Below are 43,419 nucleotides of genomic sequence, written 5' to 3' on the forward strand. Positions count from 1 at the left end.
GGCCTTTGGTTTCCACCGAGCCCGCGGGCGTCAAGGCATTCTGGCTATTGAGCGCAGCAAACACATCTTGCGGACTGAGGCCCAGCGTGGCCAGCCGCTCATGCGAGAACTCGACATAGATGCGTTCGGCCTGCTCGCCAATGATGTTGACTTTCTTCACACCGGCCACGTGCAGCAGCCGCTGGCGCATCGTCTCGGCCTCGCGTACCAACATGCGTTGCGGCTCGCCCTTGGCCTTGAGCGCAAACAGCGCAAACGTGACGTCGGCATATTCATCGTTGACCATGGGGCCGATCACGCCTGGGGGTAGGCTGGCGGCCTCGTCCCCTACCTTCTTGCGGGCCTGATAGAACTGCTCCGGCACTTCCGATGGCGGCGTGCTGTCAAGCAGGGTTAGCGTCGTGAACGCCAGCCCAGGTCGGGTATAGGTTTCGGTGCGCTCATACCAGCGCAATTCCTGCATGCGCTTTTCGATCTTCTCGGCGACTTGATCCTGCATTTCTTGCGCGGTGGCGCCCGGCCAGGCCGTGACGATGGTCATCACCTTGACCGTAAACGCAGGGTCTTCGGCACGGCCCAGCTTGAAGAAAGAAATGAGCCCCGCCAGCGATATCAGGCAAATCAGAAACAGGGTGACAGAGCGTTCACGTACGGCGAGCGCGGATAAGTTGAAACGGCCTTCGCTCACGGACGCGCTCCCGCGGCGGCGGAAGTGGCCTGGCCCCCGACCCGCACCAATTCGCCTTCGCGCAACAGATGGGCGCCAAGCGCGACGATCTTGTCTCCCGGCTTGAGCTCCCCGGTCACCCGGGCGCTATCGTCCTCCAGCCGTTGAACCGTGACCGGCTGCCAGGTGACTTTGGCTGGCTCGCCTTTGATGACCCACACCCCCGGGCTGGCGCCCGCATCGAACAAGGAACCCATGGGCACCTGCACGGCGCTAAGCGCCGAGGAAGCGCCATTCGAGATCTGGATCGTGACGGTCGTTCCCAGCGGGGCGTTGGCGAGTGCCCCTTCAAGCACATATCGGGCTTCGAACGTGCGGGTCAGGCGGTCTGCGGCGTCAGAAAGTTGCCGAAGCGTCGTCGGCGCCGTCACCCCCTCCTTGCCAAAAAGCGTCGCTTGGCCGGTGGAGCCCACTTCGGGGCGCAGGGTTTCCGGCAACTGGACAATGGCTTCGCGGCTGCCTGCATGCGCCAAACGAACCACCACCTGCCCGGTACTGACCACCTGGCCAGGTTCAGCCAGCGTGTCGATGATGACGCCGTCCGCATCGGCCAACAGCTCCGTGTACCGCATCGCGTTGCGGGCGACTTCTGCCTGCGCCTGCGCCACCTTGAGCTGAGCGCTGGCGGAATCGGACGCGGCTTTGATCTGGTCGTAGGCAGAGGCCGATATGGCGCCCGTTCCCCGCAGATCGCGATAACGAAGTTCGTCCTGTGCGGTTTGCTGCGCGCGCGCCCGCGCCGCCGTCACGGCTTCTTGCTGCGCTTGTGCGGCCAGTTTCAAGTCGACAGGGTCAATGCGCATCAGCGGCTGACCCCGTTTGACGGTTTGACCCGTGTCGACCAGCCGTTCGAGCACCTTGCCCGAAACACGAAACCCCAAATCACTTTGCACCCGGGCCGCCACGGCCCCCGTGAACGAGCGCTCCACAGCCCCCGCCCCTTGAACGACGGCTACCCGTACTAACGGCGCTTCCGTGCGCGGATCGGTTTGAGAGGTGTCACCGCACGCGGCCAGCACAAGCGGCAACGAGCAGATGGCGGTGGAAATAGAAAGGCGCCGGAGCATGGGAGTCCCATCGACGAAATGAACAGGGCTCCCATTTTGGTTCTAGTGACCATATTAGTCAACGGTCACAATACAATTTTCTTACGGGGACAGGCTACGAAGGATCAGGCTGGACAGTTGAGCAGGCGCTTCATCGGTGTAGTCGAAGCTGTGCTGCAAGATCAGCGGATTGAGGTACGGCCGCATGACCAGGAAGATCGCCGTCGACGTTTCGTCCAGCGGCGTTTTGCGCTCGAAATCCCCAGACTGGCGCCCTTCCTGCAAGATGTCTTGAAGCAGCTTCCGGATGCGGTCTTCATAGGCGACGGCCGACTGCCAGTTCTCGGTGGCTGCGGACGCTGCAATCTCGTAGAGCTTGCGATCCCGGAAAAACAGCCGCAGGCTCGCCTCCACAATGGCTTTAAACATGCGGCGAAGCTTCTCGGGGGGCCGGTCGGCCTCTTCCACTGCCGCCCTGACCTCTGCCTCAATTTCGCGCAAGCAGTTGGCGCAAATCATCTCGCCAATGGCTTGCTTGGAAACGAAGAACTTATAGATGTAGGCCTTGGAAATGCCAATGGCCTTGGCAAGGTCGGATACGGTCGTTTTTTCATACCCGTACAGACTGAAATGCTCAGTGGCCGCCGTCACGATCTGATCGCGCACATCATGGTCCGCCGGGCCGCGGGGGGAAACGGGATAAGAGGTGGTCTTGTTCATGGGATGAAGCTTACCCCCCTGCTAAAAAGTCGACAACGAGTGACCGTTTAGTATTATAGTCACTCCTCTTTCGTTCCTTCTGCCTCAGAAGAAGTCCATGCTTCCTACTCGTTCGCTCGCCATTCTGACCACCGCCATCACCTTGGCGGGTTGTGCTGTCGGCCCCGACTACGTCCGGCCAGACACGTCCCTGCCTGCCGCGTACCTCGGTCAGCCTGCGGTGGACCAGCGGCACGCCGACGCCAGGGCCGACGTTGCCACTTGGTGGACGGCGTTCGGCGATCCCCAGCTGGCGCACTATGTCGAGCTGGCGTTGGATCAGAACCTGGACTTGGCGCAAGCGGCGGCCCGCGTCAGACAGGCGCGCGCGGGGCTCGGCGCGGCCAACGCCGCCCTTCTGCCCTCGGGCGGCGTCAGTGGCCAGGCTGCCAGAACCTACCAGTCAGTTGAAACGCCCCTCGGGCAAGTATTGAACTCCACGCCGGATTTTGACCGCTACGGCAATGCCTATGAGGCAAATCTCAATGCAAGCTGGGAGATCGATGTGTTCGGCGGGCTGCGCCGTGGACAAGAAGCGGCGCTGGCCGAATACCAGGCCTCGGAAGCCGCCGCCACCGCAACACGATTGGCCGTCGCCGCCCAGACGGCTGACATCTACATCAGCATCCGCGGGCTGCAAACCCGCATTGACGTGGCCCGTCGCCAGGTGCAAACGCAGGAAAAATTGCTTTCAACGATCAAGCTGCTTTACGGCAAGGGCTTGGCGGCGGAGCTTCAAGTTCAGCAAGCCGAGGGCGCTTTAGCTCAAGTTCAGGCATCCCTGCCGGTGCTTGACGACGGGTTGAACGCGGCCATGAACGCGCTCGACGTAATACTTGGAGCGGTACCCGGCACCCATCGCACGGAGTTGGCATCCGCACCAGGCATTCCCACGCCCCCGCAAATCGGCGCCATGGGTTCGCCCGGAGATTTGCTAAGACGCCGGCCTGACCTGATCGTGGCTGAACGCAGGCTGGCCGCGTCGAATGCTCGTATCGGTATCGCCATTGCCGAGTACTACCCCAAGTTTTCTCTCAGTGGATTGATCGGCAGCGCGACGTCCCTTTCGGGCGGCAACGTGTTCACCAGTGGCGCCAGCCAATCTGCCGGCGTCATGGGCTTGCGCTGGCGTCTTTTCGACTTCGGACGCATCAACGCACAGATCGAATTGGCCAAGGGGCAAGAAGCGGAAATGCTGGCTGCCTATCGGGTTGCCGTACTGCATGCGACCGAGGACGTGGAAAACGCCTTGTCGGCGCTGGTCAAACGCGAGGACCAAGCCAGCGTGCTTGCCCGTGGGGTGGATTCTCTGACGCGAGCGCGCACGGCTTCGTTTGCGGCGTACGAGAAAGGCGTGGTAAGCCTTATTGAAGTCCTTCAAGCCGACGACAGCTTGCTTCGCGCCTCCGATAATCGCGTTCAGGCGCAGACAGGCGCGGCGCGCGCGGCAGTCGCCGCATTCAAAGCGCTGGGCGGTGGTTGGGAGCCCTCTTCCGACGCGCGGCCACTTTAACGAGTCGTCGCTGAACGGCGTCATCGAACCGTCTGGTGCTCATGTCATAAAACATCCCCGCTGTGTACCATCCACCCCTGATCCATAGAACAGAGGTTGCAGTGGGAAACGATCTGGACAAACGCGTCGTCGTCATCGGTGCTGGCATCGTGGGCGCGTCACTGGCGTATCACTTGGCTCGTAAAGGCGCGACGGTCACCGTGGTTGAGGCGGACGGTGTCGCCTCAGGCGTAACCGGAACCTCGTTCGCATGGATCAACGCCACACACGGCGAAGCCGACCCCATCGCGCCATTGCGCGGTGCTGCCATTGCCGAATACCGTCGGCTCGAAACGCAGCTGCCTGACCTGAAAGTCCGATGGACAGGGGCTTTGTCCTACCGCGCGAGCTCCACAGAAGCGTTCCCGGGATCGGCTAACCCGGCTTCGAAAAATGGGGTGTCCCGGTCGCAGATTATCGACCTGGAGCCGAACCTCAAGCATCCTCCGGAATCTGCTTCGTACGCTGCCGGCGAAGGGGCGCTGGACGCGGTGCAAGCCACGCATGCGTTGATCGCAGGCGCCCAGGCGCATGGGGCCAAGGTTCTGACTCACACACGCGTACTCGGCTTTGCACACCACGATGCGGTGACGGGAGTAAACACCTCCAACGGCATCATCGAGGCCGATATCGTCGTACTGGCAGCCGGAACAGGCATCACGAAGCTGACCGAGATGCTTGAAGTGCCGCTTCCGATAGAAGCGTCTCCTGCGATTTTCATTCGCTATCAGTCACCCGGCAACCTTGTCCAAACCTTGATCTCCAACTCGGAAATGGAAGTCAGGCAAAGTTCAGACGGCGCGTTGCTGGCGGCGGAAGATTACGTGGACGACACCGTGGAAAACCAGCCCGCAGCGATCGCGCGACGAACGGCCAAGGCGATTCAGAACGAACTCCATGGCGTTGCTGACCTTGCTCCGGAAGTGGCCTGCGTGGGGTACAGACCCATACCTGCCGATGGCGTCCCTATCATTGGTTTTTTACCCAAAATCGCCGGCGTATACGTTTGCGCCATGCACCCCGGCGTTACGCTGGCGGCAATCGTGGGCCGTCTTGCCAGCGAGGAAATCCTGGAAGGCAAGCAATCACGCGCCCTTGAACCCTGCCGTCCCCATCGATTCTTCCAAGCGTAGGGACGCAGGCGTTCGTCCAAACGCGTCGGGTCCCCTGCCAGCACTTCGTGACGTCGGGCATCGCGTCACATGGCACGGCGTGGGTTCGAGGTGTAGTGCGATCACGCCGGTGCGGACGGATCAAATGGCTTGCACGCTCCGCATTCCAGCGGCATATCCCGATTGACAGCGCTTTAGAGAAGGTGAAAATAAGTCCGACTCAAGGGCGCGATAGTGCCTGCCTTTGAACTCCAGTACGTATGCCAAAGTAAACCCGTATGCCATGTGCGCCGCGCGGTTTGAAGCTTCGTGCGGTCGATTAAATTATCTTTCAGCGGAGAGTTGAAGATGACGACCAAACGAGCATTTTCTTCGGGTGCTGCTGCGCTTTTTATAGCCACAGCGGTTTTCTCTACACCCTCGATAGCGCAGGAACCGCGCAAACCAAACATCATTCTGATCGTATCGGACGACACGGGCTACGGTGACCTCGGCCCCTACGGTGGCGGTGTAGGACGCGGAATGCCAACTCCTAATATCGACCGGCTTGCCAAAGAGGGGATGACCTTCTTCTCGTTCTATGCGCAGCCCAGTTGCACGCCCGGGCGCGCTGCCATGCAAACCGGCCGCATCCCAAATCGCAGCGGCATGACGACGGTCGCGTTCCAAGGACAAGGCGGAGGCTTGCCTAAGGAGGAATGGACGTTGGCGTCAGTGCTGAAGACGGGCGGCTACAAGACCTTCTTCAGCGGAAAATGGCACCTGGGCGAAGCGGACTACTCGTTGCCAAACGCCCAAGGCTACGACGAGATGAAATACGCCGGCTTATACCATCTCAATGCCTATACCTATGCGGATCCAACTTGGTTCCCGGATATGGACCCTGAACTCCGCGCGATGTTCCAGAAGGTGACACGCGGCGCCCTGTCGGGCAACGCCGGTGAAACGGCGCGCGAGGAATTCAAGATCAATGGCCAGTACGTCGATACGCCCGTCGTGAACGGCAAGGAAGGCGTGGTTGGTATCCCCTTCTTCGACCGCTACGTTGAAAAGGCCTCGCTTGAGTATCTGGACCGCAACGCTAATTCCGAGCAGCCGTTCTTCATGAACATCAATTTCATGAAGGTCCACCAGCCAAATATGCCGGACCCCGACTACAAGGGTAAGTCGATGTCCAAGAGCAAGTATGCAGATTCGGTCGTAGAGCTGGATGCGCGGATCGGGCGGATCATGGACAAAGTTCGAGAGTTGGGCCTGGACAAGAACACATTGGTCTTCTACACCACCGACAACGGCGCGTGGCAGGACGTCTACCCCGATGCGGGCTACACCCCCTTCCGTGGTACCAAGGGCACTGTTCGCGAAGGTGGCAATCGCGTTCCCGCCATCGCCTGGATGCCGGGCAAGATCGCGCCCGCGTCGACGGACCACAGCATCTTGGGCGGCCTTGACTTGATGGCAACCTTCGCGTCGATGGCGGGCATCAAACTGCCCGTTAACGATCGGGCTGAAAAGCCTATTGTGTTCGATAGCTACGACATGTCGCCGGTGCTGTTCGGCACGGGCAAATCTGAACGGAAGTCGTGGTTCTATTTCACGGAAAACGAGTTGTCTCCGGGCGCCATTCGCGTTGGCAACTACAAGGCGGTATTCAATCTTCGAGGCGACGACGGCGTGAAAACGGGAGGCCTGGCCGTTGACACCAACCTGGGCTGGAAAGGCGCTGAGTCATATGTCGCGGCCGTTCCGCAGGTATTTGACTTGTGGGCGGACCCCCAAGAGCGCTACGACATCTTCATGAGCAATGTCACGGAACGCACATGGACAATCGTCTCGATGAACGCGGCCGCCGCCGACCTGATGAAGACGTATGTGAAGTACCCCCCGCGCAAGGCCCAAAGCGAGGTCTATGACGGGCCGATCACCCTCTCACAGTACGAGCGCTTCCAGCACATACGGGACGGTCTGGCCAAAGAAGGCTTCAGTCTGCCAATGCCGTCGGGGAACTAACGCGGCGTTTGCATTGCGTGGACCGGATCGGGCGGCCGCAGGCCATCTGATCCGCCGCGCAACCGGCGAACCCGGCCAAACCCAGCCGAGCGCTTCGACCCCGGCGACGGCATGGTTCCCCACGACGCACCTAAGCGCGTAACGCGCGGGGGGTTATGCCGGTGCAGTGACTTCTATTGCATCCGTTATCGCACCAGCGTTCAGGCGCTCAGGCGCTCAGGAAGCGAATGACTTCGTCCCAATCGTTGGTCGACAGGTCAACGTCCTCGTAGTCGCCAGCTTCCTCGTCGTAGCGCGAAACGCAGAAGCGCTGGCTACGGCCGGATTCGCGGTCAGCGTAGTTGGCGTAGTCAACAAACACTTTCAAACCGCGCTCCGCGTTCTCGAATGAAGGAGCCGCATCGATGTAGCTCGACGCGTCGACATACCCTTCGGGTATGGTCGGCAGGGTTGTGATGTCGTAGTCGGGAAATTCGCGACGCAGTCGGTCAAGGTTCATTAGGAAAGCATGTAAAGGCTGAAGACCCGACATTTTACGTTGCTCAGGGTCAGCCGCCACGGATGTTGACCCATGCGCAGGCGCAGGCTCCCGACGACTTGGGAAATTTCACCACTTTCAAGCGTTCCAGGATTTCGAGAAGGCTCAGGCAGCCAGGCAATCTTTCGTCCTATTGTGCAATCGCAAACTTTCATTACAAATTCGTTGCTTAATGTGTCATGAATTTTATACTCGGGTTTTCCCTTAGACGTAATACAAATTCATGCTCTCGCGCTTCACTATTGGCAATCTATCCATCGGAACCCGGCTGACGCTGGGATTTGGCGTCGTACTCGCGCTATTACTGGCGCTGACTGGCCTGTCTCAGTACGAGCTGACTCACATCGGCGGCATCAACCGGGCGATCACGCAAGAGACGTGGGCCAAAGCGAATGCCATCAACACCATTGATGTCACGACGCGCGCCAATGCGCGCACGAATCTCGAACTCATCGTCAACACGGACCCCCGCGCCACCGAACCGTTGCTGGCCCGCATCGACACGAATCGGAAAGTCATTGATCAGGCGCTTGCCACGATGCGGCCGTTGTTCGATACCGACGATGAACGCCAGAAGTTGCGGTTGTTGGAAGAGGTGCGCGGCCGCTATGTGAAGTCATTCCTGGGAGTGGGTGCACTGCTCAAGGGTGGTGAGCGCGATGCCGCTCGCCAGCGCTTGCTGGAAGAAACCCTGCCGATTCTGGACAGCCTGCAAGACCGCATTATCGAGATTTCCCGGATTCAATCTATCGAGATGGCGGACGCTGCCGCCGCCAGCCAGCAGGTCATCGAAGGCGCGGGTCGCATGAATCTGATGCTGTCGGGCCTGGCCGTCGTGCTGGGCGGATTTTTTGCGTGGAAGGTAAGCAAGTCGATTACCGTGCCGCTGGCTCAAGCCGTCACCGTGGCGGAAACCGTAGCGCGTGGCGACCTGGGCAAGCCCATCCACGCCAACACCCTGGATGAAACCGGCCGGCTGATGCGCGCGCTGCATGACATGCAGGAGAAGCTGGCCGGCGCTGTTCGGATTATTCGCGCGGGGTCAGAAACCATTTCCAGCGCTTCGGGGCAAATCGCAGCCGGAAACACAGACTTGTCCAGCCGGACGGAGGAGCAGGCCGCGTCGCTGGAAGAAACCGCAGCATCGATGGAAGAACTGGCGTCGACGGTCAAACAAAATGCTGACAACGCGCGTCAGGCCAATCAATTGGCGGCAAGTGCTTCCGAAATCGCCCAGCGGGGCGGCGCCGTCGTGTCGGCAGTGGTGAGCACGATGGGGGATATTTCTGCCAGTTCGCGCAAGATTTCCGAGATTGTTTCGGTCATTGATGGGATTGCATTCCAAACCAACATCCTGGCGCTGAACGCCGCCGTTGAAGCGGCCAGGGCGGGCGAACAGGGCAAGGGCTTTGCGGTCGTCGCGGGCGAGGTGCGGTCGTTGGCGCAACGCAGTGCGCAGGCCGCTCGCGAGGTCAAGGTGTTGATCGAAGCGTCCGTGGGCAAAGTGGCCGAGGGTGCGGAACACGCGGAAAACGCAGGCAGCACGATGCAGGAAGTGGTTGCTTCAGTGAAGCGTGTGACGGACATCATGGGCGAGATCGCTGCGGCATCCCAAGAACAAGCGAGCGGTATCGAGCAAGTTAACCGCGCCGTCTCGCAGATGGACGAGGTAACCCAGCAAAACGCCGCGCTGGTTGAAGAGGCCGCCGCGGCGGCGGGTTCCATGCAGGATCAAGCCCATGCATTGGTGAAAGCGGTTGGGGTTTTCCGGTTGAGCGAGGACGCCACACGTCGCGATGATGCGACCATGCCGCGCGAGCGAGGCGCGCTGATGTTGACCTGATCATCCGGCTCAATGGCGCTGAGGCGTGCATTCCAGGCGTGCATTCAGACTGCAATTACAAGCGGGCATGCGGCGTGCACTCAGACTGCATTTACACAATGGCGCAGAGGCGTGCATTCAGACTGCAATTCAACGGTGATATTGCAGTCTGAATGCCATAATTATTATCTCTCCCCTTCGCCGGCGACGCCCTCACCTTCACATGCGACCACGTTTTCTGAACGCCTTACTGATTGCCCTGATCGCCAACGTCAGTCTCCCCGTCGCTCCAACGCAAGCCCAAACCCGGCCGCCGCCCAAAGTGCAGCCGGGCGAAGGCCGGCCCTACGAGATCGCCGATAGTGAAGTATGGGACGTGCCCGACCCGGTGTCGGGCCGCGGCTACCAGGTGTTTGTGGCGTTGCCGCCGTCGTATGCGAAATCGCCGCAACGGCGCTACCCGGTGCTGTATGTGACCGATGCCGACTATGCGTTCCCGATCATCCGGCAGTTGGCGCGCCGCCTGAACGTTGAAGGGCCACGCATTGAGGAATTCATTCTTGTCGGCCTGTCTTATGCAAAGGGTGAGGACGGCGGGGTCAGCCGACAACGTGACTACACCCCAACCCCGAACGGCCCAAGCACCGCGCCTGCCAATGCCGTCCATGGCCAAGCGCGCGCCTATCAAGACTATCTGCGCGATCAGGTAAAGCCCTTCGTCACTGAGCGATATCGCACCGATCCGGCCAACGCCATTTTCTACGGCCATTCCTACGGCGCCCTGCTTGCCACACAGATCCTTTTCACCGAGCCCGGCCTGTTCAACAGCTATATTCTTGGCAGTCCGTCTCTTTGGTATGACAAGCGGCACGCTTTGAAGCTTGAGGCGCGCTACGCCAAGCAGCATCAGGACCTGGCGGCGAATATCTATCTGTATGTCGGCGAGTATGAGGCGCTGCGCAAAGGGGACAAGCGCTACAACCAAACCGTAGATATGGTCGCCGACAACCTGGCGCTTGAGAAGGCGTTGCAGACCCGGCGGTATCCCAGCTTGAAGCTGAAGTCAGAGGTCCTGAACAATGAAGACCATCTCACTGTCGCGCCGCGTGGCTTCATGCAAGGTCTGACGTATCTGCTGCCGGTGCGCTAACCCGTCATTCGTTTTTCCGCTCTTTTGCGCTTGCTTCAAAATCATGGGCCAAGCGCATGAGCTCTTGCTTGTAGTCTTCCAGGCTGCCGCGGTAGGCATCCAGATAAAGATCCCGCCGCGCCTTGTCCATCGCTTCAGACGTTGCGGCCTGCCGGACGAAATTCGCCAGCTGCTGCCTCACCGGCTCGGGAATGCCGGTGCGCACGGCCACGCTGTAGCTGCTGTGAAACACCATGTCGGGCACGCCGAGTTCGGCGAACGTTTTGACGCCGGGCAGATGGCTGGTGCTTCCCGGCCGGCCCGTGTAGGCCAGCACTTTCACATGCGGATTGTCCTTGACGCTCTGCGTGGTTCCAATCGTGGTGAAGTAGCCATCAATCTGGCCGCCAAGAATTGCCGTAAGCCCTTCCGCGCCGCCCTTGAACGGAATGGCGCGATACGTCGCGCCCAGCCCGGAAGCCAGTCTTGCCGCCAGCGTGGAATAGGTGCCCACGCCGAGATCGGCGGTGCCGATATCCAATTCCCGCTTCAAGCCCTTCAGGTCGTCAAGCCGGTTCCAGCCCCAGTCGGCGGGCACGATGAAGGCGTAGCTGCTCTGGGCTAGCGGCGCAAGAATTTCAAAGTCCGAGAACTCGTAGCCCGCGCCGGGCGTTGTGAACTTGGCGCTGTAGAAACCTTCGGCATGGACCAGCAAGGTGTACCCGTCGGCGGGCCGGCTTTTGACAGCCTGAATGCCAATGGCCGAACCGGCGCCGGGCCGGTTCTCGACCACCACGGTCTGCCCCATGATCGACCCCAACTGTTGGGCGAATGCGCGCGAAATTGCATCGGTGGCGGCGCCTGGGGGATACGGAACGACGAGCCGGATGGGTTTCGACGGATAGTTCGTTTCGGCGGCAGCGGCAACCGGGAACAGTGCGCTCAATGCGCTGGCGAATGCGGCAATACCGAATGCTGCAACACCGAATCCTGCGCGACTGAATCCTGCGACTCCGAATGCAGCAACACCGAATCCTGCGCGACCGAATCCTGCAACACCGAATCCTGCACGACCAGAGCACGCGCGGCGGCGAATGGCGAATGGCATGTTTTGCTCTTTTTCAGTTGTCTCGCCGAAAGTGTATCGATCGCCCGCTCACCAATTCCCCCCACATCCTGAAGAAGTCTCCTGCAAAAAATGCAGCACACGGCAAGTGCCATTAGCCACGGCCGTATCCATGACTCTGTCGCTTCGTGCAGTTCTGATCTGCGGTTTCAGCTATAGGCAATCCGGTCACGCTACCTAGAATTTAGAGCTTCCTAATAATTCAAAAATTCTGGAGACAATGAAATGAACCCCTCATTTCTGACGCGGCGCGCCGTGCTGCTTGGCGGCGTGCTGATGGGCTTGGGTGTCAACGCCTTTGCCGCCCCCAGCAACTGGCCCGAGCGCCCTATTCGGCTTGTCGTCGCCGGATCGCCCGGCGCGGGCGGAGACATTTTTGCCCGCCTGATCTCCCCGTTCCTGTCCAAGGCCCTGAAGCAGCCGGTGGTTGTGGAATCGAAGCCGGGCGCGAACGGCATGATCGCGTGCGACACGGTGGCCAAGGCTGCGGCCGATGGCTACACGCTGCTGTTCGCGCCCTCGTCCGCCATCCTGCTGAACCCCGTTGTGCTGCCGTCGATACCCTACGACACGGAAAAGGATTTGCTCCCCATCGCTCAAGTCGGGGCGGCGGGGATTTTGCTGGTCGCCAACCCCAGCACCGGCTTCAAGAACCTGGCGGACATGGTCGCCTATGCCAAGGCCAACCCCGGCAAGCTCGCCTACGGGTCGTGGGGTACCGGCTCATCCGGCAACCTGGCCATGGAAGGCATCAAGGCCCATTACGGTCTGGACATGCCCCATATTCCCTACAAGCAATTGGTCACTGAAAGCACCGACCTGATCGCCAACACCATCAGCGTCGGCTTCATGGATATTGCTTCGCCGATTCCGTTCATGCGCAGCGGCAAGCTGGTTGCGCTGGGGCAGACGGGTTCCCGGCGCTGGCCCGCCACGATGGACGTGCCGACCCTGGCCGAGCAAGGCTACACCTTTGAAGCGGACGGCTGGTACGGCGTGTTTGCCCCGGCGGGAACGCCGCCCGAGATCATCGACCGGCTCAACGCCGAGATCTACCGCGCGCAGCACGCCCCAGACGTCCGCGAAAAAATTGAAGGCCAGAACATGATCGTGCCTGCAAACCTGTCGGCGCAAGAGTTCGCGTCTTCCATCAAGCGCGACGCCGTCATCTGGCAAGGGCTGGCAAACGTGGCTGACCTGAAGAACAAGTAGGCCTGCGCACACTCCGTTGCCCCCTCTTGTCATCAGGTAAAACGTATGGACATGCCCTACTCTGCTCCCCCTTTTTCTCACCACGCTTTGCAGGGCCGCGTGGCCGTGGTCACGGGCGCCACCGGCGGCATCGGGCTGGCCATATGCCAGCAGTTGCGCACGATGGGCGCAGCCGTGGCGCAGGTGGATATCAATGCGCCCGACACCACCCCCGACACGGATGGCGTGCTGAACGTGCGCTGCGATATCTCCAACCCCGACTCGGTTGCCGACATGGCCAGGCAGGTTCTCGTGCGCTTCGGCCGGTGCGACGTGCTTGTCAACAATGCGGCCATCAGCGCGGCGCCGGTCGGCCTGGAGGAATTTTCGATCGAGCTGTGGGACCGCATCTTCCGCGTCAATCTGCGCGGCGCCCTGCTGTGCGCGCAAGCCGTGTTTCCCTTGATGCGGGACCAACAGGCGGGCAGCATCATCAACGTGGCGTCGATATCGGCCCAGTCGCCAACCCGGCTCGGCGCCTACGGCACGACCAAGGCGGCGTTACAGGCCCTGACTCGCCAAATGGCCGTCGAATGGGGCCCGCGCGGCATCCGCGCCAACGCCATCAGCCCCGGGATGATCCGCACGCCGCTATCCGAACGGCACTACCGCGATGAATCCGTGCTGCAAAAGCGCGTTTCACGCATCCCCGCACGGCGTATCGGCCTTCCCGCAGACATCGCGCAAGCGGTAGCCTTTCTTGCCAGCGACGCGTCTCTATACGTTAACGGGCAAGACATCGTGGTGGACGGCGGCTTTCTCAAAGCGTCGCTCAGCAATCTATACGACGCGTAAAACGGGTAAGGGCTGATTCCAATCCAAACCCTGCTCTGGATGAATGCAGATCAGGCCGGTAAACTGCGCGATTATCTCGGCGCGGACGGGCTGGCTGAACGCGCACATCATCCTGAGAGCTACCCACCATGATTCGTCGTCTGGTCTTTGCTGCATCGCTGGCCGTGGCAGGCAGCGCTGCGGCTGCCCCCTCCTTCAACTGCGCCAAGGCGACGACTCCGGTCGAAAAATCCCTATGCGGCAATTTGGTCCTGGGCGACCAAGACGCGGCCATGGCGCAGCAATACAAGGCCGTGCGGGGCAAGCTTGACGCCGAGGCGGCCAAATCGCTAACGGCTGACCAGCGTTATTACCTGGGCGTGCGTGACGACATCTATGCCGAACCCTACACCGGAAGCACGCCGTTCAAAGAGATCAGCACCAGCATGCGGCATCGGCTGGATTTTCTGAAGTCGATCAATCCGCAGCCGCCAGCCGGCTTTGTCGGTTCGTGGAAAAACATCGAAGGTGAAATCAAGATCACGCAAGCCGCCGATGGCAAGCTGTTCGTGGAGGCCAACTCGTCGCGGCCCTACACCGGCCGCTGGGTCTGCGACCTGAGCGGCAACGCGGTGGCGTCCGGCGACACCCTGAAAGTCACCTATCAAGACGGCCCGCCCTGGGTCCTGTCGCTGAAGCGTCGTGGCGCCGTGCTGGTGACCACCGTAACGCCGCCCGCTGGTGTCGAAGAAGACGGTTTCGGCCCGCCCTTCTGCGGCATGAACGGCAGCCTGGCGCGCGACTGGTTCGCGGTGCACTGATCCCATCACCATCGGTCTGTGGGGGTTTCACATGTTTCAACTACGGCAACTGAAGATCTTCATCGCGGCAGTGGAAACGTTGAACTTCACCCAGGCCGCCAAACGGGTACACCTGTCGCAACCCAGCGTGACGGAGCAGATTCGGGCGCTGGAAGAAAGCGTCGGCCAGACGCTGTTCAACCGCCAGAACAACCGCCTGCAACTCACCCCGGCCGGACAGCAATTGGCCATTCGCGCGCGCGAGCTGCTTGCCCTGGCCGATGATGCCTTGCGCGAGGTGCGCGACGCCGTAGGCGACACCCCCGGCGCGATAAGAGTCGCCGCACCGCAGACCTTGTGCACCAGCGTGCTGGTGCCGCAACTGCTGCACTTTGCGGGCAGGTATCCCGACACGCAGGTCGCCGTGCAGGAACGAAACTCCATGGCGACGGCCCAGGCCGTGCTCGATGGAACGGCCGATCTGGGGCTGGTACACGGCTGGCCGGCGAACGACGCCAAGCTGCGCGTGGAAGTCATCGCGCGAGACCTGCCGGTGGTCGTGCTGCCCCCGGGCCATCCCCTCAGCCAGGCAGATGAAATCAGCCCAGAATCGCTTGCGGCCTTTCCGCTGATTGTCACGATGGAAGGCTGCCGGTATCGCGAATACCTGGAGGCCCTGTTGCAGGAAGCGCCCGTCAGGCCCAACATTCGCGGCGTTGCAGACAGCGTGCCCGCCTTGATGCAGATGGTGGCCGCGGGCCTTGGGGTGTCGATCTTGCCGCAGATGGCCATGGAGCCCGCCGCGACGGCGGCGCGCGTCGCGTGGCGGCCGTTGCTGACAAGCGGAGACGGCCTTCCCATCTGCCTGCTTACCGTGCAGCAAACGCCCGCGCGTCATGTAGCCGCGTTTATTGACATGATCCGGCTGGCGGCAACACGCTCAGACCAGCCGATGCCCGCCATCCACGTGCAGCACGGTGCCGGTCGTATAGCCGTTGCCAAGTAAGAAGACGATGGCGTCGGCGATATCGTCGCCCGTGCCGACTCTGCCCACCGGAAGCCGTTCGGCCATCGATGCCAAGAGCGTTTCACTGTCAGCGCCGGCCACGTCATTCCAGATCGGCGTACGGACCCACCCCGGCGATACGGCGTTGACCCGCAACGGCGCAAGCTCGATGGCCATTGCCCGCACCACCCCTTCCAGCGCGGCATTGATCGCCGCCACGGCAACGCCCTTCGGCCGGGGCCGGTAGGCGGCGATGCCCGACGTCAACGTCATGGAGCCGTGCGCGGGCATACGCGCGGCCCCATGTTTGGCCAGCAAGATCGGCGCGACGACCTTCGAGCGGATGGCGCGGTCCAGCGCGTCCAAGGACAATTCCGGCAGCAACTCGTACGCCCCGCGTATGTCGGCTGCGGTGCACACCACATGGTCCACGGGGCCGGATGCTTCAAAAAAACGCTGCACTTGCTCCTCGCTCGTCACATCCACTTGATGCAGGTGCGGGTCGCCAAACGCGCCTAACTGCTCGCGCGCCGCGTCAAGCTTGTCGCGCGACCGGCCCACGATCAGCACGTCGCAATGCCGGCGCAGCAACTGCGCGCTGACCGCCAGCCCCATGCCCGAGCTACCGCCCACGACCACAACGCGTTGTCCTGCAAGACTGTTGCCCATGCTCATTCCTTGAATAGGTGTTTGGAATGAGCGATGGTGGCGCGACGCCCTGCTGGGTGCCAGCAGGAATGTTCGATGGGGGTATCGGTGTTTCCGATGCGGCGCGCCTTGGCCCAAACGCCACCGACGAGGCCAAAGCGAAAAATGTCTCATTATTCATGCCGATCTGTCTCAGCCGGCCAATTCTTGCGCATCCTTCCCGGGGCCGCGGTGTAAATTCGGCAACGATTTCAATCACAAACGACATCGGGCAGCGCAGGTTTCTGGGGGTGAATCGGCCCGCGAGTTGACTGCCGGTATCACTGAATGCCATGCAGAATCCCGCCCCCTTGATCAAGCTTCGAAGCTTTTTGCACATGGCTCCCTACCTGGCGAGCCGGGGCGTTTCCCCGCTTGAGTTCTTCCAGCGCGTGGGTGTGTCGCCGAACATTTTCCAGACGCCCGATACCTGGTTTCCCCGCGCGATGTGCTTTCGCATTGCCAACGAGATGGCGGCTATTTCGCAGGACCCGTTCGCGGGAGCCCACGTGGGCCGCTTGATGGCGCTGCCTTCATTGGGCGCATGGGGGCATCTGGTGCTGCGCTCGGAAAATGTGGCGCAGGCATGCGCCCGGGCCGCGGCCAACTCAGAAATGCTGCATCAAGGCGGACACGTCCACATCGTCACCGAAGGCCGCAAGACCCGGCTGATTCACCAATTCACCGGGCAGCTGGAGGCAGATCCCCGCCAATTCATCTATGGAAGCCTGGCCGTGCTGCGCAAGGTGCCGCTCATGGCGGGTGAACCGTCCGCGATACGCGTGCATTTAAAGACGGCACGAACCCGGGGCGATGACGCGCTTGAAGCCGCCCTGGGCCCGAACATCGAAACCGGCGCCGAATACGACATGATCGAGTTCGACCGCGACCTGCTGGAGCGCCCGCTGAAGCATTTGACGGACGACGCACGAACGATCACGCAAGCGTTGCAATCGACGATCGCTACCGCAAGCCTGCTTGTCGACCGCATGTCGGACCAGGTTGAAATCAAGCTCGGATCGGTGGCCAAAGAGATCGGCACGTCTGCCCGGACGCTACAGCGGCGCCTGAAATCCACCGGCGTCGACTTCGAGGCATTGCGCGACGAGACGCGTCGCAGCGAGGCGCTGCGGTTGATTGCCCTGCGCAGATATTCGGCCACCGAAATCGCCTACATGGTCGGCTACAGCGACCCCGCCCACTTCACGCGCGCGTTCAAACGCTGGACGGGGAATACCCCAACACAATTTCGCGCCGCGGCCGCGTAACCTGTTCGGCGCAAGGTAGGGCGCGGGACTGCGCCCATGCCTATGCCCATGCCCAACGTATTCAGCGCCTTGATCCGCCATTGATTTTGGCATCGAAAGGCAAGCCAGCCACGCCGCCGTCCAGTAGAGTCCGGCGCATCCGACGCCGTGCCCTGCCGGCGCAACGTGCCGCGCTACGCACCCGAGACGCCAGCCGCCGCGCAATGGAACGGACTTACCTCAACAAGGATTCACATGCGTTATCTATCCGCGTCCAGCATCGCCACCCTGACGCTGGCCACCTTTGCAAACGTACACGCCCAGCCCGCCCCCGATGCGGCAGTGCCCGTGGGCGTCAATAATTTCGTCCGTGCCGAATCCGATCTCTACATGGGCAAGATGGTGGCCGACGGTGGCCTGGGCAAGTTTGTTCATAGCCGCGAACCGGTGCCCATTGACGCGCAGAACGTCATCCGCATGAACCGCGACACCTTGTACTCGTCGGCCGTGTTTGATCTGGATGCCGGGCCTGTCACGGTCCAGCTGCCGCAGGCCGGCCAGCGATTCATGTCGATGCAGGTCGTTGACGAGAACCACTATGTGCCCGCCGTGTATTACGGCGCCGGCAGCCATACGCTGACCAAAAAGGACATCGGCACGCGCTATGTGTTTGTGGCGATCCGCACGCTTGTCGATCCCACCGATCCCAAAGACCTGAAGCAGGTTCACCAGCTGCAAGACGCCATGAAGGTCACCCAGGCCAAGCCCGGCGAATTCGTGGTGCCGAAATGGGATCAGGCCAGCCAGAAAAAAATGCGCGACGCCCTGCTCGTTCTGGGTTCGACGCTTCCCGACTACAACCTGGCGTTTGGCACGAAAGACGCGGTGGACCCGATTCAGCATTTGCTCGGCACAGCCACGGGCTGGGGCGGCAATCCCAGCAAAGACGCCACCTACCTTAGCGGCGCGATTCCCCAAAATGATGGCAAGACCGTGTATCGGCTGCACGTGGGCCAGGTGCCGGTCAAGAGCTTCTGGTCGGTTAGCGTCTACAACGCGGACGGCTACTTCCAGAAGAATGCGTACGACGCCTATTCGATCAATAACCTGACTGCCAAGAAGAGCCAGGACGGTTCCATTACCATTCAGTTCGGCGGCTGCGATGGCAAAATCGCCAATTGCCTGCCCATCACGCCGGGTTGGAACTATACGGTCAGGCTGTATCAGCCGGACGCCAGCATCCTGAATGGTCAATGGCGCTTTCCGCAGCCGCAGGCCCAGCCGTAGCCGTCGGTTATCGTTGCACACCACGCGAAGCAAGGTAAGACGTCACCATGAGCTGCCCAGAAACGTTCATTTCCACCGACGCAATCGAGCCTGCCTTGCGTGACGAATACTGGCGCGAGGTCACGCGGCCCTTTTGCGAGACCTCCCCCGCTTCGACGGACGGCACGGCCACGCTGGAAGGCAGCATGCGGCTGCGTCATCTTGGCGGTTTGACGCTGGGTTCAACCACCTTCAACGCGCAACGCTACAAGCGGGACAAGCCCACCATTGCCCGCAGCGGGCTCGATCACTATCTGGTCCATGTCTTGACCGCCGGCACCATCCACGGCGACTTCGACCGCCGCAACGTCATGGCGGCTCAGGGCGGCATATGCATCATTGATCTGGCCCGGCCTTACGAATGCAAGGTGGATGCCGGCGAACGGTTGGCCATGACCATTCCACGCGCCGGCATCGACAAGCTGCTGGGCCAGCGCGACCTTCACGGTTTCGTGCTTCAGGCCGGCCATCCAATGACGCGCCTGCTGGTGGATTACCTGTGCGGCTTTCACGCGGTGGCGGGGCAACTTTCCGCAAGCGAAGACGTCGCGGTGCAAGACGCGCTGGTCACCCTGTTGTCAGCGGGTCTGTCAGACGCCGCGCCCATGCAAGACGAGCCGAAATCCGTGTTGGGCCAGGCGCTGCGCGCGCGTGCGCTTGCCTATATTGATGATCATCTCTCTGATCCCGCGCTGGGCCCAGATCTGCTCATGCAGCGATTCAGGGTGTCACGGGCCCATCTTTATCGCATCTTTTCGGACCTTGGCGGCGTCACCCATGCCATCAAGAACCGGCGCCTTGACGCCGCTTACGCCCGCCTTGTCGACCCACGGAGCGCACCGCGCCCTGTCAGCCAGGTCGCGGCGGATTTCGGCATTCGTGATGTGCAACGCTTTCGCAAGGCGTTCGTGGCACGCTTTGGCGTGGCCCCCGAAGACGCCAGTGAATGGGCCCGAAACGTCTCGCCGCCGGTGGACAGCAACGATGTGCTATCCCGGCATTTCGCCGCGCATAGCCCGGGGTTGCGGGCGGCGTAAGCAGAGCGAATGGCACGGGCGCCATGATGGGCCGGGTGTGTCGGCTGGGGTTGTCGGCCGAGCGTGTCGACCGGGCGTGTCGGCCGGACGTGTCAGAACCGGTAAGCGAATCCTAGAATCGGACCCTGCTGGACGACGTTGTACACAAAGCCGTTGCGATTGAAATTGACGCCAAGCGCGCGGTAACCGAGCATCGCCGACAGGTTGGACTTGAACTGATAGCCAAGCGCCGCCGTGGCGTCCCAGTCAAGCTTGGCTTGCCCTGCGCCGATAACGCCCCAGCCGGTCAGATACCAGTGCTCGTTCAAGGCGTATTGCCCGCGCAACCCGGCCACCGCATCCACCCAGGTTGCGCTGTCGGTTCGGCTTCTTCCGCCAAGCGCCCCGCCCTTCAAGGCGATTTCCGTGCTGGCGTACCAGAGCCGTCCGCCGCCGATGACGTCAAGATGCCCGTTATCGCTTTCCAGCACGGTGTATCCCGCGCCAAAAAAGCCAGAGAATGACTTCGACTTGACCTCGACGCTGCGGCTCAGAATGCCGTAATCCGTACTGCCGTCGGCGGACAGCTGACTGTACATTACGTCGCCCAACAGGCTGAAGCGCCCGTGGCGCGCTTCGACCGCGCCCATGAAGGCCAGGTCCAGCTCGCTCATGACGTCGCTGAAACTGGAATTGAGCCTGGCCGGCGGCTGCCCGAACTGCCCCACCTTGCCTCGGATGCCGGACGCCCAAATATAGGGGCTGACACTCACATTCCAAGCATCGGAACTGCCGCCTTCGTTCTTCAAAAGGGGGCTGACCGGCAGCATGTTGTCGGCCCAGGCCGAGTGGCTTGCGGTAAACAGCAGGCAAGAAAAAAACAGCGAAGCAGAAAAGCGTTTCATGAATACTCGAAGATGCGGCGTCGTAGAACTAGGCAAGAGAACGGGCGGCGCAATCACTATGGCTTAAGCGCCAGTGCCTCTGCCCCGCAGTCCAGCCCCACTGCCTGCGGCTTTGCCTTGGCTGCCTGCACTTCCTGACGCGCCGCGTCCACATCCGCACGAAACTCGGCGTAGTTTTGCAATAGGGCCACGGTTGCCGCACCCATCGTGCGGCCGGCATCCACATCACTTTGCCAATGCGCGTTGCAGACGACTCGGCTTTGTCCAAACTCCAGGCCGCGCCGCAAGAGCGCGTTGGCGCGATCAGGATTGATTTCAGCCAGGATCAGCGCCCATGCCCACCCTGCCGCCGTATGGCCCGACGGGTAGGAACCATCCGTGCGCAGCAAAGACTCTTGCTCGGGGAAACACGTCCCTTCGTTGTGGACCACGAACGGGCGCACGCGGTTATAGGTGTTCTTGACGCCGTAAGTAGACAGCCCGGCATCGGTCAGCACCTTCTGCATCAAGCGATACAGGTGCGGGGTTTGCGCCTCGGTGATATCGACACCCATCGCGCACGAAAAATTCTTGGCAGGTTGCGGAAACTGCAAATCAGCATCCAGACGCGCCTGCGTGGCGCGCGCGGAACCCCGCAATGGCACCGTTGCAGCCCTTGCCTCTTCATCGCGCGCGTATGCGGCGCTGGCGGCAGCAGGCGGCGGCCCGAGCAGCTCAAGGCTATTGGGCAAGCGATCTTTAGGGATATAGCCAGGCGCCAGTTCAAAGTGCGGATCGGTGACCGCAGGGCCATCGGCATTGCCCGCCGCGTACGACATCGCATGGGTCATGCCAAGCACAACAAGGAAAACGCTGGCTGCCTTACCGCGAGTCTTTAAAAGCATACGATCTTCACTGTCCATCTGATTTCCGAACGCTTCACGTGCGGACGCTTGAACGTTGCAAGCCGTCTTCGATGTGAAACCGTTGGCGAATTTACACCGGTGCCTTTAGGACAAGCGGTAATCGCCGGACAGATGAGACAGATCGATAGGAATAATGAGACGCGGCGTGGCGAAGTGCGTCAGATGCAGAGTTTCATCGCCTGCGCGACTAGGCGATACGGAGGATAAATTGCAGTCAGACTGCACTTCTCTGACCAAATTGCATTCAGACTGCACTTCCAGAAAGCAAGCACACCGTATGCCCCGTCAGGCCTCCAGCACCTTCTTCATTGATGGGGCGGGATGCAGCCGGTAATCCGCTCGTTCATAGAACGGCACCGCATCCGGTCGTGCATCCAGGAACACGGCCGTCATGCCCCGCGCACGCGCATCGCTTTCCGCAAATTCCATCAACGATCGGCCCGCCCCACTGCCTCGCACCGCCGCGTCCACAACAAGGTCGTCCACATGCAGGTGCGCGCCGCGCGCCAAGGTGTGGACGGGTCTCATGCCCAGCACACCGATCATCTTTCCATCCAGAAAGGCGGCGGCCAGCTCGTAACCTGAATGCGATTGCCGGCGAACGCGGGCCAGAAATTCGGCCTCATCAAGCGTTCGAAGCTGCGCAATAACCGGATAGGCATCGCGCCATTCAAGCGGCGCTAAGCGTCTGACTTCCAGCTTGCCGGGACGTTGTACGTTCATGGTTTCCAGAGCATTGAATGAAAGATGGTGATTGTGCAGAAATAAGCAGCCAGACTGCAATATCTCCCTGACTGCCCTACTTCTTAGAAAATGCAGTCTGATTGCCCGACTTCCCAAACGGCCCCGATCCCTCCTCGCACTAGGCAACCCAGGGATAGCCGATCTCTTCGAAGTCAGCGATAAGGGCGTCGCGGTCAATCGGGATGCCTAGCGATTCGATGGCGCCGATTGATAGCACTTGGTGGTTGAACGCATGACTCACCAATGTCGGGTCTACGTCCACCTCGTAGTACTCCTGCGCCCAAGACCGGTAAAACTCCGGCCCATTGCAAAGCCACTTGAGCAGCGCCGCTTGGCCGCCTTCGTCGGCATCGCGTGACGACACGGCACGCCAACCCGCCGCGTCATCCTCGAACCACAGCACGAAGGTCGCTTGCTCCATCGAGAACGCGGGTTCGGCCATGAATTCAGCAAAGCGCGAGGGAATTTTCTGCGCCACGCTGTCAAGAAACGCGCCGCCTGCCTCCGCCCTGCTATCCGAAAAACAGCCTTTGACGGCGCAACCATAGGGCGCGTGAATGACGAAGTAATCATCGCCCTCACCGTTGCGCATCGAGCTCATCTGCTGATCATCGGCCCATCTGGCGTTATGACTGAAATAACGCATGGTCCAATCTTGGCAATAGATGGCGTCCAGAATGGCAAGCGCCTTGGACTTGATGAGCAGCGCATCGGGCGGGGGCAATTCGTTCAGAAGCGTCATGATCTGGCTGGGCAAAAACAGGTTCTGTTGAAAAAGGGATGCGCGCTAGATCGCCGGCCCTTTCAGTTCGATTTGGTTTCCGTCTGGGTCCAGGCAATAGATCGACAGCCCTTCGCCTTCTGCCCCGTATCGCATCACGGCCTTGTCCGCCGCAACGCCGAACGCCTGCAGATGCTTGAGAATGGCCGTTTCATCGAACGGATCGACGCGCAGACAGAAGTGGTCGACATTGTGCCCCTCTTTGCCAGGGGCTAGCCCGCCCGCGGCGCCCAAGGGGCCTTGCACATCCACCAGATCAATCATGGACCCGCCCGCGCCCAAGTGGATCATCGCTAACTTTTCGTTCTTCTTTCTGATCGAGCAACCCAGGACGTTCGTATAAAAGTCCACGCTACGCTCCATGTCTCGAACCCTGAGGACGACATGATCCAAATGCTTGATCTGAAATACCGACATGATGGTTCCCTGAGGTGAGTCAGACAGCCATCCCGTAAACAAAAATGGATCGCTGACATTTTTTCAGATGCGCGCAAGGGCACAACGCTGCGCGCGCATGGCTAGTGCTTTGCGTAGCGGTTCGCGGTCAGTTGCTGTTGATCCAGTTCTGAGTGTCCTGGATGAACCACGGAAGATTCAACTTTTCCCCCTCGCCGGACTGTATGGTCAAGCGTTGGCCCGAGGAACCCGGGGCGCTGGTCGCAGGCTTTGCCTTTTCAGATGACCGGGTCCGATATTCCATATCGGTTTGCTGGGGCGGATTATTCGCGCAGGCGGCAATTGACGCGCACGCCACTGCGGCCAGGACTGACCGCAGTGCTAAAAGAAAAATTCTCATGATGTTCTGCTTCCCGCTGGCGGCACAGGCCGAAGTGCCGGGCAATCAAGGCCTATACCGCGTACCTTACTCGCTGTAGGGGGCCGGCGTCAGCGGTTTGCGCCCATCAATGTGACCGTTGCCCGGCAACTGCCGCCCACTGCGCTTCGGGCATTCGCAGTTTGCGCTGCTGCCGAATCAAAAGCTGGGCTTCCTGGCGTTCGATTGATTCATGAATTCCATCCGCGCGTTGGTCCACGCCGGATCATAGAGATGGACGGTCACGCCGGAATACTTCAAAACGGCTTGGGTCATATCGGTCGAGCAGCCCATTCCCGGATTCGAGCTCGGCTTGGTGCACCATTCCAAACTCAGGTTGTTCGGGTAGTTCGACTGCCTTCCGTACTTCTGCACCACGGCCTGCGCCATGGCGTCTTTGTTGGCCGGGGTCCACGGCATTTCGTAGTTGATCTGCGACACCACCAGCGGCCGTTGCTTATCGACGGGCACACGCGGTTCGAAGTGAACGACCAGCTCGACGCCGTCCTTCCTATAGCTGAAATCTTTCGGCGTCTTCGTGTTCGTGACGGGGTCTACCGTTGCGTATCCCGCTTTGATTTCGCTCTTGCTGACATTGAAATTCTTGGCGGCGGCGGCAACCGCCTCGTCATAGTCCATGCCCGTCTTGACCCCGGCGATATCGAAGGTACGGGCATCGACAGACCGTGGGGCTGCTGCGTGCGCGGGGGCAAGCGCCAAGGCATTGAGTGCGGAAATCAGGAGAGCGGCTTTCAACTTCAAAATAAACATCCTTAGCAAATGGTGCCGGGATTATCCGCAGGCCGCTTTATACCGTCCCCAATAAAATGCAACAATATTTATCGATTTAACCATTCATCCTTCGATAAGCCCGCCACCCATGGCCGCCCATTGCCGCCAGCAAGCGCGACTCGCGACCATTCGGCTACAGTGCTGTTGGCGCCGCAGCGGCAAGGCTGCGAGCAAATGAATTCAGGAGTAGTACAGCAGTGAATGACACCCACACCCCGGACACCGACATCGCCGAAGACAGAAAGGAACAAGAGCCCAGGCTGTGGCGCGATGACGGCTGGACCGCTCGCGTTATCAAGAACGAAGACGACGACGGCTGGGCCGTGGAAATGACGCTGGACGGGCAAGCCGAACCGGCGCTGGTSGGGCCKTGGACCATGGGGCGYGACAARAAGAACCCCAAGCCGCTCGATTCTTCCGCCTTTTCGACCCTGGTCAAAACCGCCAACGAAGTGCTGCGCCGCCACGAACAGCAATTGCACGCGACGTTGCACAAGAGCGTGAAGATCGACGCTGCCGCGGGCCGCCTGACCATCAAGCTGGATATCGTTCCCGACGAAGACGAGCCCTATGCCGTGCTTAGCGCCTACGATGAATTTGGCGAACAGCTGGCCCAAACCCATGTTGCGCCCACGTACAAGCTGACCGTGCAGCGCGCATCCGAGTGGGCCAGCGGCGGTTTCGGCAAGCACGGCTGACCCTTAGGCGCGGCGCAAGCGACTTGTCGACGCTCCGCCTGTCGCAAGTTGTCTGGGCAGAAGCGCACATGCCATGACACCACGCACGCCCCCGCGCGCGGTCAGTGGGAGCCAGCGGCTCCCATTTTTCGCTGTGGAGGTTGCCGGTGATAGCGTGGCTCTGCCCTGCCTTGACCGCCCCCGGCGCGCCGGCCGCTTCCCGCGTTTGCTTCCGGGAGTTGTCCCGCGTTTGCTTCCAGATGTTCTTCCAGGTGCGCTTCCAGGTGTGCTTCCGAGTTTTCTCCCGGGTGTGCTCCCCGGGTTTCTCTCCAACACGTTATTTAATTCCTACAACAACACAAAATGAAAGTAAGAGCCTTGTGCGTGGCTTCGTTGGGCGCTGTGCTGCTGACTCAAGCACCCCTGTCCGTCGCTCAGAATATCAATGGAAAAAATCTCTTCACGCAGCGCTGCGCCATGTGCCACGGTGCGGACATCAAAGGTACGGGGCCATTGGCCAAGAAAAGCAATCCTCCCACCCCCGACCTGACGACCGCGGCCTTTAAGAAAAGGCTCAATGATTATCCGGGCGTGATTGTGTCGTYGGTGATTCTGCGTCCCAACGGAGACCTGATCCCGAGAACGTTGCGAGAGAATGGTGTCAAGATCCCGCCGCACACCTGGACGGTCCAGGATTTTCGGGATTTGAACCAGTACATGAGCAGTGTGATTGCCAAAAGCCGGTGACTTTGAAGATAGACTTGACGGCCGCCGAACCCGTGGGTTCGGCTTTTACAGAGGAATTGATTTAATGAGCAGCATTTTTCCAGGGGATCTGTGGGCGGTGGGAGAAACCCGCATCAACGGTCTGTCGGTCATTGTTCGTTTTCGTACCGGGCTTCCGCCGGTGACGGTTCGTCAGGCAAACGAGAACCTGATCATTATCTCCTGGCCGTATACGGGCATCGAGTCCGGCATGCCCAATGACGAAGACAAGGCGAGCACCAATCGCGTTGAAGAGGCCATCGAGCAAGCCTTCGAGAACTCCGATGTTGGCGTACAGGTGGTTTGCCTGACGGGCAACCATCTGAAGGAGTGGCGCTTCTACACCCATGACGTCGACGCTTTCATGGACGCGTTCAATGCGTGTCTGGCGGGGCATCCCGTCTACCCGCTACAACTGCGCGTGTTCAAGGACCCCGAGTGGAATGGCTTGGCTCAGTTGCAGCCTGAAGGTTCAGACCAGGTTCATTGAAGACGGTTGGCGCGGCCTTCCCGCGCCCCACACCCAGGCGCGGACGAAGACGCCTGATGTCAGGAGCCCCCCAATGCCCAAATTCGTGACGATAGGATACGGAGATCAAGCCGGTTACGACCGCACGCCGGCAACGCTGCGCGATGCCGCCCACGCGCACGACGCCGCGCTGCAACGGCGCGGCGTCTTGATGGGCATTGCGGGCGCGCCTGTGCAGGTCCGTAACCCTGAGACCGCTCAGGTCGAAACGACGAACGGCCCGTATATGACATCGCCCTTGCCCGTGGCAGGCTTTGCCATCATCGAGGCCGCCAATCTGGACGAGACAATTGACATGGTGTCGCGCACCCCATGCGCGGTCGCACACGGCGTTGTTGAGGTGTGGCCGCTGGAACAGCCATAGCGATAAAGGAGAACAGCCGATGAGCCGGCCGCATTTCATCAAGCATTGGACTGAACTCGAAGCCACGGATGCGCAGACCTATCAGGGCGATACCGAGCCCATGGCGCTGGACGCACCGCTTTCAGCCGCCCTGGGCATTACACGTATCGGCATCCATCACGTCAGGCTGCTGCCTGGCAGACGCACGTCGTATCCGCACGCTGAAAGCACCGAGCAGGAATATGTTTACGTGCTGGACGGCACGCCCGATGTCTGGATTGACGGCGTGCTGCATCCCCTGGCCGAAGGCGATTCGGTAGCGTTTCCCGCAGGCACCGGCATCTGCCACACCTTCATCAACAATACGCAGGACGACGTGCGCTTAATGGTGGTGGGTGAACCAACGCGCGCTGACAATCGGGTTCGTTTTCCGCTGAACGAAGGCTACGAACGGACTCGCAAGAACCGCTGGGTGGACTGGCCTGCCAGACCGCTGGGCGACCATGACGGCAAGCCGGACTAAGGGCGCGAACCCGCCCAACGCCTAGCTCAGCGCCGCGCCGTTGATGGTGACGACAGGAATATTTTCCAGCTGCACGCCTTCCAGGCAACGGACATTCACCGCCCATCCCACGAATGGCAGTTTGCCTTCGGCCCGCTCTTCGGGCGTGGGATCGCTGGGTATCCGGAACGGCAAGATGCCGCAGTGCGGGCAAAAATAATCCTTCGCCGTCTTCGAGTGCCACGCGTAAACGCTCAACGCCTCCAGCGGCGTGAACAGGCGCAATGCAGATTTCGGAACGCGGTGAATCAGCGCACCGCGCCGCTTACAGATCGAACAGTTACAGCTTCGGACGTGGTCCAGATCCATGTCGACTTCAAAGCGGCACGCGCCGCAATGACATGATCCTTGATAGGTCTGCATAAGCGATGATCTCCTGTTCAAAACGCCGGGGATGCGCTGGGCGCCAGCCCTTAAATTAGGTGTCAGACTGCAATATCGTTCGAGAATTGCAGTCTGACACCTAATTCCTCAAACCGGCAATCCCTTCGCCCGCAGAATCGAATCAAAGCGTTCCGGGTCGGACGTGCCCGAACGGTTTTCTTCACGAATCCTTGCCTCTTTTTCAAGATGGCGATGCGTGCGCTGCAAGATGTTGCGGGCTTGTGCGGCGGGAATGGCGATGACGCCATCCGCATCGCCAACAATCACGTCGCCCGGCGCCACATGCAGCCCCGCGCACGCGATGGGCACGTTGATGTCACCCGGGCCGTCTTTAGTGGGACCGCGATGCGTGTGGCCCTTGGCGAAGAGCGGCATGCCGCCCTCGGCCCACTCCACCACGTCGCGGACGGCGCCGTCGATCACCAGGCCGGCCAAGCCTTGCGCGATGCAGGTAGTGCGCATCAGCCCGCCGACCAGCGCCTGGGTCAGGTCGCCGCCGCCGTCGATAACCAGCACGTCGCCGGGCTGCACCATGGTGAGCGCTTTGTGAATCATCAGGTTGTCGCCCGGCCGCACGCGCACGGTGAAGGCGTTGCCGCAGAGCACGGTGGTTAGATCCGCGTGGTATTGGCGTAGTCCGATCGCACCGATGTGCCGGCTCATGGCGTCGCCGATGGCGGCGACGGGCAGCGAAGAAAAGGCGGCGATGGTGTCAGCATCCGCGCCCTGCTGGCGCGGGTTGATGCTGTAACCCGCCGGCCATTGAATGGCTGAAGACGGAGAACTCATGGTCGAAACATTCCTGGTGGCAATAAGGTCAATGCGGAGCAAATGCAGGGCAAATGCAGACCTGATGATCAGAGCTGCACATCCGCGTTTTTGACCAGGCCGCCCCACTTGGCGCGGTCGGCCTTCAGGAATGCGGCGAATTCCTCGGGTGTGCTGCCCACCGGTTCAATGCCGTCACGCTGAAAGCGATCGCGTATCTCGGGGTCGGCCAGCGCTTGTGCGGTGGCCTGTTGCAGCACTTTCACGGCTTCTGGCGGAATGCCCGGGCCCGCGCACAGTCCGGTCCACGGCGTCGGATTGAAGTCCTTCAAGCCGGCTTCGTCGGTGGTCGGCAGATTCGGCAAGCCCGGCAGGCGATGGCTATTCGCGACCGCCAGCGCTTTCAACGAACCCGATTGGATGTACGACAGCGAGCTGACCGCCTGGTCGAACATCAGCGACACGCGCCCGCTGTTCAAGTCGACCATGGCCTGGCCCGCGCCTTTGTACGGCACGTGCACGATGTCGATCTTGGCGTTGGCGCGCAGCATTTCGCCCGCCAGGTGCGCGGTGGTGCCGTTGCCGGACGACGCGTAGTTGACCTTGCCGGGGTTCTCGCGCGCATACTTCAAGAATTCACTGACCGTCGACACCGGCAGATCCTTGCTGACCAGCATCAGATAAGGCGTGTTGCCAATCTGCGTGACGGGGGTGATGGTATCGACGTCAAACGGCATGCGTTGCGGCAGGAACGGTTGGATGGACAACGTGCCCGTCGTACACATGAACACCGTGTGGCCGTCGGCGGCCGCCTTGATGGCCGCGTCCGCCGCGATGTTGCCCGCTGCGCCGGGGCGGTTCTCGACCACGACCGACTGCTTCAACACCGCTTCCAGCTTGGGCGCCAGCAAGCGCGCGATGATGTCGTTGGAGCCGCCCGGCGCAAAGCCGACGATCAAGCGCACGGGCTTGTTCGGGTAATCCGCGGCGTGCGCCAGCGGCGCGCACGCAATCAACGCAACGGCAACGGCAACGGTTTGGGTGATGCCCCGCTTCAGAACGTGTTTTTTAATCATGATTTTCCCCTTGTGATTTTCTAAAGTGCGGCAGGTCAGGCCAACTGCGCCCGTGCCTGCACGATACGACGGCAACCTTCCTCCAGCACGGCGTCGCTGGCGGCAAATGAAATTCGGAAATGGGTATCCACGCCATAGGCTGAGCCTTGCAGCACCGCCAGGTTTTGCGCGTTCAGCAGATGCAGCACCCATTGCTCGCTGTTTTGCAATTTGCTGCCATCGGGCAAGGTCGCGCCGAACAGGTCCGAACACTGCGGGAAGACGTAGAACGCGCCTTCCGGGCTGGCGCACTGGATGCCGTCAATGGCGTTCAAGGCCTGCACGATCTGATCGCGCCGCGCCTGAAAGCGTTCGCGGCTCTGCGCCACGAAGTCTTGCGGACCGGTCAAGGCCGCCAACGCGGCCGCCTGGCTCACCGAACTAGGGTTGGACGTGCTTTGCGATTGCAGCTTCGTCATCGCCTTGATCAACGCCACCGGCGCGCCGGCATAACCGATACGCCATCCGGTCATGGCGTAGGCCTTCGACACGCCATTGAGCGTCAGCGTGCGGTCCTTCAGGTCGGGCGCCACTTGCGCCAGCGTATAAAACGCGCGGCCGTCATACAGCAGGTGTTCGTAGATGTCGTCCGTCAAGATCCAGACGTGCGGGTGCTTGCGCAAAACATCCGCCAGCGCTTGCAGGTCGGCCTGGGTGAAATTGGCGCCGCTGGGATTGTTCGGGCCATTCAGAATCAGCCACCGCGTACGAGGCGTGATGGCACGTTCGAGCTCTTCCGCCTGCAAGCGGAATCCGTTTTCCGAGCGCGTGTTGACGATCACGGGCGTGCCGTTGGCCAGCAAGGTGATGTCGGGATAAGACACCCAGTACGGCGCAGGCACGATCACTTCGTCGCCGGTATCGACGGTAGCCATGATGGCGTTGAAAATGATCTGCTTGGCGCCGGTGCTGACGATGATTTCGTCCAGGCCATACTCCAACCCGTTGTCGCGGGCGAACTTGGCGCGGATGGCTTCGCGTAACGCAGCGGTGCCGCCCACATCGGTGTAGCGCGTTTGACCGTCGTTCATGGCGCGATAAGCCGCATCGCGGATGTGTGCGGGCGTATCAAAATCCGGTTCACCCGACGTCAGGCTCACGATGTCCCTGCCCTGCGCGCGCAGCATGCGGGCATGCTGGCCCGCCATTGAACTGGGAGAAGGCTTGATACGCTGAAGTCTTGCGGCGGTCTGCATGGGTGATCCAGGAGTCTATTGAACAGTGGATCGATTATGGATACGATCGGTTTCCAAGGGGTAGCGAGTAATCGGCATACCCCGTCATTCCAGATTGGCATGGGCTTCCAGGTCATCACGGAACCCAGGCCATCCGTCGCAATGAATCCAACTTTCAAACAACTCGAGGCGTTCTATCACAGCGCCAAGCTGGGCAGCCTGAGCGCCGCCGCAACGACGTTGCACGCGACGCAATCCGCCATCTCCAAGCGCGTAAGCGACCTTGAAGCCGAATTGGGCAAGCGCCTGCTCCACCGCGGCGTAACGGGCATTGTGCTGACCCCCGATGGCGAACGCATTTTCCCCATGGCCGAAGAGGCGCTGCGCCTGCGCTTGCGCATGGCGGAAGCCGCAGGCAGCGCGGCGCCGCTGGAAGGCAGGGTCCGTATTGGCGTGACCGAACTGACGGCGCTCAGCTGGCTGGGGCTGTTGATCAGCACCGTGGTCAAGGAAAGCCCCGGCTTGACCTTGGAGCCCAGCGTGGCGCCCGGCCTGCAACTGATCGACCAACTGCGTCAACATGAGCTGGACCTGGCGATTGTGCCAGGCACGTACTGGGGCGAAGAGTTTCAACTGGTGCCGGTAGGCGTCGTTGAAAACGTCTGGATGGCCAGCCCTGCGCTGGGCGTGCCGCAAGGCGCCTTGAAGCCGGCGGATTTCGCGCTTTACCCCTTTCTGGAACAGTCCCACGATTCCAGCAAGAGCCTGTTTTACCGGCCCTGGCTGGAAGAACACGGCTTTCGGTTCAACCGCGTCTTCGCTAGCAACAGCCTGGCAGTGCTGGGGGAATTGACCATCGACGGCTTCGGGATCAGCCAGCTATGCCCGGCGTATTTCCGGCCGGAGCTGGATGCGGGCCTGCTGAGAATTGTGCACAGCGTTCCCATGCCCCCGCCGATGGTCTACAACGCCGTTTTCCACCAAGGCACGCTGGACGGCCGCAACGAATACATCGCCCGGCGCGCCGCCGAAGTCTGCGACTTTTCCCGCCGCCGCAACGTGCCGGCCAGTGGCGTTGCCGTTACTTAGCAGCGCAGCCCATGCTCAGTCCGCCTACCCCGACCGTCCGATCCGGCTGATACACGCCTGCCCACGTGGCTTTCTGCGCGGGACTGGCGCTTATCGCGGCGCCAGCGCTGACAACGCCGCAGCCACATCCGTAAGCACCGGCCCCCACTGCCCCGGGGCGGGTTGGCGAAATAGCCGCATCGACGGATACCACGGCGAGTCGTTGCGGCCCAGCAGCCAGCGCCAGTCAGGCGCAAACGGCAGCAGGACCCAGACCGGGCAGCCCAGCGCGCCGGCCAGATGCGCGGGCGATGAGTCCACCGATACCAGCACATCAAGCTGCGTGATGAGCGCGGCGGTGTCGTCGAAGCTGCCGAGGTCATGGCCCAGCGACAGCATCGTCATGCCCGCCGGCGGCGTGGCGGCTGAGTCGGCGGCGGCGCCCTTTTGCAGCCCGATGAAGCTCACGCCCGCTTGCGCGAGGGGCGCCAGATCGGCCAGCGCCAACGACCGCTGCGCGTCGTTCGGATGGCTGGGCCGCCCCGCCCACACCAGCCCGACCCACGGCCGCGGCAGGTGCGCCAGACGTTTGCGCCATTGCTCGACGCGCTGCGGATCGGCGTGCAGGTACGACGTGCGAACCGGCAAGTCGCCCAGTCGCAACCCCAGCGCCATCGGCAGGCTCATCAGTTCGCAATGGACGTCGAACGGCGGCGGTATCGTGCCGGCACGAATGATCTGGTCAAAACCGCCGCTGCGTTCGGCCAAGGCGTGGCAGTCGGCATTGACGTCGAGAATGATGCGCGCCCCGCTACGCTCGCGCGCCCACGCTACCAGCCGCAAGAACTGAAAGGTGTCGCCGAACCCTTGCTCGTCATGGATCAGCAAGGTCTGGCCCGCGATGGGCTGCCCTTCCCAACGCGGTTTCTGCACATGGCGCGCCTGCATCGCGGTGTGCGCCATCCGGTAACGGAAACGGTATTCCCGCCACCCCGCATCGAAGTCGCCTTGCAGCAGCAACAGCTCGGCCAGGTCGAAGCGCAGGCTCGTATCACTGGGCGTATCGCGCACCGCGCGTTCCAGGAGCTTGCGCGCCTCGTCCACGTGGCCCTGTGTACGAAGCGCATGCGCCTGCACACTTGCCGCGTGGGCGTTGGCCGCCGTGGCGCTCACTTCTCCCGCCCCAGCCGCACCCTTGGCGGCGCGTGCTTGTTCAATGCGTGCCAGGTTCTGGTGAGCAAGCGGGGTCAAAGGGTCGATGTCGATGGCGCGGCGGATTGCGGACAGGGCCTCGTCATGACGGCCTTGGTTGCTCAAGGCAAGTGATTGATTACACAGCGTTTGCGCGTGATCGGGGTTCAACGCCAGCGCGCGCCCATAGTGCAAAAGCGCCTGTGCGGTATCGCCCAGCAGCAGGCAGGTGTTGCCCAGGTTGTTATGCGTTTCCGGGCTGTCGGGCAACAACACCGCCACGCGCTGCAAGCATTCCAGGCTGGCGGCCAGTTGCCCCGCCTCTTGCAGGATGATGCCCAGGTTGTTCCAGCCTTCGGCCAGTTGGGGTTCCAATGCCACCGCACGCCGGGCCGCGCTTTCCGCGTCGCCCAGCCAGCCCCTCTGGCGGCACATTTCCGCCAGATTGCTGTGGTACATGGCGGGCGCAAGCGGCGACCGGCACGCGGCGCGAAGGTGCTCGATCGCCATGTCTTGGTGTCCGTAGGCATGCGCTATCAGGCCCAGCAGATGACGCGCGCCGGGTTGATCCGGCACGGTCTCCAGCACCCGCAGGCAAAGCTGTTCGGCATGCGCGGCCTGGCCGGCGTGCCAATGCGCGTAGGCCTGGGTCAACGCGGTTGAGACGGTCAGCGCAGGAGAGGCGGGAGAATGGTTGTTGCCCAAGCGATCCGTTCCACGAAGGGTATGAAAACGTCAGAAAGCAGACATTATCCTCGCAGCTGGCCTGTGGCGGACATCACTCCACCCCGATTCGCCGCGCCCCTTTCCTGAACAAGGCTTGCGCGTCGTCGGTCAGGTGAAATGCCGCCAGGAAATCGCCGACGCGGTAGGCGGGATGCGACTTGCGGATCAACGCCAGAAAGCCGCGCGCCTCGTCCACTCGGTCCGCAATGGCCAGGCAATAGGCGGCAATCGCCAGGATGTGGACATGGGCGTTAGGACGCATCGCCGCCTTGACCGCCCAGTCGGCGGCTTCCTCGATCCGCCCCAACCGGACCAGCGCCAATGCGCGCACGGCCAGCATGCCGAACATCAAGGGGTCGAAGGGGCTCAGATGGCGTGAATGGTCGGCTGACCCGATCGCGGCCTGCGCATCGCCTGACTGGCAATGGACGAACCCCAACGTGTAGTGGCCCAGCGCAAAATTCGGGCTGAGATCCACGGCGCGCTGCAATTCCGCCAGCGACGATTCCTGGTTGCCGCGTAGCCACAGGGCCCGCCCCATCGCCCAATGCGCCGCGGGGTCCCGGTCGTCGGCCGCCAGGCTCTGGCTCGCGGCTTGCTGCGCCAGGTCCATCGACGGTTTCTGTTCGCCCCACCGCTGGAACGCGTCCTGCCAATGCGTGAACGACAGACCCGCGTACGCCCGCGAATAGGTGGGGTCCAACCGCACCGCCATCTCGAAGAAGTGCCGTGCCTGCAAATTGTCCGCTTGGTTAAAGCGATACATGTGCCACAGGCCGCGATGATGGGCCGACCACGCGTCCAACGAATTCGGTGGCGTGAGAATGGCCCGGTTGCGTTCGGTAGATTCAATCTCGATGTCGATCGACGCGACAATCCGGTTGCCGATTTCATCCAGCGCCACGAAGGCGTCATCGATCGCGTGGTCGAACGTTTCCGCCCACACGATGCGCGCGGTGCGCGACTCAACCAGGGCCACGTCCACGATGATCCGCTTGGCGTGCCGGCGCAACGAACCACTGACCACGAAGTCCACATTCAGCGTGCGGCCGGCCTCCTCTGGGCCCACACTGCGCTGGTCCAGCGCGAAGACGGTTCCCTGCGCAATGATGAACAGGCTGCGCAGCTTCGCCAGCCGGGTGATGATGTCGTAAGCCAAGCCGTCCCCCAGCCCGCCCCGCACCCCGCTGCGCGCCGACGCGTCCGTGAATGGCATGACCGCAATCGACGCACGCCCGGTCCGCTCCCTGCCCCCTTCCGATGGCGCGCCAAGCGCTGCCTCTCCGGTCCTTGCCCCCGCTTCAGGCGGATCGGCCGGCGCCTGCCGCAGTTGCCACCACGCATCCCGCAAGGGATGCCAATCCAGCCCCTCGTCTTCAAACGCGCGAATCGCAGCGGTCAGGTGCTCATCGCCTTCGCGAAATTGCCCCCGGTCGTTCAGTGATTGCAGCATCAATGCGTGCGCACGCCGGTCGAAGGGCGCCAGCCGCAACCACTGGTCCAGGCAGCCATAGCGTGCTTCGGAACCGGCCGGCAACGTCGCGGCCAGGTGTTCCATAACCGCCGTCTGGCAGGCTCTGAACCGGCGCCGTTGCGCCACCAGCCAACTGTCAAACATGGGACAGGATTTGAGTTGCAGCCCATCCAGGAAATCGCCTGCGAACAACGCGGCGAGCACTTGCAACCGCTCGCCGCCCACGCTGCTGATGCCCTGCTGCATTGCCTGTTCAACCTCGACAGCATCGACCTGGCAATCGTGCAGGTCGAGGCTTAGCGTCTCTTGGAAGGCTTGGACACGGCGCAGGCCCGGCCCGTCGAGCAACGCTCGCGCCTTGCTGAGACACCAGCGAAGTTCACCGCGCGGGTCATTCGGAATGTCCCAAAGCAACTCGCACAGATGCGCGCGCGAGACCGCGTGCGGGGCAAGCGCAAGATACGCGATCAGCGCACGTAACTTGCGTGACGGCGGCAATGCCACGGTGGCGCCCGCCCGGCTGATCGTCATGGCCCCAAGCATTCGAATACGAATGGCGCCAGCCTCTTCGGGCAAACCCGAATTCCCGGCTGCGGCAGATTCCACGCCCGCTACCACGCTCGCCTCCACGCGCCCGGCTTACGGTTGAGGTCGGGTCGCAGAACGTGCGGAAACCCTTCCGTCCCTGCCTGTGCATCCACGCCGCGCCGGCAATGCCCGCCAGCGCATTTCCCCCGTCTTAATGGAGACAGACCATGTCCATTTCCGCCACCGCAGCCCCTCAAGCGCAGACTCCCGCGCCGCCCGATCTTGCCGCCCTGAAGGCCCGCCAGCAAGCCACCTGGTCGTCCGGCGACTACGCCGTTGTCGGCACCACGCTTCAGATCGTCGGCGAACAACTCTGCGAATCGCTTGATGTCCGCGCCGGGCAAAAAGTCCTTGATGTCGCAGCGGGTAACGGCAACGCCTCGCTGGCCGCCGCACGCCGGTGGTGCGAGGTCGTCGCCACCGACTATGTCCCCGCATTGCTCAGCCGCGCCCGCGAGCGCGCCGCCGCCGAACGGCTGAAGATCGAATTCCAGGAGGCCGATGCCGAAGCCCTGCCCTTTGCGCCCGCCAGCTTTGACGCCGTCATGTCCACCTTCGGCGTGATGTTCACGGCCGACCAGGACAAGGCAGCCGCCGAACTCATCCGCGTGTGCCGCGCAGGCGGCAAGATCGGCATGGCCAATTGGACACCGGAAGGCTTCATCGGCCAGATCTTCAAGACCATTGGAAAATATTTGCCCCCGCCGGCCGGGGCAAAATCGCCCGCGCTGTGGGGTACCCGGGCGCGCATCGACGAGATGTTCGGCGCGCACGCTTCGGCAATCCAGGCGGAACCGCGCCATTTCGTTTTCCGTTACCGCTCGCCAGCGCATTGGCTGCAAGTGTTCAAGACCTATTACGGGCCGCTTCTCAAGGCGTTTTCCGCGCTGGACCCTGCCGGGCAAGCGGCTCTGGAGAGCGATCTCATAGCGCAGATAGACCGGTTCAATCGCTCTGGCGACGCCGGTATGGTGGTGCCCAGTGAATACCTGGAAATCGTGATCACCCGCCGGTGACCGGGATGCAATCCCGGCGCCGTCACTGCCAGCGAAATCCGGGTAGGCAGCAAGCGGTAGATGGTCCATGGCGCGACGCCTCCACGCCCCTCCGCGCGGCAAGCAGAGCGAGCAATGCGAAGCAGTGACATGCAAAACTGGCGCGCGGGCTAAGCACCCAGCGCCAGGCCGGGACTGATCCTCAGCCTGAAATCATACGCCTGGGCTGCGGGAAGCGGCCAGGGGGAGTTTTGCCCTTCGTTTATGCTGTCAGACTGCAATTTCTGGAGTCGATGGAATGCTTTGCATGAAGTGCGGATCGGGCTGCGAGCGCGAAGATCGTTATTGCGGCCAGTGCGGCGCCTCGCTTGCACGCCAGTTTGGCCGCAGCGAAGAAACCGACAAGGCGCAGTCCACGCCTTATCTCACCCGGGTGGACATCAAGCCCTTTGTCCTCCGAGGGCGCCAGGTCAAGGTCGACTGGCTTTATTGGCCCAGCCTTGCCGCCTGCTTGCTGGCGGTGCTGGGTTTCATCAACGCGTGGGGGCAAGGCTCGGGGTATTTCTGGTTTGCGCTGCTGTTTGTCTTTGGCCTGGTCTTCAAACCGGCCAACGACCTGCGCCGCGTGCGCTTTGGCCGTGTGTGGCGCAGCACCTGCCTGGAAGCCAACGAGTCGGGCGACGTGTTCATCACGCAGCTTGGCGGCGATTGCCCGATTTGCGGCGGGGAATTAGGCTTGCGCACGGTGCGCGGCGGACCCCGGCATTACACCGACAACCCCGTCCACACCGTCGTGCGCTGCGCGAATCAGTATGACCATTACTGGCGCTTTGATCCGCTGGCCATCCACCCGCTGCGCAACGACGCGCCGCCACGTGAATGACGGCAACCTGACCCGGCTGGCCGCGGCAATCAGCTCTTGGCTTGCCGCGCCAGCTTTTGCTTGCTGCGGTCTGCGGCTTCCTGGGCCAGGTTCTTGATATAGCCCTCGTAGGTTTCACCGTGCGTCGCCTTGCGCACTTCTTCACCGACCTGGCACGCCCACTTCTCGCCGCCGATGATCAGCGCCGATTGCGTGATCAGGTCGGCATACGACGACCGCAACACAAAGGCGATGCTCTTCTCGTAATTGCCCCCCTCGCGTTCAAGCTTGGTGGCGATCTGCCAATTCGACACGGCATTGATCAGCACCGCGTTCAGGTGGTCGAAGTGCGCACGGTAGAAGGTATTGCGCGGCAGCCGTATCAGCGCTTCAAAGAAACCGTGGTTGATGTCGTCATCAGGAACGTCCTTGTCGCGGTCGATCAGGTCGTCCCACAAGTGCGCGATGCGGCACACCATATCGACGTAGTCCGCCGCAGCCGCGTTCCCCTTGAACCAGGTCAGCAGCTGTTCACGCTCGAAAAAATGCTTGGGCATGGGATGAATTCAAATAGCAGCGATCCGGCCCGCTGGGCCGGATCGCGTGGGGGGAAAGGGCAGGCTTATTGATCGACGATCAGTTTACCCTTGGTCAGCAAGTCGTTGATGACCTGCGCGCTGGACAGCGCCCCGTTGTTGGTCAAGTCCACGTTCTCCAGCACGATCTTCTGGTTCACGTTGTGCTGCAAGTCGCCGTTGGTGCTGACGTTGATCACCGTATCGTTGCCCTGCTTCTTGAACTCCAGGAACTGCGACAAGGTGCCCGTGTGCTCGCCTTGCAAGAGGTCACGCAAGTCCAGCACGTCGCCCTGATTGGCGATGGTGGCGTTGGAGAAGTCCTTGATGCGGTCAACGGCAGGCGCTGCCGACGTTCCCTGGTCGTTGAGTTCCCACTTGAAGGTATCGCTACCGGAACCGCCCACCAGGATGTCGTTACCCTTGCCGCCGACCAGGACGTCGTTGCCCGTGCCGCCGTAAAGAATGTCGTTGCCCTCGCCGCCGTTCAGGTAGTCATTGCCACCCTGGCCGTAGAGGATGTCGTCACCCTTGCCGCCATACAGGAAGTCGTCGCCGCCGCGCGTGTCGTTGGCTTTGTCGAATTCTGCATGGTTCTGCTGCAAGTACGAGAACAGATCCGCCGTGGTCGGCGCCACGCCGCCCTTCTGCGCCGTCAGGTAATCCACCAGCCCCTGCCAGCCCTGGCCGTCGTGCGTGCCTTGAGCGTGGCCGGCCCATGACAGGTGATCCGTGTTGATGGTGTCACCGAACATGATGTCGTTGCCGTCGCCACCGTGAATCGTGTCGCTGCCCACCGCGGCCAGCTCCGTCGACGAATGGCCGCCTTGCAGCGCCGCATTCAGTTCGTTGGCGTTGTTGACGATCTGCGGCTGGCCCACTGTGCCGGTCACGTACTGCGTTGAGGTGCTGCAACCGCTGCTCACCTCGACCCCTTGCGAACCGCTGCCGGTGGCATTGGTGTTGTCAAAGAAGCGCAGGTAGTCGCTATTGACGCCCGCACCCATGCCAATACCGTACATGACCACCTTGTTGCCGCCCACCAGCACGCCAGAGCCGTCCACCAGCGGCTTGGCCGCGTCGATGGAGCTCTGCAGCACTTCCTTCATGTTGCCCGACTGGCCATTGCTGCCATAGCGGGTGGGATCGCCATCCGTCAGGAAGAAGGTCAGGTTCTGATAGTTGTGCGCTGCGTCCTTGCCGCCGTTCACCTGCGAGTTGAACCAGCTGACCGCCTTGTTGAAGGCGTCTTCGTAGTTCGTGTTCCCGCTGGCGCTCAGGGCGTCGATGGCGTCAAGCAGTTGCTTGACGTTGGATGCGCTCAGGTTGTTGATCGTGACACCCGTCTTGGCCGTGTCCGCGAACGGAATCAGGCGCACGTTGACGATGCCGTCGTGCTGGGCCAACTGGTTGGCCAGCGACGTCAACGACGCCTTCAGCAAGTCGATACGCGTCATGTTGGTGTTGCCGATCTTGTCCTTCATGCTGCCGGACACGTCGACAATCAACGAGATGTTGTAGTTCTTGCCGGGCTCCACCGCCGTCACGGAACCGCCGCGGTCGCCAACGATGATGTCGTTGCCACCACCGCCGTTCAGGTCCGTATTGCCGTTGTTGTTGCCCAAGACCAGCTTGTCGGTTGACAACGTGAACGTGTGCTCGGCCGAGGTGTCCTTGCCGCCGTGTTCCGTGCCGCCCGCATCACGCACCGAGAAGCCAAACGACGAATCGCCGCCATTGCTGCCCGCCGTGAAGACAAGCTTGCCCGACTGGATATCCGCCACGGTGATGACCTGGCCGGCGGTAACCGGCTGGCCGTTGAACGTCAGCGTGCCCTCGCCTGCGCCCGGCGTGCGGGTGATGACGACGCTTTGGAAGCTGTCGTTCTCGACGCCGTCGTTGAACGGGAAGTCGCCAACCTTCAACACGTAGCTGCTGCTGATGTTGACGTGCGCCGATGCATCGCCCGAGACCGGGGCGTCGTTCGTGCCAACGATGGTGACCGTGACCGGGCTGGACGCGGTGCCGTCTTGCGACGCCACGCTGAAGCTTTCCGACAGCGTTTCGCCGGCCTTCAGGTTTTGCACGGCGGCCAGCGCGTTGTTCAGCTGGTACGTCCAGTTGCCGTTCGCGTCCACCGTGAACGTGCCATACAGACCCGGCACGCCGGACTGCGCCTGCATGAAGCTCTGGTTGGCGTCAGGATCAGACACGGTCAGCTTGCCGCTGGCGAAGACGGCTGAGTCTTCGTACACGGTGTCGGCGCCCGATCCAGTGATCGTCGCCGCGTCGTTCTTGCCCATGACGGTGACCGTCAGCAAGGCCTGGCTGGTGCCGCCCTCGCCATCGGACACGGTGTACCAGACCGAGGTCTGGCCAGACTGGCCTTCCGGCAGGGATTGGAAGTCAGCGCCCGGGTCGAAGGAATACGTGCCATCGGCGTAGATGATGAACGTGCCGCCTTGCAGGCCGGCAACCGCCTGGCCCACCTTGTTCCCATCGCCGCCTACCGCCGACACGTGCAGCGCGTCGCCGTCCGGGTCCACGTCGTTGGCCAGCACGCCCTTGGTCACATCGGTGACCTGGATGGACGTGTCTTCGTCCGTATTGGCCTGATCATTCACGGCTTCAGGCGCCGGGTTGGTGATGTTCCACTTGAACGTTTGCTCGGTCGATGCGCCCGCCGAGTCCGTCGCCGTCACAGTGATCGTATGCACGCCGGTGCCGCCATACTGGGACGCCGAATGGTCGATCTTGCCGCTGATGACGCCGGTTTCCGGATCGATGCTCAGCCCCGCCGGCAGGCCGGTGGCGGTGAACGTCAGCTTGTCGCCGGTTGCCAGGTCGGCGTCGTTGAAGTGGCTCGACACATCCACGCTGACGACCGTTTGCGAATCTTCGCCATTCTGGTTGGCGATTGCGGTGGACGTGGGACCCGTGTTGGTGCCCGTGACCGTCACCGTCAACGTGGCTGACGACGTGCCGCCCTCACCGTCCGACACGGTGTAGGTAATCGACGTCGTCGCCGTCGCGCCGTTCGCCAGATTCTGGAAGGCGCTGCCGGGGTTGAACGAGTAGGAGCCGTCAGCGTTCAGCGTGAACGTGCCGCCATGGGAACCGGCGATTGCGGCGCCCACGTTAGCGGCGTTGCCGTTCACTTGCGAGACGATCAGCGTGTCGCCGTCCGGGTCGGTGTCGTTGACCAGCACGCCATGGTCGGCGTCAACCGACAGCGTGGCGCTTTGCTTGGTGTTGCCTTCGTCGTTGACGGCGGTCGGCGCCGGGTTCTTGACGTCCCACGAGAAGTCTTGCGTAACCGAGGCGCCAGCCTTGTCGGTCGCGGTGATGGTGACGGTGTACACGCCGTCAGTACCGCCTTGCGAGGCCGAGCGGTCCAGCGTGCCGGTAATGATGCCGGTGGCAGGATCGATCGTCAGGCCGGGAGGCAGGCCGGTTGCCGAGTAGGTCAGCACGTCGCCGGTGTCGACATCCGTGAATTGACCAGAGATATCGACCGGGGTGATGGCCTGGCCGTCGTTGCTGTTCTGGTCGTCGAGCGTCACGCCCGGGGTCAGCGTCGGGGTGTCGTTCGTGCCGGTGATCGTGACCGTCAGGGTCGCGGTCGACGTGCCGCCTTCGCCGTCGGAGACGGTGTAGGTGATCGAAGACGTCGCGGTTTGATCAACGCCCAGCGAGTTGAACGCGGAACCCGGGTTGAACGTGTAGGAGCCGTCGGCGTTCAACGTGAACGTGCCGCCGTTGGAACCCGTGATGGCGGTGCCGACGTTGGCGGCGTTGCCGTTGACTTGCGAGACGGTCAGCGTGTCGCCGTCCGGATCGGTGTCGTTGGTCAGTACGCCGTTGGCGGCGTCGACGTTCAGCGATGCACCTTGATCGGTATCGCCTTCGTCGTTGACCGCGGTCGGAGCCGGGTTCTTGACGTCCCACGAGAAGTCTTGCGTAACCGAAGCGCCAGCCTTGTCGGTSGCGGTGATGGTGACGGTGTACACGCCGTCGGTACCGCCTTGCGAGGCCGAACGGTCAAGCGTACCGGTGATGATGCCGGTGGCAGGATCAATCGTCAGGCCCGGCGGCAGGCCCGTTGCCGAGTAGGTCAGTACGTCGCCCGAGTCCACGTCGGTGAACTGGCCGGAGATATCGACCGGCGTAATCGCTTGGCCRTCGTTGCTGTTTTGATCGTCCAGCGTCACGCCCGGGGTCAGCGTCGGGGTGTCGTTGGTGCCGGTGATCGTGACCGTCAGGGTCGCGGTCGACGTGCCGCCTTCACCGTCGGAAACGGTGTAGGTGATCGAAGACGTTGCAGTTTGATCAACGCCCAGCGAGTTGAACGCAGAACCCGGGGTGAACGTGTAGGAGCCGTCGGCGTTAAGCGTGAACGTGCCGCCGTTGGAACCGGTGATGGCGGTGCCGACGTTGGCGGCGTTGCCGTTCACTTGCGAGACCGTCAGGGTATCGCCATCCGGGTCGGTGTCGTTGACCAGCACGCCATTGGCGGCGTCGACGTTCAGCGATGCACCTTGATCGGTATCGCCTTCGTCGTTGACCGCGGTCGGAGCCGGGTTTTTGACGTCCCACGAGAAGTCTTGCGTAACCGAAGCACCGCTCTTGTCGGTAGCCGTAATCGTGACGGAGTAGACACCGTCCGTACCACCTTGCGAGGCCGAACGGTCCAGCGTGCCGGTGATGATGCCGGTAGCCGGATCAATCGTCAGGCCGGGCGGCAGGCCAGTAG

General features: G+C 61.8%; 42 protein-coding genes (1 of these 42 cut by a window edge). 20 read left to right on the forward strand and 22 right to left on the reverse strand.

Features of this window, described 5'->3' with window-relative positions:
- From AC1DSJ_RS20875 to AC1DSJ_RS20885, 3 genes are all read right to left on the reverse strand, one after another.
- On the reverse strand, nucleotides 1–688 hold the start of the coding sequence (locus tag AC1DSJ_RS20875) for an efflux RND transporter permease subunit (protein ID WP_441372052.1). The gene continues 2,366 nt to the left of window position 1, outside the view; only the first 688 of its 3,054 coding nucleotides appear in the window; its start codon is at nucleotides 686–688; the stop codon falls past the left edge of the window.
- Nucleotides 685–1,794 carry an efflux RND transporter periplasmic adaptor subunit gene (locus AC1DSJ_RS20880; RefSeq protein WP_427951208.1) on the reverse strand — a complete coding sequence of 370 codons (1,110 nt, stop codon included), beginning with the start codon at nucleotides 1,792–1,794 and terminating at the stop codon, nucleotides 685–687. The genes AC1DSJ_RS20875 and AC1DSJ_RS20880 overlap by 4 nt, the downstream gene beginning before the upstream one ends.
- Before the next feature lie 81 nt (nucleotides 1,795–1,875).
- Nucleotides 1,876–2,493, reverse strand: coding sequence for a TetR/AcrR family transcriptional regulator (locus AC1DSJ_RS20885; RefSeq protein WP_441372053.1), 618 nt, complete (start codon nucleotides 2,491–2,493; stop codon nucleotides 1,876–1,878).
- A 97-nt stretch (nucleotides 2,494–2,590) separates the two neighbouring features.
- Between AC1DSJ_RS20885 and AC1DSJ_RS20890 the strand changes: the two genes are divergently transcribed.
- From AC1DSJ_RS20890 to AC1DSJ_RS20900, 3 genes are all read left to right on the forward strand, one after another.
- Nucleotides 2,591–4,045: an efflux transporter outer membrane subunit gene (locus tag AC1DSJ_RS20890; RefSeq protein ID WP_441372054.1), complete on the forward strand. Its 1,455-nt coding sequence runs from the start codon at nucleotides 2,591–2,593 to the stop codon at nucleotides 4,043–4,045.
- 101 nt (nucleotides 4,046–4,146) lie between these two features.
- Nucleotides 4,147–5,217 (forward strand): NAD(P)/FAD-dependent oxidoreductase, encoded by a 1,071-nt coding sequence (locus AC1DSJ_RS20895; RefSeq protein ID WP_441372055.1) that lies wholly within the window; start codon nucleotides 4,147–4,149, stop codon nucleotides 5,215–5,217.
- 327 nt (nucleotides 5,218–5,544) lie between these two features.
- On the forward strand, nucleotides 5,545–7,206 hold the full coding sequence (locus tag AC1DSJ_RS20900) for an arylsulfatase (RefSeq protein ID WP_441372056.1): 1,662 nt from the start codon (nucleotides 5,545–5,547) through the stop codon (nucleotides 7,204–7,206).
- Nucleotides 7,207–7,414: 208 nt separating this feature from the next.
- Here AC1DSJ_RS20900 and AC1DSJ_RS20905 read toward each other — a convergent pair whose 3' ends face one another.
- On the reverse strand, nucleotides 7,415–7,705 hold the full coding sequence (locus AC1DSJ_RS20905) for a hypothetical protein (protein WP_054428022.1): 291 nt from the start codon (nucleotides 7,703–7,705) through the stop codon (nucleotides 7,415–7,417).
- Between the two features lie 262 nt (nucleotides 7,706–7,967).
- Here AC1DSJ_RS20905 and AC1DSJ_RS20910 point away from each other — a divergent pair, with 262 nt between their 5' ends.
- Together AC1DSJ_RS20910 and AC1DSJ_RS20915 are read left to right on the forward strand one after the other, a co-directional pair.
- A complete protein-coding gene (locus tag AC1DSJ_RS20910; protein WP_441372057.1) occupies nucleotides 7,968–9,587 on the forward strand; it encodes a methyl-accepting chemotaxis protein in 1,620 nt (539 codons plus the stop codon).
- A 301-nt stretch (nucleotides 9,588–9,888) separates the two neighbouring features.
- Nucleotides 9,889–10,716, forward strand: coding sequence for an alpha/beta hydrolase (locus tag AC1DSJ_RS20915; RefSeq protein ID WP_054428062.1), 828 nt, complete (start codon nucleotides 9,889–9,891; stop codon nucleotides 10,714–10,716).
- 4 nt (nucleotides 10,717–10,720) lie between these two features.
- On the opposite strand, the gene AC1DSJ_RS20920 is transcribed toward AC1DSJ_RS20915, so the two are convergent.
- Both AC1DSJ_RS20920 and AC1DSJ_RS20925 read right to left on the reverse strand, forming a co-directional pair.
- Nucleotides 10,721–11,641, reverse strand: coding sequence for a tripartite tricarboxylate transporter substrate binding protein (locus tag AC1DSJ_RS20920; protein WP_441372059.1), 921 nt, complete (start codon nucleotides 11,639–11,641; stop codon nucleotides 10,721–10,723).
- Entirely contained in the window at nucleotides 11,638–11,916 is a 279-nt protein-coding gene (locus AC1DSJ_RS20925; RefSeq protein WP_441372060.1) for a hypothetical protein, read from the reverse strand. Before AC1DSJ_RS20925 ends, AC1DSJ_RS20920 begins: the two co-directional genes overlap by 4 nt.
- 130 nt (nucleotides 11,917–12,046) lie before the next feature.
- On the opposite strand from AC1DSJ_RS20925, the gene AC1DSJ_RS20930 reads away from it, so the two are divergent.
- From AC1DSJ_RS20930 to AC1DSJ_RS20945, 4 genes are all read left to right on the forward strand, one after another.
- Nucleotides 12,047–13,033 (forward strand): Bug family tripartite tricarboxylate transporter substrate binding protein, encoded by a 987-nt coding sequence (locus tag AC1DSJ_RS20930; RefSeq protein WP_054428025.1) that lies wholly within the window; start codon nucleotides 12,047–12,049, stop codon nucleotides 13,031–13,033.
- 45 nt (nucleotides 13,034–13,078) lie between these two features.
- The gene (locus AC1DSJ_RS20935; RefSeq protein ID WP_441372061.1) at nucleotides 13,079–13,867 is read left to right on the forward strand and encodes an SDR family NAD(P)-dependent oxidoreductase; all 789 of its coding nucleotides are present in this window, start codon (nucleotides 13,079–13,081) and stop codon (nucleotides 13,865–13,867) included.
- A 128-nt stretch (nucleotides 13,868–13,995) separates the two neighbouring features.
- Entirely contained in the window at nucleotides 13,996–14,667 is a 672-nt protein-coding gene (locus tag AC1DSJ_RS20940; RefSeq protein WP_342065714.1) for a lysozyme inhibitor LprI family protein, read from the forward strand.
- A gap of 31 nt (nucleotides 14,668–14,698) precedes the next feature.
- Entirely contained in the window at nucleotides 14,699–15,652 is a 954-nt protein-coding gene (locus tag AC1DSJ_RS20945) for a LysR family transcriptional regulator (protein ID WP_441372062.1), read from the forward strand.
- Here AC1DSJ_RS20945 and AC1DSJ_RS20950 read toward each other — a convergent pair.
- A complete protein-coding gene (locus AC1DSJ_RS20950) occupies nucleotides 15,587–16,321 on the reverse strand; it encodes an SDR family oxidoreductase (RefSeq protein WP_441372063.1) in 735 nt (244 codons plus the stop codon). The two genes, AC1DSJ_RS20945 and AC1DSJ_RS20950, sit on opposite strands and share 66 nt — an antisense overlap.
- 356 nt (nucleotides 16,322–16,677) lie before the next feature.
- Here AC1DSJ_RS20950 and AC1DSJ_RS20955 point away from each other — a divergent pair, with 356 nt between their 5' ends.
- From AC1DSJ_RS20955 to AC1DSJ_RS20965, 3 genes are all read left to right on the forward strand, one after another.
- Nucleotides 16,678–17,607 (forward strand): helix-turn-helix transcriptional regulator, encoded by a 930-nt coding sequence (locus AC1DSJ_RS20955; RefSeq protein ID WP_254600394.1) that lies wholly within the window; start codon nucleotides 16,678–16,680, stop codon nucleotides 17,605–17,607.
- Nucleotides 17,608–17,841: 234 nt separating this feature from the next.
- Complete coding sequence (locus tag AC1DSJ_RS20960; RefSeq protein WP_175168507.1) at nucleotides 17,842–18,873, forward strand: DUF1254 domain-containing protein; 1,032 nt, start codon at nucleotides 17,842–17,844, stop codon at nucleotides 18,871–18,873.
- Between the two features lie 47 nt (nucleotides 18,874–18,920).
- Entirely contained in the window at nucleotides 18,921–19,949 is a 1,029-nt protein-coding gene (locus AC1DSJ_RS20965; protein ID WP_441372064.1) for an AraC-like ligand-binding domain-containing protein, read from the forward strand.
- Nucleotides 19,950–20,041: 92 nt separating this feature from the next.
- Here the strand turns inward: AC1DSJ_RS20965 and AC1DSJ_RS20970 are convergent, their stop codons facing one another.
- From AC1DSJ_RS20970 to AC1DSJ_RS21000, 7 genes are all read right to left on the reverse strand, one after another.
- A complete protein-coding gene (locus AC1DSJ_RS20970) occupies nucleotides 20,042–20,758 on the reverse strand; it encodes a hypothetical protein (protein WP_441372065.1) in 717 nt (238 codons plus the stop codon).
- A 131-nt stretch (nucleotides 20,759–20,889) separates the two neighbouring features.
- A complete protein-coding gene (locus AC1DSJ_RS20975; RefSeq protein WP_346551985.1) occupies nucleotides 20,890–21,663 on the reverse strand; it encodes an acid phosphatase in 774 nt (257 codons plus the stop codon).
- A gap of 360 nt (nucleotides 21,664–22,023) precedes the next feature.
- Entirely contained in the window at nucleotides 22,024–22,461 is a 438-nt protein-coding gene (locus AC1DSJ_RS20980; RefSeq protein WP_441372066.1) for a GNAT family N-acetyltransferase, read from the reverse strand.
- Between the two features lie 139 nt (nucleotides 22,462–22,600).
- Nucleotides 22,601–23,224 carry a hypothetical protein gene (locus AC1DSJ_RS20985; RefSeq protein ID WP_441372067.1) on the reverse strand — a complete coding sequence of 208 codons (624 nt, stop codon included), beginning with the start codon at nucleotides 23,222–23,224 and terminating at the stop codon, nucleotides 22,601–22,603.
- 45 nt (nucleotides 23,225–23,269) lie between these two features.
- The gene (locus AC1DSJ_RS20990; RefSeq protein WP_441372068.1) at nucleotides 23,270–23,680 is read right to left on the reverse strand and encodes a VOC family protein; all 411 of its coding nucleotides are present in this window, start codon (nucleotides 23,678–23,680) and stop codon (nucleotides 23,270–23,272) included.
- A gap of 127 nt (nucleotides 23,681–23,807) precedes the next feature.
- A complete protein-coding gene (locus AC1DSJ_RS20995; RefSeq protein ID WP_254600391.1) occupies nucleotides 23,808–24,059 on the reverse strand; it encodes a hypothetical protein in 252 nt (83 codons plus the stop codon).
- A 177-nt stretch (nucleotides 24,060–24,236) separates the two neighbouring features.
- Nucleotides 24,237–24,839, reverse strand: coding sequence for a hypothetical protein (locus AC1DSJ_RS21000; RefSeq protein ID WP_441372069.1), 603 nt, complete (start codon nucleotides 24,837–24,839; stop codon nucleotides 24,237–24,239).
- A gap of 227 nt (nucleotides 24,840–25,066) precedes the next feature.
- On the opposite strand from AC1DSJ_RS21000, the gene AC1DSJ_RS21005 reads away from it, so the two are divergent.
- The 5 genes from AC1DSJ_RS21005 to AC1DSJ_RS21025 all read left to right on the forward strand — a co-directional run bounded on the left by AC1DSJ_RS21005 (nucleotide 25,067) and on the right by AC1DSJ_RS21025 (nucleotide 27,706).
- The gene (locus AC1DSJ_RS21005) at nucleotides 25,067–25,567 is read left to right on the forward strand and encodes a hypothetical protein (RefSeq protein ID WP_441372070.1); all 501 of its coding nucleotides are present in this window, start codon (nucleotides 25,067–25,069) and stop codon (nucleotides 25,565–25,567) included.
- A 342-nt stretch (nucleotides 25,568–25,909) separates the two neighbouring features.
- On the forward strand, nucleotides 25,910–26,293 hold the full coding sequence (locus AC1DSJ_RS21010; protein WP_476760384.1) for a c-type cytochrome: 384 nt from the start codon (nucleotides 25,910–25,912) through the stop codon (nucleotides 26,291–26,293).
- A gap of 64 nt (nucleotides 26,294–26,357) precedes the next feature.
- Entirely contained in the window at nucleotides 26,358–26,801 is a 444-nt protein-coding gene (locus AC1DSJ_RS21015; RefSeq protein ID WP_054428045.1) for a DUF695 domain-containing protein, read from the forward strand.
- A 73-nt stretch (nucleotides 26,802–26,874) separates the two neighbouring features.
- Nucleotides 26,875–27,204, forward strand: a complete 330-nt coding sequence (locus tag AC1DSJ_RS21020; protein WP_476760385.1) for a YciI family protein — start codon at nucleotides 26,875–26,877, stop codon at nucleotides 27,202–27,204.
- Nucleotides 27,205–27,223: 19 nt separating this feature from the next.
- A complete protein-coding gene (locus AC1DSJ_RS21025) occupies nucleotides 27,224–27,706 on the forward strand; it encodes a cupin domain-containing protein (protein WP_054428047.1) in 483 nt (160 codons plus the stop codon).
- Nucleotides 27,707–27,727: 21 nt separating this feature from the next.
- Here the strand turns inward: AC1DSJ_RS21025 and AC1DSJ_RS21030 are convergent, their stop codons facing one another.
- From AC1DSJ_RS21030 to AC1DSJ_RS21045, 4 genes are all read right to left on the reverse strand, one after another.
- The gene (locus AC1DSJ_RS21030) at nucleotides 27,728–28,108 is read right to left on the reverse strand and encodes a GFA family protein (protein WP_441372071.1); all 381 of its coding nucleotides are present in this window, start codon (nucleotides 28,106–28,108) and stop codon (nucleotides 27,728–27,730) included.
- Between the two features lie 108 nt (nucleotides 28,109–28,216).
- Entirely contained in the window at nucleotides 28,217–28,918 is a 702-nt protein-coding gene (locus tag AC1DSJ_RS21035; RefSeq protein ID WP_441372072.1) for an RraA family protein, read from the reverse strand.
- 68 nt (nucleotides 28,919–28,986) lie between these two features.
- Complete coding sequence (locus tag AC1DSJ_RS21040) at nucleotides 28,987–29,973, reverse strand: Bug family tripartite tricarboxylate transporter substrate binding protein (protein ID WP_054428050.1); 987 nt, start codon at nucleotides 29,971–29,973, stop codon at nucleotides 28,987–28,989.
- Nucleotides 29,974–30,008: 35 nt separating this feature from the next.
- Nucleotides 30,009–31,208: a pyridoxal phosphate-dependent aminotransferase gene (locus tag AC1DSJ_RS21045; protein ID WP_441372073.1), complete on the reverse strand. Its 1,200-nt coding sequence runs from the start codon at nucleotides 31,206–31,208 to the stop codon at nucleotides 30,009–30,011.
- A 141-nt stretch (nucleotides 31,209–31,349) separates the two neighbouring features.
- Between AC1DSJ_RS21045 and AC1DSJ_RS21050 the strand changes: the two genes are divergently transcribed.
- Nucleotides 31,350–32,276 carry a LysR family transcriptional regulator gene (locus AC1DSJ_RS21050; protein ID WP_441372074.1) on the forward strand — a complete coding sequence of 309 codons (927 nt, stop codon included), beginning with the start codon at nucleotides 31,350–31,352 and terminating at the stop codon, nucleotides 32,274–32,276.
- A gap of 90 nt (nucleotides 32,277–32,366) precedes the next feature.
- Here the strand turns inward: AC1DSJ_RS21050 and AC1DSJ_RS21055 are convergent, their stop codons facing one another.
- Both AC1DSJ_RS21055 and AC1DSJ_RS21060 read right to left on the reverse strand, forming a co-directional pair.
- Entirely contained in the window at nucleotides 32,367–34,151 is a 1,785-nt protein-coding gene (locus AC1DSJ_RS21055) for a tetratricopeptide repeat protein (protein WP_441372075.1), read from the reverse strand.
- 73 nt (nucleotides 34,152–34,224) lie between these two features.
- Entirely contained in the window at nucleotides 34,225–36,177 is a 1,953-nt protein-coding gene (locus AC1DSJ_RS21060; RefSeq protein WP_441372076.1) for a tetratricopeptide repeat protein, read from the reverse strand.
- 224 nt (nucleotides 36,178–36,401) lie between these two features.
- Here AC1DSJ_RS21060 and AC1DSJ_RS21065 point away from each other — a divergent pair, with 224 nt between their 5' ends.
- Nucleotides 36,402–37,250 carry a class I SAM-dependent methyltransferase gene (locus AC1DSJ_RS21065; protein WP_054428054.1) on the forward strand — a complete coding sequence of 283 codons (849 nt, stop codon included), beginning with the start codon at nucleotides 36,402–36,404 and terminating at the stop codon, nucleotides 37,248–37,250.
- A 286-nt stretch (nucleotides 37,251–37,536) separates the two neighbouring features.
- Nucleotides 37,537–38,112 carry a hypothetical protein gene (locus AC1DSJ_RS21070; protein WP_441372077.1) on the forward strand — a complete coding sequence of 192 codons (576 nt, stop codon included), beginning with the start codon at nucleotides 37,537–37,539 and terminating at the stop codon, nucleotides 38,110–38,112.
- A gap of 29 nt (nucleotides 38,113–38,141) precedes the next feature.
- Here the strand turns inward: AC1DSJ_RS21070 and AC1DSJ_RS21075 are convergent, their stop codons facing one another.
- Nucleotides 38,142–38,648 (reverse strand): hypothetical protein, encoded by a 507-nt coding sequence (locus AC1DSJ_RS21075; protein WP_054428056.1) that lies wholly within the window; start codon nucleotides 38,646–38,648, stop codon nucleotides 38,142–38,144.
- A gap of 65 nt (nucleotides 38,649–38,713) precedes the next feature.
- On the reverse strand, nucleotides 38,714–43,419 hold a 4,706-nt coding region (locus AC1DSJ_RS21080), incomplete at its 5' end, for an Ig-like domain-containing protein (RefSeq protein ID WP_476760386.1).

This window comes from Achromobacter sp. 01N37, from assembly GCF_056399725.1.

Bases quoted from the DNA above. Each gene is read 5' to 3' on its own strand.
- AC1DSJ_RS20880 (WP_427951208.1), bottom strand. From the start codon at position 1,794: ATGCTCCGGCGCCTTTCTATTTCCACCGCCATCTGCTCGTTGCCGCTT.
- AC1DSJ_RS20975 (WP_346551985.1), bottom strand. From the start codon at position 21,663: ATGACCCATGCGATGTCGTACGCGGCGGGCAATGCCGATGGCCCTGCG.
- AC1DSJ_RS20885 (WP_441372053.1), bottom strand. From the start codon at position 2,493: ATGAACAAGACCACCTCTTATCCCGTTTCCCCCCGCGGCCCGGCGGAC.
- AC1DSJ_RS20955 (WP_254600394.1), top strand. From the start codon at position 16,678: ATGGCTCCCTACCTGGCGAGCCGGGGCGTTTCCCCGCTTGAGTTCTTC.
- AC1DSJ_RS20890 (WP_441372054.1), top strand. From the start codon at position 2,591: ATGCTTCCTACTCGTTCGCTCGCCATTCTGACCACCGCCATCACCTTG.
- AC1DSJ_RS20940 (WP_342065714.1), top strand. From the start codon at position 13,996: ATGATTCGTCGTCTGGTCTTTGCTGCATCGCTGGCCGTGGCAGGCAGC.
- AC1DSJ_RS21060 (WP_441372076.1), bottom strand. From the start codon at position 36,177: ATGACGATCAGCCGGGCGGGCGCCACCGTGGCATTGCCGCCGTCACGC.
- AC1DSJ_RS21030 (WP_441372071.1), bottom strand. From the start codon at position 28,108: ATGCAGACCTATCAAGGATCATGTCATTGCGGCGCGTGCCGCTTTGAA.
- AC1DSJ_RS21015 (WP_054428045.1), top strand. From the start codon at position 26,358: ATGAGCAGCATTTTTCCAGGGGATCTGTGGGCGGTGGGAGAAACCCGC.
- AC1DSJ_RS20935 (WP_441372061.1), top strand. From the start codon at position 13,079: ATGGACATGCCCTACTCTGCTCCCCCTTTTTCTCACCACGCTTTGCAG.
- AC1DSJ_RS20930 (WP_054428025.1), top strand. From the start codon at position 12,047: ATGAACCCCTCATTTCTGACGCGGCGCGCCGTGCTGCTTGGCGGCGTG.
- AC1DSJ_RS21025 (WP_054428047.1), top strand. From the start codon at position 27,224: ATGAGCCGGCCGCATTTCATCAAGCATTGGACTGAACTCGAAGCCACG.
- AC1DSJ_RS20995 (WP_254600391.1), bottom strand. From the start codon at position 24,059: ATGAGAATTTTTCTTTTAGCACTGCGGTCAGTCCTGGCCGCAGTGGCG.
- AC1DSJ_RS20925 (WP_441372060.1), bottom strand. From the start codon at position 11,916: ATGGCACTTGCCGTGTGCTGCATTTTTTGCAGGAGACTTCTTCAGGAT.
- AC1DSJ_RS20965 (WP_441372064.1), top strand. From the start codon at position 18,921: ATGAGCTGCCCAGAAACGTTCATTTCCACCGACGCAATCGAGCCTGCC.
- AC1DSJ_RS20905 (WP_054428022.1), bottom strand. From the start codon at position 7,705: ATGAACCTTGACCGACTGCGTCGCGAATTTCCCGACTACGACATCACA.
- AC1DSJ_RS21045 (WP_441372073.1), bottom strand. From the start codon at position 31,208: ATGCAGACCGCCGCAAGACTTCAGCGTATCAAGCCTTCTCCCAGTTCA.
- AC1DSJ_RS20960 (WP_175168507.1), top strand. From the start codon at position 17,842: ATGCGTTATCTATCCGCGTCCAGCATCGCCACCCTGACGCTGGCCACC.
- AC1DSJ_RS20970 (WP_441372065.1), bottom strand. From the start codon at position 20,758: ATGCTGCCGGTCAGCCCCCTTTTGAAGAACGAAGGCGGCAGTTCCGAT.
- AC1DSJ_RS20950 (WP_441372063.1), bottom strand. From the start codon at position 16,321: ATGGGCAACAGTCTTGCAGGACAACGCGTTGTGGTCGTGGGCGGTAGC.
- AC1DSJ_RS20945 (WP_441372062.1), top strand. From the start codon at position 14,699: ATGTTTCAACTACGGCAACTGAAGATCTTCATCGCGGCAGTGGAAACG.
- AC1DSJ_RS20900 (WP_441372056.1), top strand. From the start codon at position 5,545: ATGACGACCAAACGAGCATTTTCTTCGGGTGCTGCTGCGCTTTTTATA.
- AC1DSJ_RS21070 (WP_441372077.1), top strand. From the start codon at position 37,537: ATGAAGTGCGGATCGGGCTGCGAGCGCGAAGATCGTTATTGCGGCCAG.
- AC1DSJ_RS20985 (WP_441372067.1), bottom strand. From the start codon at position 23,224: ATGACGCTTCTGAACGAATTGCCCCCGCCCGATGCGCTGCTCATCAAG.
- AC1DSJ_RS20910 (WP_441372057.1), top strand. From the start codon at position 7,968: ATGCTCTCGCGCTTCACTATTGGCAATCTATCCATCGGAACCCGGCTG.
- AC1DSJ_RS21020 (WP_476760385.1), top strand. From the start codon at position 26,875: ATGCCCAAATTCGTGACGATAGGATACGGAGATCAAGCCGGTTACGAC.
- AC1DSJ_RS21075 (WP_054428056.1), bottom strand. From the start codon at position 38,648: ATGCCCAAGCATTTTTTCGAGCGTGAACAGCTGCTGACCTGGTTCAAG.
- AC1DSJ_RS21040 (WP_054428050.1), bottom strand. From the start codon at position 29,973: ATGATTAAAAAACACGTTCTGAAGCGGGGCATCACCCAAACCGTTGCC.
- AC1DSJ_RS21050 (WP_441372074.1), top strand. From the start codon at position 31,350: ATGAATCCAACTTTCAAACAACTCGAGGCGTTCTATCACAGCGCCAAG.
- AC1DSJ_RS21035 (WP_441372072.1), bottom strand. From the start codon at position 28,918: ATGAGTTCTCCGTCTTCAGCCATTCAATGGCCGGCGGGTTACAGCATC.
- AC1DSJ_RS21065 (WP_054428054.1), top strand. From the start codon at position 36,402: ATGTCCATTTCCGCCACCGCAGCCCCTCAAGCGCAGACTCCCGCGCCG.
- AC1DSJ_RS20980 (WP_441372066.1), bottom strand. From the start codon at position 22,461: ATGAACGTACAACGTCCCGGCAAGCTGGAAGTCAGACGCTTAGCGCCG.
- AC1DSJ_RS20990 (WP_441372068.1), bottom strand. From the start codon at position 23,680: ATGTCGGTATTTCAGATCAAGCATTTGGATCATGTCGTCCTCAGGGTT.